We start from the raw sequence: 57,671 nt of genomic DNA, 5'->3' as shown, positions 1-57,671 counted from the left end.
TAAGCCTGTCGTGGTTAACGTGATGAACATTAAGAAGGCACCAGAGGGTCAACCGACCTTCGTCAGCTACAACGAAGTCACCACTATGTTCCACGAAATGGGCCACGGCACCCACGGCATGTTCTCCAAAGTGACTTACCCAAGTCTGGCAGGCACTTCGGTTTCCCGTGACTTTGTAGAATTCCCATCAACCTTCGAAGAAGACTGGGCGGCCCATCCCAAAGTGTTGGCCAACTACGCTAAACACTATGAAACGGGCAAACCCATTCCCGATGAACTGCTGCAAAAACTGTTGAAATCAGGCAGCTTTAACCAAGGTTTCGATACGTTAGAATATATGGCTGCGGCGCTCGTAGACATGGAATGGCATTCATTAAGCCCAGATGCACAGTTGCAAGATGTCGCCACCTTTGAAGCCAATGCACTGAAAAAGCACGGCTTAAACATCAGCGCCGTGCCGCCACGCTATAAATCGACCTACTTTGCCCACGCCTTCCCCGGTGGTTACTCGGCAAGTTATTACGCGTATATGTGGAGTGAGATTTTAGCGGCGGATGCCTTTGCCTATGTGCAAACCCAAGGCGGGCTCAATCGTGAAATCGGCATGAAATACCGCAGAACCATTCGTGAAGTGGGCAACAGTATTGCGCCAATGGAAGCCTACAAAAACTTCCGTGGACAAGAGCCAACGACACAAGGATTGCTAAAACGCCGCGGGCTAGATCAAGCACGCTAAGCTAAGAGTTGGTAGCCTTAATGCGATAGGCTAGAGATAAAGACAAACTCAGCCTTAACCAAAAAAATCAGCCAGCATAATGCTGGCTGATTTATTTTGACTTATTCGTAGTGAACCTTTGCCGTGCAAGGTTTCAATTAAGGTTTAGCTAATTGCGCCTTTAGATTTGATTTTAAGCACTATGATGCTAACCACAAACACCACACTACAGGCCACTAAACCAGCCACAACTGACTCAGTAAATCCAAGTACGATATAACCCGTTAAGCTAATAAACGCCGCAATCAATGCATACGGTAGCTGAGTGACCACATGGTCGATATGGTGACAACTCGCACCCGTAGACGACAAAATCGTGGTATCGGAAATCGGTGAACAGTGATCGCCAAATACCGCGCCCGCCAGCACAGAGGCAAGCATAGGTAACATCATGCCAGTGTGACTTCCCATCGCCATATCCGCAGCAATCGGCAACATGATACCGAACGTGCCCCAGCTAGTACCGGTTGAGAACGCAGTAATACCCGCTAACACAAACATAAGCGCTGGCAAAAACGCGAACGGAATATTGCCCGTCGCGAGACTCGCCATAAACTTACCAGTTTCGAGCTGGCCAATCACGCCTGCGATAGTCCAAGCAAATAACAGGATATAAATCGCTGGCAGCATAGAGCGAGCGCCCTGCACTATGCCTTTGACTATCATTGATTTCTCAACGCCTTGGACTAAATTCAATATCAGCGAAATCGCTAAACCGATTAATGCACCAAAGAAAAGGGATGAACTGACATCGGTTTTCTCAAACGCTGAAATAATATTAAATTCAATCCCTTCAGCGGCAAGTACTTGAGCGCCACTGTTGATCATAAAATACAGGGTCGCAAATACCAGCACAGTAATTGGCAGGAATAAGCCTAAGATCTTACCGGTTTCGGCTTCGGGTAAATCCGCATTCGCCCCTGGCGGTAATCCCTTTGACTCATCGTATAAATTACCACGTTGGGCATTGAGTTCATGCTCGCGCATTGGCCCAACATCTAATCCCATAAAAACTACGAAAAGTAATAATAACAAAGAGAAGATTGCGTAGAAATTCATTGGGATCATTTGAATAAAAATACTCAAATGACCCGTATCAGCAAAACCGTGGGCCGTTAATATTCCACCAATAAGCGCAATAATATAGGCGCCCCAACTTGATACAGGAGAAATAACGCACACAGGAGCAGCAGTCGAATCTAATAAATAAGCTAACTTAGCGCGGGAAATATAATAACGGTCGGTAACAGGTCTAGCGACCGAACCTACGACTAAGCTATTGAAATAGTCGTCAATAAAAACCACACAACCTAAAAACATGGTTAATAGTTTAGCGTCACGTTTATTACGTATATGTAAACGCGCCCAATCGGCAAAAGCCCGCGCGCTGCCACTGACGGTAATTAACGCTGTGATCATTCCCAGTACAATTAAGAAACCGAGAATATATAAGTTCCACGAATTAAGGCCTTCGCCCGTCCAAAAAAGTCCTTTAACGCCATTAAATACAAATTCACCCGTCGCTACAGGTGAAAATTGATTGAGTAATAAAGCACCAATTAAAATCCCTAACCCCAAAGAAAGCAGTACACGGCGAGTTAAGATCGCCAACACAATAGCCACCGCAGGCGGCAGCAAGGAAAGTGCCGAATCGGCATAATTCATAACAGTCATTGATTATTATCTTCGTTAAATACGAATGGAGGGCGACTGAACTGGTGGGGAAAGGCAATAGATACCCAAGGTCACCTGTCCTATCAGTAGCGCTCCATAGTAACTATTTCCAACATCCGTATCGGAAAATACTATGGCAGTGTTGCACCTATTAAGTGCAACCCCAGCAGTTGATCGTGATAAATCGAACCACTTCGGCACCAAATCCTTTCGCAATCGATCAACGGAATCACCCTACTGATCACTACTAATATTTGGCGCGCCTCTACTTCTAAGAACGCCCGTACGCGGGCGTGAGGCACATAAAAACATAAGCGGCTTAGCAGATGCTACCGCAAAGCCACTTAATGTGACCTAGATCACAGATTAAATCAACCGAGACTTGTGATCAGCTCAGGAACCGCCTCAAATAAGTCCGCAACTAAGCCATAATCGGCAACTTGGAAAATAGGCGCTTCAGCGTCTTTGTTGATAGCAACGATAACTTTCGCGTCTTTCATACCCGCTAAATGTTGAATCGCGCCAGAAATACCCACTGCAATATAGAGATTAGGCGCCACAATCTTACCAGTTTGACCCACTTGTAAATCGTTAGGCACAAAACCCGCGTCAACGGCTGCGCGAGATGCGCCAACCGCAGCACCGAGCTTGTCAGCAAGCTGCTCTAACATGCCGAAGTTTTCACCACTGCCCATGCCTCGGCCGCCAGATACGATAATGCCAGCATTACCTAATTCTGGACGAGCTGATACCGTCAAAGATTGAGAAACAAACTGAGTTCTCGCTTCAAACACTTTATCGAGTGTCGTCACAGCCGCGCTGTTACCTTCTGGCGCAGCATCAAAGGCACTGGCGCGCACTGTCATCACTTTGATAGCATCATGGCTTTGCACTGTCGCTAAGGCGTTGCCCGCATACACAGGGCGCACAAAAGTGTCCGCACTAACGACGGTAATGACTTCAGAGATTTGCGCAACATCTAATAATGCCGCCACGCGCGGAAGCGTGTCCTTACCTAAGCTCGAAGCCGAAGCCAGAATGTGGCTATAGTTAGGGGCTAAGTCCACCAGCAATTTGGCAAAATTTTCCGCTAAATGCGCTTCATACACGCTGGCATCGGCAACGAGCACTTGGCTAACGCCTTGTAGTGCCTGTGCAGCTTGGACAACCGCGCCACATTGGTGACCCGCAACCAATACATGCACTTCATCGCCAATGGCGCGGGCGGCAGTGACGATTTTTGCCGTATCGAGTTTCAGTGCGGCATTATCATGTTCAGCTAATACTAAAATGGCCATTTAGATCACCTTCGCTTCATTTTTTAACTTTTCAACTAGCTCAGCTACCGACGCTACCATTATGCCTGCTTTACGTTCTGCTGGCGGAGTGACCTTCACAACCGTTTGGTGACTCTTTAATGTCACGCCTAAGTCGGCCACAGTAAAGACTTCTAATGGCTTACGCTTGGCTTTCATAATGTTAGGCAGTGAAGCATAACGAGGTTCGTTCAAACGTAGATCGGCAGTCACAACCGCAGGCAGCGGCATAAGTAAGGTTTGCATACCGCCGTCAACTTCGCGAGCGACTTGCACAGAATGACCTTCTAATTTGATTTCAGAAGCAAAGGTCGCCTGTGGCATATCCATCAGCGCTGCGAACATTTGACCGGTTTGATTGTTATCGCCATCGATAGATTGCTTACCAAAAATCACCAGTTCAGCTTGTTCTTTGTCTTGTACCGCTTTGAGCAATTTGGCGATAGATACTGGCACCAGTTCGTCTTCAGTATCGATATGAATCGCACGGTCTGCACCTAATGCGAGCGCAGTACGTAATTGTTCTTGAACGGCTTTATTACCAATACTGACAACAACCACTTCAGTAGCGCTACCCGCTTCTTTTAAACGAACCGCTTCTTCTACTGCGATTTCACAAAAAGGGTTCAACGCCATTTTTAGGTTTGCAGTGTCAACACTTGTATTGTCAGCTTTGACCCTGACCTTCACATTGGCATCAACAACGCGCTTAACGGGCACCAATACTTTCATAGGGTTTCCTTCCTACACTTTCATGTACATGGACAAAACATTGGTTAATACCAATGCAGGATAGAGCAACTTTACGTCCTGTTAACGTTAACGTCAACCAAAGTCAAACGCCTGTTTGCATTTTTTAATCCGCGCAACGGCTACTTTTTTGGACACTTATTTGAGTAAATAAGAAAAGTTCAAAATATAAATAATATTTAATTTACTTAAAACGCATAATTTTATTTGATTCGAGCTATATTAGTTTCTATCATTTAGGTGTTGTTCACCATTATCCTGTATTAAAAATTAGAGTGGGACGAAAATAGATATGAGCGAATTTTTAGAGATATTAACTCACGGCCGTCGTTTTAAAGCAGCAGTTAAAGAACTTAGCGTTGAAGAGTTACGTGATTTAGCAGACAAATTAGATAAAATTTTAGTAGAACGCGAGTCTATGGCTGAGGAAGAAGAACAAGCCATGGCAGCTCGTAATGCTAAGATTGAAGAAATCCGTCAACAAATGGAAGCCGTTGGTTTATCAATTGATGACTTAGGTGGCGTAGCTGTTAAAGCAACCGCGAAGAAACGCGCTCCTCGTCCAGCTAAATACCAAATCGAAGTTGACGGTGAAATGGTTCAGTGGACTGGCCAAGGCCGTATGCCAACCGTATTTAAGAACGAGATCAATAAAGGTCGTTCTATGGAAGATTTCTTAATCTAATCCAATTCGGTGTGGCGGTTCGAGTAACCAACATCCATTTGCATAAAAGCTCGCATTCATTGCGGGCTTTTTTATATCCATTATTGACTGCAATCTAAAACAACAAGCGTTAATCCCACGCCTCATTCCCGCTCAAATTGCGTTACAATTCAACCTTAGTATTTACATCTGCTTTCAGTTACTCTTTATTCACCCTCACTCGATTGAATAAAATAATGCAGATAAACAATAAGATAATTATAAGCTGCAGCATGATCGCTAGCTTAGTCTCACAGACCACATATGCCCAAATCAATACAGGGACAACCTCCAATAAACTCACGGCTTTTACCCATGCTGAATTAATCATTGCGCCGGGTAAGCGTTTAAGCGATGCCACTTTATTGGTTGAAAATAATCGAATTAAAGCCATTGTTGAGCACGGTGACATTCCAGCTGGCGCATTTAAAATCGATTTGAGTGGTTATACTATTTACCCTGGATTTATCGATCCTTTCACCGATTATGGGATTGAGTTCGAATATCCAAAACTTGGGCTCACTCGTCCTGTCTACGATATTAAACGTATCGGCGGCAATGCAGACAATGGCGCAATTCATTCTGAAAAAGAATGGTTTAATTACGTTTATCCCAATAAAGAACGCGCGAAAGAGTGGATCAATAATGGCTTTACGAGTGTGCAAAGTAGCAAACTCGACGGAATCTTCCGAGGGACGGCTGTCAGTCTGTCATTAGCAGACAAAACCGCCAACGAAGTGATTTATCGCGCCCGTAGTCAACCTTTTATGGCATTTGATAAAGGCTCATCTGAACAAGATTATCCGTCATCATTAATGGGCAGTATTGCGCTTATTAGACAAACCTTTGCCGACGCCAATTGGTATAACCAAAATAAAAACAAATCGGCCAATGGCGCAATAAACAATCAAGTCGAATTTAATATCGCCTTTGAGCGCTTAGATAATTTAGCCGATAAGCAAATTATCTTTGAAACCAAAAATCTCAACGATCAATTGCGTGCCGCCCATTTACTCAAAGAACATAAATTGCCAGCCAACCTGCTCGGTAATGGTCAAGAATACTCGCGCATCAATGAGTTAAAGGCGCTGAACTACCCGTTAATCTTACCTTTAAACTATCCACAGGCGCCCGATGTCGGGACAGATGATGCCGATCGCGAAGTATCCCTGGCGGATTTAAGACAGTGGGAACGTGCGCCAACCAATTCAGCAGAAGTTGCCAAAGCAGGTATTCCTTTCGCACTAACACAATTTGGTATTAAGACCGATGCTTTTTGGCCGCGACTGCGCCAAGCCATTACTCAAGGTTTAACTGAAGATCAAGCCTTAGCTGCACTGACCACCCAAGCCGCCGAGATGACAGGCACCGCAGATTTTACCGGCAAACTCGCACCCGGTTACATGGCAGACTTTGTTATCACTAAAGGCAATATCTTTAAAGATGGCCAGATCTACAGTGTTTGGTTGCAAGGTCAGGAGCAAAGTCTTCGCTCACTGCCCCAAGCAAGATTACTGGGCGATTATCAATTAAGCCTCAATAACCTCACGCTGGATTTATCGCTGCAAGATGTGAGTAAAGGTGATAAACCCAAAATCCAAGGCAGCTTAAGCAGTGGCGAACAAAGCATCGCGCTCACTCAACTTAAGTTAGATGACGACGGTCGATTAAGCTTTACTGCCGATTTGAGCGCCGCAGGTATTAAAGGCCTTAGCCGCTTTACGCTGTGGATGGCCGATGACGGTATTCAAGGCCGCATGGTCGATGCTAAGAGTCGCACCACAAATGTTGCCGGTATTGCGATAGCGCAAACTGCAGCGGTTAATAGTGCTGACCAAGAAAGCAATCAAGCGACCAAGGAGGAAGCCAACACGAGTCTAGTGAGTAACCTCACCTACCCTAACGTCGCTTATGGACTGAGCGAAGCGCCTAAGATTGAGAAGCTGCACATCAAAAATGCCACCCTGTGGACCTCGGATAAGCAAGGCATTCTCGAACATGCAGATCTCTTGATGGCCAATGGCCGCATCGAAAAAATTGGCCAGCAACTCAGTACGCCTTCTGGTTATCAAGTCCTCGATGCAACAGGTAAACATCTTACTGCGGGCATTATTGATGAACACTCGCATATCGCCATTAATGGTGGCACCAACGAAGGCACGGATGCCGTAACCTCTGAGGTGCGCATTGGTGATGTGATTAATCCCGACGATATTTCACTCTATCGCGCCTTAGCGGGCGGCGTCACCAGCGCACAAATACTCCACGGCAGCGCCAATCCTATTGGCGGCCAATCGCAACTGATCAAAATGAAATGGGGCGAAACGGCCGAGCAACTTAAATTTGCTAACGCGCCCGCCAGTATCAAGTTCGCTTTAGGTGAAAACGTTAAGCAGAGCAACTGGGGAGAGAAATTTGTTCAGCGCTTCCCGCAAACGCGTATGGGAGTCAAAGCCTTATTTGAAGAGACCTTCGATGCCGCCATCGCCTATGAAAATGCGTTAAAAGCCTATGATGACCTGCGCTCCAGCGATAAGAAAAAAACCGTTGCACCGCGCCCAAGTTACCGTCTGCAAGCAGTGGCCGAAGTATTAAATCAGCAGCGTGATGTGCACATTCACTCCTATGTGCAGTCAGAAATCCTGATGTTTATCCGCTTAGCCGAGGCTTATCACTTTAAAGTGCAAACCTTTACCCATGTGCTCGAAGGTTACAAAGTGGCGAGTGAACTGGCCACCCATGGCGCTGGCGCATCGACCTTTGCCGATTGGTGGGCCTATAAGTTTGAGGTGTACGACGCGATTCCACAAAATGCGTGTTTGATGCAAAACAAAGGCGTGACCACCAGCATAAACTCAGACGACTATGAAATGCAGCGCAGACTCAACCAAGAAGCGGCTAAGTCTATGATGTATTGCAATATGTCGAAGGAAGATGCTTGGAACATGGTCACTATTAATCCGGCCAAGCAATTAAGAGTCGATGAATTTGTGGGTTCACTCACCCCAGGGAAAATGGCCGATATCGTGCTGTGGAACGCAGAGCCTCTGTCGATTTACGCCAAAGTGACACAGGCATGGGTTGAAGGAAAACGCTACTTTGACCGCGATCAAGACCAAATTGTCCAGCAAGCGGTCGTCAACGAGCGCGCCGCACTGATCCAAAAAATTCTCAGCAGTGATGATCAAGCCAAAGCGGGTGAAAAAGTCACGCCACTAAACGAGCCACAGTGGCACTGCGACACCCACTATCAGGCATGGGGCCACACTCATGAGGGAGCCAAATAATGCAACATTCATCTAAACCCGTTTTGTTTGCCGCGCTACTGGGCGCGATTTGCACCACGCTGGCCCCAGCGATGGCAAGCGATATCGTGCCAACACCTAAACAAAGTCGCAGCGTACTGATTAAAAACGCCACAGTGCACACAGTCAGTCAAGGCGTGCTCAGCAACACTGATGTCTTGATTGAAAATGGCAAAATCACGGCCGTTGGGCCTCAACTCACCAGCCAAGCCAACAGTGCAACCGCAGAAACCAGTGACACTCAAGTCGTCGATGCTAGCGGTAAACACTTATATCCGGGCTTAATTGCCCTAGATACCAGCTTGGGCTTAGTTGAAATTGAAATGAGCCGCCCCACGGTCGATAACGCCGAGGTGGGTTATATCAACCCGCAGATCAGCACAGCCACGGCTTACAATCCAGATTCTGAGCTCATCCCTACCATACGGTTCAACGGCATCACCCACGCGCAAATCGTCCCGAGCGGCGATGGTATTGCTGGCCAATCGGTACTAGTGGATCTCGATGCGTGGACGATTGAGGATGCACTGACCCCCAGTGCTGGGCAGTTCCATGTCTACTGGCCGCAAATCAAACGCATGCCTGAAGATGAAAAAGAGAAAGCCAAGGCTATCGAGAAAAATCAGCAGGCGATCGACCTGCTCAATATCGCCTTTGAAGATGGCTATCGCTATTTCTTAAGTGATAAAGCCAAGGGCAAAGATAACAACAAGGATGAAGATCCACAGTCCGCGACCAACAACCTTCGCTGGCAGGCCATGTTGCCGCTATACCAAGGTAAAGCGACACTGTTTGCCCATGCCGACAGTGTTGGCCAAATTGAGCAAGTGATTGCTCTGACAAAAAAATACCAATTCAAACTGGTGATTGTCGGCGGATACGATGCATGGCGCTTAGCCTCAAGCCTGAGGGAAGTTAAAGTTGGGGTCATTTATCCTCATACCTTGAGTCTGCCTAAGCGTAAAGATGAACCGGTGGATTTGCCCTTTAAAATCCCCTCCTTGCTCGCTAATGCAGGAATTCCCTTTGCCCTTGGGTTCTCATCGGACTGGAACAGCCGTAACTTACCCTATGCAGCAGGTTATAGCGCCGCCTATGGTTTAACGCCTGAGCAAGCGCTTAAGTCCATCACCTTAGATGCCGCAAAACTGTTAGGTGTCGAGGATTTAGGGGCGATTGCCGTGGGATACCAAGGCAGTGTTGTACTGTCCGAGGGGGACATTCTCGACCCTATGACCAATAAGATAGAGGCTATCTGGATTGAAGGACGGCAGATAGATCTGAATAATCGCCATCAGCAGCTTTATCAAAAGTACCTTAAGCGGTAGAATTTACTCAGATAATAATATCGCATCGGCGCAGCCTACCAAGGCTGCGCAGTTTTCCCCCAAATCTCAGGTCAAACCATGAAAATTATCCTCTCAAGTGCATTAGTGCTCCTACTCAGTGCCTGTGCAAGCGACTACAGTTTTAACAGTAATTTGGACGGTGAGGCGATCAATGACTATTTCAAGGCATCCGATGTCACCCTCTATGAAGGCGATACCTTGCCAAAAGGTCATTATGAATTAAAAGGTTTGGTCCAAGGGGAATCCTGTCAGGCCGATGTCAACAGCGTACCTGCGTCATTAGCCGATGCCAGAACCGAAGCCCGCCGTAACGCCGCAGATAAAGGTGCTAACGGCATTATCATCAAACAATGTGTGATGTTAGATGAAGCCGCCCAAGGTTGTATCAGCCGCGCCCTGTGCGTCGGCCAAGCAGTTAAAACAGCTACCGCAGAGTAAATCCCACGCGAGCAACACACTGCTCGCGATTCGATGATCTAAGATTGCCCGTATCAACCGCTTAATGGCTGATGTTCCATGAGCAAGGATTCATGGCTAACGCTGCATAATTAGCGCTCAAAGATGGGCCTTAATGATGAGCTTAGAATGATGAACTTAGGCGGTTGTGATACTTACCCTTTTAGGTAATTTTTTGCATGACATTTACCAACCAAATTGTCGCAGTAGCGACATGCCGCACCCCCTATAAACAAAAGTTTGGCATTCCAAGACAACCCGGACTCGTTGAGGCCCGCGGCTATGTCGAACTTGAACCCCATGTAAATCATATCGATGCGGTGCGTGGCATAGAGCAATATTCCCATCTCTGGTTGCTATTTTGCTTCCATGAAAATCTTGCCCAAGGTTGGAAAACCACAGTCAGGCCGCCGCGATTAGGCGGCAATGAAAAACTCGGCGTATTCGCCACTCGCTCCACTTTTCGCCCTAATGGTATAGGCCAGTCAGTAGTGAAACTGCACGGCGTAGTACAACGCAAGGGCAAAGTGTGCCTCGAAATTTCCGGTATGGATCTGGTCGATGGCACGCCCATTATCGATATTAAGCCTTACATTCCTTTCTCGGATTCGATTACCGATGCAGTCGGCGGCATTGCTCAAGACGCCCCAAAACTGATTTCAGTGGTGTATTCCGATAATGCCGAGGCACAAATTGAGCGTTACGCCCAACAGGAAACCTACACAGATTTAGCCGTACTTATCCGCGGAGTCTTGGGGCAAGATCCGCGCCCCGCCTACAAAAAATCCAAGGATGATCCTAAGTTATATCAAGTCACCCTCTATGATTTAGATGTGTTCTGGCACATGGCGGTCGATGATAATGACCAAGAATACATCTTGGTATTAGAACTCAAACCGGGGAAATGTGGCTAAATGTCTGCGCCAACGCCTAGATCAGAGCCGACATCTTTGCCTGATTATCAAAGCCAGCATAAAAAGCGTCTCTCTTGGATGCCGTGGCTGTATTTTTCTTTAAAAGAGAAACATTTAGTCTGGGCAAAACCTTGGCAGGATGAGATCCAAGCAACGCTTTGTGCCCTCGAAACGGTCAACATCGGCGAGCACTGTTTTATTGCCCCCGAAGCGCAGTTATTTGCCGAACCCAATCGTGATATCCGCATGGGTAATCGTTGCATGATCGCCGCCGACTGTTTTTTGCACGGGCCCATCACACTAGGGGATGAAGTCGCGATTAATCATGGTTGCTCCTTCGATGGTGGCAGGGTCGGTATTCAGATTGGCAGCCAGACTCGCATCGCCAATAATGTCACCCTTTACGCCTTCAACCATGGCATGGCGCCAGATACGCCCATCTATCAACAAGCTGCCAACTCCAAAGGCATTGTTATAGGTAAAGATGTGTGGATTGGCGCTCAGGCCGGCATAGTCGATGGTGTGACCATTGGCGATCACGCTGTGGTTGGTATGGGCAGCATAGTGACTAAAGATGTGCCCGACTGGGCGATAGTGGCAGGCAACCCCGCCAAAGTGATTGGCGATAGGCGTGATAAAAGCTAAATCGGCCAGCACAAATCGCATCTTAAATCGCTTTCCTTTAGCTCAGTAATCTTCTCAAAAATGCTATTTGTCTCCCAGCTAGTTGAATTTAACCTAAATACGTAGGTGACATCATCAAAGCAGGTGATAAAATGGCGACCATTCAACTCAAATTTGGACATCGGTAATGCGCGTCAGCAAGTACCTGCTATCAACACAGAAAGAAACTCCTGCCAACGCAGAAGTCATTAGTCATCAATTAATGTTACGTGCGGGCATGATCCGTCGTAATGCGTCGGGCCTTTATAGCTATCTCCCCACGGGCTTACGCGTACTGCGTAAAGTCGAAGCCATTGTTCGTGAAGAAATGAACAAAGCCGGTGCAATTGAAATTCTAATGCCTATGGTGCAACCGGCAGACTTGTGGGTAGAAACAGGTCGTTGGGAAAAGTTTGGTCCCGAGCTGCTGCGCTTTAAAGATCGCCACAATCGCGACTTCGTACTGGGCCCAACCCACGAAGAAGTGATCACAGACCTGATCCGTAAAGAAGTCAGCTCATACAAGCAATTACCGCTGAACCTTTACCAAATCCAAACCAAATTCCGTGACGAAGTTCGTCCACGTTTTGGCATGATGCGCTCACGCGAATTCTTGATGAAAGACGCCTACTCTTTCCACCTTGACGTCGATACCATGAATGAAACCTATGAGGCCATGTACAACGCCTATAGTAACATTCTAACGCGCATGGGCTTAGCCTTCCGTCCAGTATTAGCTGATACCGGTTCTATCGGTGGCAGCATGTCACACGAGTTCCACGTTCTGGCGCAAAGCGGTGAAGATTTAATTGCTTACTCAACGGGCAGCGATTACGCGGCTAACATTGAGAAAGCTGAATCACCAGTGCCCACTGAGCCTCGCGGCGCAGCCACTGAAGAATTGCGTTTAGTCGATACCCCAAATGCGAAGACCATTGCTGAATTGGTTGAGCAGTTTGATCTGGATATCACTAAAACCGTCAAAACCTTGATCGTCGTCGGCGCATCAGAAGCGACGCCGTTAGTGGCACTGATTGTTCGCGGTGACCATGAACTCAATGAAGTTAAAGCCGACAAGTTAGACTTAGTGGCATCACCAGTAGAAATGGCGCCAGAAGCGCTGATCCGTGACGCCATTGGCGCAGGTCCTGGTTCACTTGGCCCTATCGGTCTTAACATCCCTATCGTTATCGATCACAGCGTTAGCGTCATGAGCGATTTTGCTGCTGGTGCGAATGTGGATGACAAACATTATTTTGGTATCAACTGGGAACGCGATCTGCCATTAGCGCAAGTTGCCGATATCCGTAATGTAGTCGAAGGCGAGCCAACACCAGATGGTTCAGGCATTTATGCTATGGCACGCGGTATCGAAGTGGGTCATATTTTCCAACTGGGTACTAACTACTCTAAATCGATGAACGCGACTGTACTTGACGAAAACGGCAAGTCACAGGTGCTATTGATGGGTTGTTACGGTGTCGGCGTGAGCCGTATTGTGGCCGCAGCCATCGAGCAAAACTTCGATGACCGTGGCATCATTTGGCCAGAAGCGATTGCACCATTTAGCGTGGGCATTCTGCCAATGAACATGCACAAGTCGCACCGCGTAACCGATATCGCCGAGCAGTTATACAAAGACTTAAACGAAGCGGGTATCGACGTGTTACTGGACGATCGTAAAGAACGCCCAGGTGTGATGTTTGCCGATATGGAACTGATTGGTATCCCACACACAGTGGTGATTGGTGATCGCAATATCGATGCTGGCGTATTTGAATACAAAAACCGCCGCACCGGTGAAAAGCAAGATATTCCATTTGATCAACTGCTCGACTTCCTGAAAAACGCAGTGAAAGGCTAAGCCTCAACGCGAAATATAGAAAAGCTTAACGATCAAAAACGAAACGCACTTAAGCCCAGCTTAAGTGCGTTTTTTATTGGACTTTTATTGACCTTCGTCGATCACTCGCGACATTACTTTTTTATCTGTGGCTGTTTATCTTTGTATTTTTGGCACTGTACTTTTGGCACTGTACTTTGCGCTAACAGGTATTGACTCGGAGCGACGCCCATCAACTGTCTGAACATATAACCAAAGGCTGAACCCGAGGCATAACCTAAAGATAACGCTGTAGTGAGCACTGATTCACCTCGGCTGAGCATTTGAATCGCCACCTGCAACCTAAGCCTTTGCAACCATTGGTTATAACTTAGCCCAGTTTGCTGTTTAAATAATCTCGCTAACGTGCGGGCCGAGGCGCCGACCTCCCGCTGCCAATCCACCAAAGTGCGTTGCTCGCTCGGATCTGCAAGCAAAGCCTCGGTAATGCGCAGTAATTTTTTATCCCTTGGATAAGGTAAATCCAAGGCGACCTTTGGCGCGAGCACCATAAAGTCACGGATCACCATCAAGAGCCGTATAACGCTAGCCTTAAAATCGGGATCAATCAGCCCAGCCTCATTCTGCACTAAGGCATTAGCCTCTTGTAGTAGCAACTGCAAAACAGGCTTCACACTTAAACAAGTACAGTCGGGTGGAAAACCGCCTATCTGGGTGTCATCCAAATACAAACTGCTCAATTGCACCTGACTTAGCGCGATAACCTCATGATCGACAAAGGGAGGCACCCACACTGCTTGTTCAGGCGGCACAATGTAACGCCCAGCAGGCGTGATCACACTCAACACACCTTGGCTGGCATAAATGACTTGTCCCCAAGAATGACGATGGCGCTGCACATGCTCAAACGGCTTGAGCGCTCGCTTAAGCAACATGATGGACGCGCTTAGCCCTGCGGCGGCTAAACGTGAAGGTGCGACCTGAGTGTACTGAGTGATGTGCTGCTGAGATAAAGGAGTGTCAGTTACTTGATTCAAGGTGTTATCGCCCAAGGTGATTTTTATATCGAAGCTTCTTTTCGTATTATCGAGCCTCTTCCGTATAGAAGTGACTTTTTGTATAAAAGCACTTTTCTGTGTAGAAGTGTCTTTTTATCTAGACATTAAGTCAATCTATCGAGCTAACGCCAAAGCGGCAAGCGCTAACATGCCCTCTCAGATTTAACGAATTGGAGATGACATGAGCATCCACATGAATAAAAACCGGGTTACGCCCGTCACCTTACAAAAAATGAAAGGTAAAACGCCCATAGTTGCCCTCACCGCCTATGAAAAACCGATGGCGGAACTTATCGATCCCCATGTGGATATGATTATCGTCGGCGACTCCGTCGGTATGGTGGTTTATGGGCAAGACTCTACACTAGGTGTTACCTTAGAAATGATGATTAATCATGGTCTTGCTGTCACTCGCGGCGCAGCACATGCCTGCGTGATTATCGATATGCCCTTTGGGAGTTATCAAGAATCGCCTCAGCAAGCCTTTAGACATGCCAGCCAAGTATTAATACGTACTGGCGCGCAGGCGGTAAAACTCGAAGGGGGCGCAGAGATGCTCGACACTACTCGCTTTTTAACCCAGCGAGGCATCCCTGTGATGCCACACATAGGACTGATGCCACAACACGTCAATCAATTGGGTGGATTTAAAACCCAAGCAAGGGATGCCGCCGCCATCGAAGCCCTCGTTCGTTTAGCAAAAGACTTTGAGCAAGCAGGCGCTTTTAGCATACTGATTGAAGGCACATCCGAGCTCGCGGCGCGCACAGTAACGGCAGAAGTCTCAATCCCCGTAATCGGCATTGGCGCCTCACCCGCCTGCGATGGCCAAGTGCTCGTGACTGAGGATATTTTAGGCTTATTTTCTGACTACACGCCTAAATTTGCCAAACGCTATATCGACCTAAGCCCCTTAATCACTCACGCCTGCGCCGAATACGCCAGAGAAGTGAGAACCGCTGAGTTTCCAACAGCAGAGCATTGTTTTGGCCTCAGCCAAACGACCAAGGTTACAGCGGATTAATTATTTAAAGCGAAATATTGCAGCAATCGAATAAACTATAAATCGAAATTTGCAACTAATTGAGTCTACCGACTTGCTTTTTATAGGGGGGCGTTGCTTTAATAAAACTATTAAAACAATAAATTGAGTCTGAAGATTGCCTACATCAACTGCATTAGTCTTAGGTGGCGGCGGCGCAAGAGCCGCCTATCAAGTCGGCGTGCTAAAAGCACTGGTTCAGCTTTATCCGCGTAATCATGGCATTCCCTTTAAAATCATTTGTGGCACCTCGGCAGGTGCCATTAATGGCACTTCCATTGCTACCCATGCTTCCTGTTTTCATCTTGGTGTCAAAAAGCTCGAATGGGTATGGCGCCATTTTGAAACTCGCAAAGTCTATCGCGCATCCATCACGGGCGTGCTTGGTCACCTAGGGAAAATGGCTCTCAAAGGCATGCAGGATGATAAGGTGAATACCGACGCCGGCAGTCTGCTCGATAACGATCCACTTCGAAAACTGCTCAATGAATTAATCGATTTTAAACGCATCGACCGTAATATTCGCAGCGGCGCACTCACCGCACTCAGCGTCGATGCCTCTTGCTACAACAACTCACGCTCAGTAAGTTTTTTCCAAGCTTCACGGGATATTGAAAACTGGACCCGTGCTAGACGCAGCGGCGAACGTATGATGCTCAACACTGAGCACCTACTAGCCAGTTCGGCCATCCCTATGGTGTTCCCCTCGATTAAACTCAACCAAGCCTATTATGGCGATGGCTCGGTCCACCAGCTGGCACCGCTCTCAAGTCCTATCCATTTAGGCGCCGAAAAACTCTTAGTTATTAACTTAGAGAGTCCTCACAAGCATTTCCCAATGGAACTGGAATATCACCCGAAAACGGCATCCATAGCGGGCCATCTGCTCGATACGATCTTTTCCGACACTTTAAATAGCGACCTTGAGCGACTTGAAAGGATCAATAACACCTTAAGCCTGATTCCTGAGTCAAGCCGCAACAAACTCGCCTTGCATCCAATTAAAACCTTAGTCATCAAGCCCAGCGAAGATCTCAGCAAAATTGCCGCCCGCTTCTACGATGACATGCCATGGGCAGTAAAAACCTTACTCGGTTTTATCGGCATTGATAGACAATCAGATTCTAGTATCGTGTCCTACCTATTATTTGAAAAAACCTACACCAGCGCGTTAATCGACCTAGGCTACAAAGATGCCATGGAGCAAATCGACGAACTTAAAGCGTTTTTTGGTTTAAAGTCAGAAAATAGCGCAGAACCTCATCGCTAACAGCTATGATGCAGAACTCATACTAAAACTGATTTATAAAGGTGAGTTTGTTTAGCTGTTCAAGTCTAAGATGAATGATACAACTCATTAAAATAAATGGGCTTAGTTTATAGCTAAGCAAAATTTCAATCGAAAGCCTGAATCCTCTTTAGGATTTAAGATTGATCATTTAGCTAGTATCCCCTATCATGTTTTACTAGATTAGCTAAAATCACTTAAATTTTTTCTAAAAGGGAATCACGATGAAAAAAACTTCACTAGCACTTATCGTTGCAATAACAGCATTAAGCTCTATGGCTGCAAATGCAGCAGACGGCGGAGCTGCAGGTACAGGTACTGCTGCAAGCACTAGCACTGGTGTTATTGTTGCTGGTAGTGTAGCTGCTGCTGCTGCAATTGCTGGCGCAGTTGTAATATCTAACAGCTCTGATGGTAACCCAGTTACAACTTCTAATAGCAACACTACTGGTACCAACTAATCCGTCTGGTGCAGCTATAAAACAACCGCCTATTGGCGGTTGTTTTTTTTTGCTCGTTTAGAGAAAGTGAGAATCACTTCATTTATTGAAATAAGTCTCAGATATCTCTACATTAGATATTTATTACTATTGAGAATAAGCAACTCGGATGCGTATAAATAAAAAATTAATCTTACTCACAGCCTCAGTTGCATTAATGGGTATTGCCGGCTGTAGTCAACGAATTAGCGCCCTCAACGATACGATTAAATTAGCTTTAATTGGAGAGAGCGATATTAAGCTCACCACCGAGCAAATAGAAGCCAATCCCTACGCTAGCATCTATGTCAAGATAGAAGATATACCTCAAGCATTTGTTGTTTTAGCCTTAGCAGAACCAAAACACACCCTCACCACTGTCAGACCAGCGCCAGAAGCAATGGAGCTAAAATGGCTCTCTGCAGATAAAGCAATGTTAGTGACTGTGAACGGGCGTTTGGTGAGAACTCATAGTCTGCTCACAGGCAATTTAGCCGCTATTGAAAGTTCAGAACCCGATCCTATTCTCCTAGGTCTGCATCTAAATAGCACGCCTAAGACTTGGACTCGCACGCTTGACTGGCAACCCGGCTACCATTATGGGTATAAACTTAATTCACAGTTTGATTTTATCGCTGAGGAAAAGATACTCATAAATGATACTCCCACTCAAGCATTGCATTACAGCGAGTTAGTATCTGTTGAAGGTCTTAATATTCAATATTTAAATGAGTTTTGGTTAAAACCGGATGATGGGCTCGTCATTAAAAGCCGCCAGAAGATAGCACCCAATCTGCCTTTTATCGATATAACTTTACTTAAGCCATTTGCATCTTAGTGGAACCATTATGAGATATTACATCGCGCCATTGGCACTTGTACTTAGTTCAGCACTAACGGCAACCGTTCATGCTGAAACCCAGTTATTCATCAGTACATCTACGAATCAGGATGCTCAGGTTCAACTAAACTACCCGACAGCAGTGCGAATAGAACAAATAGTACAAGACGGATTACAGCAACTCCCAGCATATAATAAAACCACGAATAAAGAGGTTGTTCCTATTTATTGGTTAGGTGCGGCATTACTCGATATTCAAAATACCGCCGCATTAGAAACGAAACGTCAGCAAGTCTTGAGCCAGTTAGCTAAAATGGGCCAAGTAAAAGACGACAGTGCTTACATCGCAAAACTGGCTAAGCTCGCACAACTTATTCGCAGTCTACAACTTGGGCAGCGCGTAATGCAGCCTCTGGATATTGACCTTATTCGTATCAATGATTCATACAATTCGCTAATTGATGGTCGTTTCCTATTAGTCTTACCGCCTCGTCCAAGCACTGTTACAGTGCTTGGTGCAGTAGCTCAAACAGGGGATTTGGCATGGCAAGGCCAAAAGACTAGCAAAGATTACCTCAAACAAGCAGGGTTACTCGATAATGCTGAAACAAGTTTTGTGTGGATTATTCAACCCGATGGCAAAGCGATAAAACAACCCATCGCTTATTGGAATCATCAAGAGCAAGATATTGCTCCTGGAGCAAGTCTCTACGTTGAGTTTTCAAGTCTATTTGATGACTACACTCAACTGAATGAAAACATTGTTGAATTACTCAGGAATCGGGCTCTGTAATGAAAAAGTCTAGCCACACAATCCATACCTTAGGCCGATTATCTGCACTGTCTTTGGCATTATTACCATTACTCCAGGTAACTGCAGATGAGTTTTCTTATCCAACACTGTTAGCCTCGCAATCAGATTTTGGTGGTGTTGGTTTGATGCAAATGCCAACAGGCCGAATGGCGCCTGAAGGCGAGTTTAATTTTGCGACTAGCTATAACGACGACTACCAGCACTTCACAGCCTCAGTACAACTGTTTCCTTGGTTTGAAACCACAGTACGTTATACGCAGGTACAGGATTTACTCTATAGTAACGACCCCAATTTCAGTGGTAACACTAAGTACACTGATAAAGGCATTGACTTTAAAGTTCGGTTACTTGAAGAAACAAATTGGCTCCCAGAAACCTCTATTGGTGTACGCGACTTTGGTGGCACAGGGTTGTTCGATGGCGAATTTATTGCTGCAACCAAACGGGTTGGCCCACTAGACTTCACTTTAGGTATTGGCTGGGGCTATATAGGTAATAGCGGTAACCTAACTTCAGATAAAAAGGATCTTAACTATAACTGCGATCGTGACACTTCCTATGGCGGTAAAGGGGGAACTGTTGATTATCAGCGTTGGTTCAAGGGCTGTGCTGCACTATTCGGCGGCGTTGAGTACCAAACGCCATGGGAACCATTAAGAGTAAAAATAGAGTATGACGGCAATGACTACCAATCTGATTACCCTGTCGTGCGTGGCCGCGATCGGAATGCTATGCCACAGGACAGCAAATTCAACTATGGTTTACTGTATCGATTTGGTGACTGGGTCGATCTGCATTTAAGTTATGAACGTGGTAATACTTGGACGCTCGGTTTTAGTTTACAAACGAATTTCAATACCTTAACTCAGATAAAGCGCGATCCTGCTGCAGCTAAATATAAGCCAATACCAGCGGCACCATTAACGCATGTGCAAACAGCAAATATTCCATTAGATAGTGTTAGCCCTTCAGAAAATATCATTGCGACGGCTGACACCAGCCTATACATCAAAGCAGAAATAGCTGACACTCATTTAATCGTTCAGCCTAAAGAAGCAATGTTAAAAACAACAATTGACTGGAATAAGGTATCTCAAGAACTGCAAACTATTGCTGGTTATAACAATGCCAAGATTTATCTCGATACCGGCAGTATTACTGTCGTTGGTGAGCAAACTAAATATCGTGATAGAAATGAAGCCCACCAAAGGGCTGCCACTATACTTGCCAATAATAGCGATCTGACTCAAATCAAAGAGTATCGCTTAATTGAGACCCATTATAGCCAGCCGATTACAGAAACGCGTATTGATGCAGAAAAATTTGCCCAAGTAGCAAGTTTTGGCTATCTGAATGCGAAGATAACAGACGCAAGTCAAGTCAGTGTCCCTTCATTACCTCAAGGCCAACTAGTTACAAACTCAGACAAAAATTGGTTAGACAAGCTTGGCTTTGATATTTCACCAACTATGGTGCAATCCTTCGGTGGTTCGGAAGGCTTCTACATGTTTAATATCGGCGTTACAGGTAGTGCCAACTATCGATTTACCGATAACTTCGAATTTGGCGGTTCTCTCTACCTTAATTTATACGATAACTACGATAAATTTTTATATGACGTGCCACCAGACGGCACCGACTTAAAACGCGTAAGAACCTTAATCCGCCAATATGTTCACGATAACCCAGTGAGAGTTAATAACCTGCAACTCACTTGGATGGACAATCTTAGCGATAATATTTCCTATCAAGCCTATGGTGGCTATTTAGAGATGATGTATGGCGGTGTTGGTACTGAGTTCCTATATCGCCCACTTAATAGTCAATGGGCCTTTGGGTTCGATGTTAACTATGCTAAGCAGCGAGATCCCGATAGCATGTTTGGGTTCTTTAAGGATGAAAATCAATTTGACCCTCTCACCAATCGTGCCTATCGAGTTCAGACTGGCGTAGTGACTGGACATGCAACGGCTTATTACCAACCTGAGTGGTTTCCTAATACCTTACTCAGAGTCAGTGCTGGACAATATCTCACCGAGGATAAAGGCGTAACGGTTGATTTCTCTAAACAGTTTGATAGTGGGGTTATCGTCGGGGCATTTGCGACTAAAACTAATCTATCGGCAGATGAATACGGTGAGGGAAGCTTTACTAAGGGATTCTATATTTCAATCCCATTCGATCTAATGACGGTTAAGTCTACCCATAGTCGTGCTTTCCTATCATGGATGCCGTTGACCCGCGACGGCGGTCAAATGCTTGGCCGTAAGTACAACTTGTTCGATGTAACTGATGCACGTGCGCCTTGGTATACCAGACCCAGTGTTGACCCCATTAAATAATCAGTACGCAGTTAAAACCTCAAAACGGGCAAGATAATTCTTGCCCGTTTTGTTTTCTGCCATTAGGACTAACTTACAATAGTAAAATCTGCACTGCCAAATTAGCTCACTACTTTATTGGCGACTTAATCCCATGTGGCGATGAACGTAAGTACTGTGGCGGCACTTTCACAGTTGCACCTAATATTGCTGCCGCATGCCAAGGCCAATGTGGGTCATAAAGCATAGTGCGAGCAAGCGCGATAGCATCGGCCTGCCCTTGAGCCAAAATCGTTTCCGCTTTATTAGCATCTGTAATTAAGCCCACGGCAATCACAGGTATGTTTACCTCAGCTTTAATGGCTTCGGCAAAAGGCACTTGAAAGTGCTCAGCGACAGGGATTTGTTGCAGCGGACTTAACCCACCAGTACTCACATGAATAAAATCGCAACCTCTACTCTCTAATGCTTTTGCCAACACTAGGCTTTGGGCTAAATCCCAACCACTCTCGACCCAATCGGTTGCCGAAATCCGCACACCGAGTGCCATTTTAGGCGATATCACAGCCTTGTCCTTTCTTTTAATACAAACCGTGATTGGCTTTATGATGGAGTACTGGCGAGGCTATCTCGCGTGGATAAAATCGGTGCGGTAATTAATGGCCAATCAATGGCAAACTCTGCACTGTTCCAAGCGACAACGCTTTCATCTTCAGGATCATAATATTGGGTACATTGATAAATAACCTCAGCATAATCACTGAGAACATAAAAACCGTGAGCAAAGCCCGGTGGGATCCACATTTGCAGATGATTCTCTGCTGATAGCACTCGCCCAACCCATTTCCCATAGGCGGCCGAGTCGGGCCTTATATCGACGGCCACATCAAAAATGCTCCCTGCACAGACTCGCACTAATTTCCCCTGCGGTTTACGCCGTTGAAAATGCAAGCCTCGCAGGACATTACGTTGCGAACGGCTGTGATTCTCCTGCACGAACACACATGACTCGAATCCACGCAGTGCAAAGCAGGCATCAAAATAGGATTGCCTAAACGTCTCCATAAAGAAACCGCGTTCATCCCCAAAGACTTGCGGTTCAAACACCAACACTTCGGCTAACTCAGTTGTGCTACATTTCATTAAATACCTGCTTATCGAGTAATGCCTTGAATAGCGGTAAATAATGGGGAGTGCAAATAATCAATATATCCCGAATATCAGACTGCATCAGGGTGACAAGTGGATAATAAATCATAGGTTTATCGTAAATGGGCAGTAATTGCTTACAGACAACCTGCGTCATAGGATAAAGACGCGAGCCAGTACCGCCCGCCAGTAAAATGCCTTTTCTCATTGAAATATTTAAGATTGATAAGCTAGGTGAAGTGTCCAGATTGTAGCATATAAAAGACGACGAGCCGGAAGAACGGATGACAGCAGATGAGTCAGTCGATTAACGAAAATAATGGCGCAATAGCCGTTTGCATTCCAAGCACTAAAAGAGGTTCAGCTTCAATAAGATGAATAAATCCCCTATTCAATAAAGACAAACGCATTTGTTGAACCTAGCACTCACCAATCTTCGCCCTTGCTACTGCTCGGGGATCAGCATCTCAATACGTAACCCCTGATTCGGCGCAGAGAAGAGTGACACATTTCCATTGAGCTTTTGGGTGACCAGATTATAAATAATCGACATCCCCAAACCTGTGCCACCACTTTGGCGCGCAGTGGTAAAAAATGGCTCGAATGCTTTGGCTTTCACCTCATCGGACATGCCTATGCCATTGTCTTGATAAGTCATCTTGATCTGTGCCCCCTCCTTTTCAACCACAATGACAATCTGTTTATCTCCGACAAAATCATCAGGGAAAGCGTGGCGAAAACTGTTAGCGACTAAATTGGTAAAAATCTGAGCGATGGCGCCGGGGTAGGAATCAATGAAAATATTGTCATCGAGTTCGACTTTTAAAGTGATGTTTTTCTTACGTATTAAGGGCTTTAATGAACTAAATATTTGGAAAATATAGTTCTTTAAATTAAAGCGCTCACGTTCCAATATCGATTGATCTGCGGCAGTGCGTTTAAAGTTATGAACTAGTTCTGCGGCGCGGGAAAGATTACGTTCAATCAAACATAAACCATCCTGCATTGTATTGATAAAACTGACAAACTTATCTTCATCGAGATCGTTTTTCTCGAATGACCCTTTTAGTAGCGATAACTCATCCAAACAATGGGTCACGGATGTTACCGCGATACCCAGCGGCGTATTCACCTCGTGAGCAACACCGGCAACTAAGCTACCTAAGGCGGCCATTTTTTCATTTTCAATTAAGTGCTTTTGGGTCGATTTTAAGGTCGATAGGGCCGTCTCGAGTTCCGTTGTTCGTAGTTCAACTTGATGCTCCAAATCGGTATTAATGAGTTTGAGCTGTTGTTGGTATTCGAGGATCTCTTTAGCACTCATGGCTCGGCCAAAGAGATCGGCCAGTGCCGAAGCAAACGCCTTCTCATCCCGCGTCCATTCCCTCGCCTCACCTTGATGCTCAGAACAAATAATCCCCACCATTTTGCCGTGGTGACGAATGGGGCTATCCAGCATAGAGGTGATCTGATTCGGTTTCAGGTAAGTGTCGACAAACTCTTTGGTGGCAGGATCCGTTTGCGCCTTGTTAGCGACAATGGTGCGCTCATTGTCGAGTAAGCTGAAATAATGGGGAAACTGCGCGCGAGTGAGCACTAACGCTTCTTGCGGCTGTTGGTGGTCGAGTAAATAATAACAAGCAATAGTCTGATTATCCTGACCAAACAACCAAATGCCCGCCCGCGTGATCTGTAATCCCTTACAGATTGAACTCACTATAAGTTGTGATGCTTGAATGAGATCGCCCTCATCAATAACCTGAGACTTACTGACATCAAATAGGATTCGATCAAGCATTCGGGTCATAGCGGTTCGTCCGGAATATGGATATGTAGGGAGGCAAACGCATCTAACAGTTTTAAACTCGCTTCACACAGTACGGGGTCAAACTGCTTACCCGATTGCGCCAAAATATACTCTCGCACCGCATCGACTGACCACGCCTCTTTATAACTGCGCTTGGAAAGCAACGCATCAATCACATCGACAATCGCCATGAGTCGGCCTTCAATGGGGATTTCTTCCTTAGCAATTCCACAGGGATACCCTTGCCCATCCCAACGCTCATGGTGGGTATAAGCAATTCGGGCACCCATTTTGGCAATAATACGATTTGATCCCGCGAGCAAGTTATAGCCTTTCTCCGCATGGGTTTGCATGATCGCCCATTCCTCGGCATCAAGTTTGCCTGGCTTATGTAAGATACTCTCAGGGATACCTATTTTACCGACATCGTGCAAAGGCGCAGCGTAACGAATCGTTTCGATAAAGTCCGCGTGCATGCCGATAGCAATCGCGAGCATTTCAGTCATGCGCGCAACCCGACGTACATGGGCTCCGGTCTCTTTACTGCGCTGCTCAATGGCATCGCCTATGATTAAAATCAGCTCCCTTTGCGTCTGCTGCACATTTTCACGGCCCGACAAATTCTCAAAGGTTAAGCTCACATTGGCCGCAAATAGCTCAAGAATACTGACTTGAAAATCCGTTAACTTAGTATTGTGCTGCAAATATAAAATACTGGTGACATGACCACTTAGCTCATAGAACCCAACGTAAATATTGTCACGAACGAGCGAGGTTTTTAGCGCGATAGCCTCGATAATATACTCACGTACATCCCCAGGTAGCGTCTCAACGCTGCCACCTTCACAGTAACTGATCATCTCACCCGTGGCGGCCAGAAGATTCATTTGGGTATCGAGGTAAAGGTCTTGATGATAGCTGGTGAGATAAAGGGCTGAGCTTTCAAGATTGAGTAACTGCAAAGTCTGTTCGAGCACCGCACTGCCAAAATTATGTAATGTATGACTTTTAAGTACCGAGGTGGAGGCAGCAATAACTTTCTCCATCCCCTTCTGGCTTTGCTCGATGATTTTAATATCGCGATAGGAACGCAGTGAAGTGTAGACACAAGACTTAAGCCGAGCCGCGGTAAGCTCTGTTTTGGCCTTGTAATCATTGATATCAAAGTCCCGAATCACTTGATCTTCAGGCGCCTGTCCCGGCTGGCCTGTGCGTAAAATGATGCGGGTGCTGTGATTATTTAATTCAGTACGGATTTTTTGAACTAGCTCTAATCCGGCATGGTCGGTTTCCATGACCACATCAATAAAAGCCAATGCAATATCCGTTTCGGTTTGAAGTAATGCTAAACCTTCAGCGGCGCTGTAACAGGAATAGAACTGTAATACCCGATTATCTAAGGTCAGATTTTTTAGAGCAAATCGAGTCACCTCATGGATCCCAGGCTCATCATCAATAATGGCAACTTTCCAAATGCCTTGTTTAGGCTTATGGGATTTATCCTCGATAACATCAGCACTTTTCTTAAATAACGCCACAGAACCACCGTCTACGATGAATAGTTAAGCTTTAGTATAGATTCAATCTCGAAAGTGACTAGTTTCAAAGGATAAATTATCATCTTATTGGTCACAGACTTTAGGCTAATAACTAACACTCACGCCACTTAGAATAAACACAAGTACAACTTAAGCTATTGTTATAAAATAGAAATAGCCAAAGTTAGGCTAAGCCAGCCTTGACGGGTATGATGAGTGCACTTAACCCGTAACACCCCGAAATTCTATTGGAGCCACTATGAACAAATCACTATGTTGCATCGCACTTCTGGCCTTATTTACCACGGCTTGCTCTGAAGCCCCAAAAGAAGACACAGCAGTCGATACGACCCAAGTTCAAACAGAAGCCGCTAAAACCGTCCCTGTCGGCGATACCAGCCAAAATTCACTCGATTGGGCAGGCAGCTATGAAGGTGTGTTGCCATGCGCCAGTTGCGAAGGTATTCAAACCCTGATCACATTACAATCTGATAATAGCTTTGTTCAAGAAACGGTTTATTTGGGCAAAGATGAGAAGATTTTAAAACTGATGGGTAAAGCGGCGTGGGATAAGAAAGGCCAAAAAATCACCTTAGAAGATGGCACACAATATCTGGTCGGTGAAAATCAGCTGATCATGTTAGATACTGAAGGCCAAAGAATTACTGGCGATCTAGCTGCTAATTATGTGTTGAAAAAGAAATAATAGCAGAATGTTTGTTTGAAGAGAGGCATCGCTATGCGATTATAAAATCGTGCAGTAACCCTCTAAAGATCAAATAAACTCAGCTCAATCACGGAAGCAATATAAGGCTCAAGGATGAGCGAACGACATTGTTATTAAGCCACTGCGGAAAATACAAAGACGAAGAAATGACTTTAGATAAACAAGCGCAACTGATCCGCTATCAAGATTGCCCATCAACGCCATGGAAAAATGGCGGTGGGAGCACAAAACAGCTACTTATTTCCCCCATCAATGCCGAACTTACTGAATTCGATTATCGGATCAGCATAGCAAGCATTAGCAGTAACGGACCCTTTTCATTATTTAATGGCATAGACAGACAACTAGTTATCCTAGAAGGTGATGGTATTCAACTCAGCATCGATAGCCATGAAGGGGCAAAACAGATAAATGACCTTGGTGCAGATGAAAGGATACAGGGAGACACAGATACAACTGAGTATAAACAACTCACGGCTATAGACAGTGCATTCTGCTTTGCAGGCGAAATCTCAATAACAAGCCAACTATTGGGTAGTGATGTTATTGATTTCAATGTGATGACTAAACGAGGCGTATTTAAAGCAGATACTCAAAGGCTTAACTTTGATAGCATATTTATAGAAGAACATGCTGCTATCACAAACAACAATAAAAAAGAGCACCACAAGACTGAAGCTGACACAACTATCATCCAACTACTCTGCTGCTTAGATATAATGACATGGGAGCACAATGGCAAGTTCATCAAGATCATGCCCTATGACATGCTTATCATTAAATCAGGCGAAGATATAAAGTTAGCAGCGACAGCACCAAGTCGATTACTTAGCGTCACCATTACGGCCTGTTAACCATCAAGCAAATAAGTGGGCACTAACTTCCTCTAGTAAAGCACAAGTTCATTGTTCGACCCCAAGATTGCTCTGCTCATTAGTGTCTCCACTATCATAAATCCCACCCACTTAGCCTTTCATTAAAAGTAAAAAAACATAATCAGAATTACATCCTTGTACTGGCTAATCATTGCTATATAGAGGTAAGTACTTCTCAGAAAGAGCATTAAGCACGATTAACAGGATCAGTTTTTCATAGTTCTAAATAGCTTGGCAAGTTAGTCATCACTATCAGCAAGATGGCTGTAAAAAACCTAAATAAATTTATCCGCATATTAAAAGCACATGCAGCCCAAAGCTAAACCGATAAACCAGCGTCAACGTCAGCTGTAATGAGTATTCGGCTAATTCGTAAGCAAAGAGCAGAAAACAAAAAGCCAGAAAGTATACAACTTTCTGGCTTAAAAATTCAGCATATCAGTACCTGAATGAACACGTATAACCGTTAGCTTTAATAGCCCTAAGGTTTAAGCTGCTCGGACCGCTTCCGCAATATATTCTGCTTGAGTCTGCGTCATTATATTATCGGTAGATTCGACCATGACCCGAATAAGCGGCTCTGTACCCGATTTACGCAACAGCACTCGCCCTCGGTAACCTAAGATCCCTTCGGCTTTAATCACAGCTTGCTGAACACTAGTTGTCGCTAAAATGCTATCAGCATCAGCTGTGGCTAAACGCACATTAATTAACACTTGAGGAAGTTTAGTCATGCCCGCTTTAATCTCAGACAAACTCTTTTGGGACTCTAAAACAGCTTTAAGTACTTGTAAGGATGCAACAATGCCGTCACCCGTTGAAGCATGCTGCAAGCTCAGTATATGTCCTGACCCCTCACCACCCAATTGCCAGCCAGTGTGCTTAAGTTGTTCAACCACATAGCGGTCGCCCACTTTAGCGCGAACAAAAGGGATATCCATCTGCTTAAGCGCCAGCTCTAAACCTAGGTTTGACATTAAGGTACCAACCACGCCACCTGTCATTTCTCCTTTGCTGTGGGCAGCATGAACAAGGATGAATAAAATCTCATCACCATCAACCACATGGCCATTGTGATCGACAAACATGACACGGTCAGCATCACCATCAAGCGCAATACCTAAATCAGCTTCATGTACCATAACCGCTGTTTGCAAACTGTCTAAATGCGTCGCCCCACAGTGATCATTAATATTCACGCCGTTAGGTTTGTCATTGATGCTAATCACTTCAGCACCAAGTTCACGGTAAACATTGGGGGCGATATGATATGCGGCGCCATGAGCGCTATCAATCACGATCTTCAATCCCGCTAAAGACAAATGATTTGGGAATGTGCCTTTACAGAACTCAATATAACGACCGGCAGCATCATCGATACGGCGCACTTTACCTAGCTTCTCAGAAGCAACACACTGCATTGCATTCTGGTTCAGCGCCTTTTCTAACAAGGCTTCTATTTCAAGTTCTTGGGCATCATTTAACTTAGTGCCGGAATTAGAAAAGAACTTAATGCCATTATCATAAAATGGATTGTGCGATGCGCTAATTACTACCCCTGCATCAGCACGAAATGTAGAGGCTAAATACGCCACCGCGGGTGTGGGCATAGGGCCAATAAGCGCAACATTCACGCCCGCAGCAGAAAAACCAGCTTCCATTGCCGACTCAAGCATATAACCACTACTACGAGTGTCTTTACCAATTAGTACTTCTTTAGTGCCCGTGGACGCAAGCACAGTACCCGCAGCCCAACCTAACTTCATCGCAAAATCAGGTGTAATTGGAAACTCACCGACCTTGCCACGCACACCGTCAGTACCAAAATACTTCCTAGACATAAAAAATCCTTCAACGAATGTTAAAAAGCAAAATGCCAATTCAAATGAATTGGCATTTTGAAACTAACTATTTATAAGAGCTATTATTTACGGATCCAAGTCAATAATTGCCATACGTTAGATAGAGCCCAATTGTACGCTGCAAAAATAGCTAAAAAAGTAACAAACATAATCGATTCAGGAACATGCGCAATCTCAGCTGCTACACCAATAGCAGCAAGCAATAAAGACGCTAATGAAATACGGATCAATGTCTGCTTACGATTATAGCCAGCCCGTTCGAAAATATGGTGCAAATGATCTCTATCGGGCTTAAAAGGGGACATACCTTTTTTTACTCGCCGATACATAATGGCGGTCATATCCATCAAAGGAATAGCGATTAAATATAATGCGGTCACTGGGCTAAATACACTAGTCTGAGGTTGAGTACCAATCACCAACATCCAAACTACAGTCAAGCCGATTAACATACTGCCGGCATCACCCATAAAGATTTTGTCGAAAGAAGGAAACGGCCACCTTAAATTGAAAAGTAAGTAGCCACTGATTGCCCCAATAAACAGCAAAGGTAGCATAAACCAGCTATTTCCAGCCCAGTAAAACAAAAAAGCTAAAGATGAAAAGGTCACTAAACTCAGCATACCCGCTAAGCCATCGATACCATCAACCATGTTAAAAGCATTAATAGCACCAATTACGGCTAAAATAGTAATAACAACACCGACATAGCCTAATTTAAGCTCAAAAAAATGCAGGATATGACCAAATGATGTTAAATATAATCCCGCACCAAAAATCAATATGGATGCAGTAATGACCTGTGCAGCCATTCTCACCCGTACCGAAAGATCATATTTATCGTCAAGGACACCCAGAAAGAGGATTAGCGCAGCAGAAATCAAATATAGGTTAAAAACTTGGCTCTGCTCTATCACCATGCTAGAAACAAGTAACACACTACAATAGATAGAAATGCCACCAATCAAGGGGATTGCACCAACATGTAACTTACGCTCATTCGGCAAATCAACTAAGCCAACCCGTTGAGCAATGGGGTTAAACACTTTAATCGCAACACAAGTTAAGCAAAACACAGTAAAAAGCGGTATGAGGTATTCCATAATCTCTTCCTTAAGCCAAATACATCATCATAAAAATGACTCTAATAACATTTTATTTCAAAAAAATGACACGCGATTATAGCAGTAACAGATAAAACTGATAAGCCATAAAGGAACAGAAAATGTACTGTTCTATTTAAGTCATTAAATAGACTTAGTAAATTTAAAGTCTCTACGTAAAAATGCAGTAATGCGCCATATATTATTCATAACAATAAAATACAAAGTAAAAGTAGCTAAAAATGCAAAAAACATAATGTTTTCATTCACTTTAGCAAGCTCAGACCAAATACCAATTGCAGACATAGCGCCTGCAGCAGTACAAATGACTAATAAAGAAATATGAGAGGACAAACCCAAGCGTTGACAAATATGATGTAAATGCTCTCGGTCTGGCTTAAACGGCGATTGTCCTTTGCGAATACGGCGGATCATAATGCACACCATATCCATCAGAGGTAAAGCAATTAACCAAAGTGCGGTAACAGGGCGGATAGCCGTCGCTCGTTCACCTTGACTGGCCACAATCAATAACCAAATGACAGTAAATCCTATAAAAATACTCCCCGCATCACCCATAAACACTTTAAAACGTTTACCAAATGGAAAACCTAAATTTAGCATGATGTAAGGCAGCATTGCAGCCACAAGCAGTGCACAAAAAGTGGCAAAACTATGCATACCATGTAGATAAAACAAGATCCCCAAGCCACCGAAGGTTACGGATGCTAAACCACCCAATAAACCATCTATACCATCTACCATATTAAAGGCATTGATTGCGCCGATAACGGCAAAAACCGTTAACAATATGCTGACGGATTCTGGTAAATGTAAGGCATCACTGCCCATCAAATAGCCCAAATTATGTAAACTACGTTCGCCAATCACTATCATCAATAGAGAAATAACAGCTTGTACGACAAGACGAAACTTGAAACTAATGTCATAACGGTCGTCAATCACACCTATGACAACAAGAATAAAGGCACAGCCCAAAAATAACTGAGGTGCCAGCAATAGTTCAGGAGCCAAAAGCAATGTTAGCATAATGGTAAAAAAAACCGAGATACCACCCACTAAAGGGATCTGCCCTGTATGATGCTTACGCTCATTAGGCTTATCAACCAGCCCTATTTTTTTAGCGATCTTGCGAAAAACAAACAAACTGATAAAAGAAACAAAAAAAACAAATAAAACAGCGATGTTTGCTGACATAAAACTACTCAATAATTATGCAGTATAAATAAAATTGCTGAAGTACTAAGTGACCTCATCAATAAAGCGGCCCAGCCCATATCAAGACATTCAACAAACACCACTAACACCATCAGATGAGACTTATGCTAATAAGAATGTGAGCAAGGCATGAATTGAAAGCGTAATGTGAAGAAAAGGGATTTAATCATTAAAAAAGATAGCTATAAGTTACTTATTTTAGAAATGAGACAGCTAGGGAAAAAACTTTATCATTACTGTCTCATACAACGAAATCTACTACTAATTAGTAAGATAAAAATCAACCTGTGCAAATAGGCTTGACTATTTGTTATAAAACTCACGGTACCATTTAACGAATTCGGCCACACCTTCTTTAACGCCAACTTTCGGCTTGTAACCAGTTGCTTCAAATAAATCGCTAACCTCTGCATAGGTTTGATACACATCACCAGGCTGCATCTCTCTGAAGTTTTTTATAGCTTCAATGCCCAATTCATCTTCAATAGCTTTAACAAAACCCATCAAATTAATCGGTGAACCATGTCCAATATTGTAAATTGCGTAGGGCGCAGAACTAGAAGCAGGTGAACCAGTTTCAACAGTCCAAGATTTATTTCTGCTAGGTATAACATTAGCAATACGAACCACGCCTTCAACAATGTCGTCAACATGGGTAAAATCACGCCACATATCTCCATTGTTGTTAATATCGATTGTTTCACCATCTAAAATCTTTTTAGTGAAGATAAACGGTGCCATATCTGGACGTCCCCAACTGCCATATACAGTAAAGAAACGAAGACCAGTGGTGGGAATGCCATACAAATGAGAATAACTATGTGCCATCAGTTCATTAGATTTTTTCGTCGCAGCATAAAGCGAAACGGGATGAGCCACACTGTCAGTGGTCGAAAATGGCGTTTTAGCATTCAAGCCATAAACAGAGCTAGAAGAAGCATACACAAGATGCTTCACCTTAGTATGACGACAACCTTCTAAAATGTTCAAATGCCCTACCAAGTTTGAATCGGCATAGGCGTGAGGATTATCAATCGAATATCTAACACCTGCTTGTGCAGCCAAATGAATTACTCGATCAAATTGCTCATTTTCAAATAGATTTTTTACAGAATCTCGGTCTGCAATATCGAGCTCAATCAAGCGAAAACTCGAATGTTCAATACGCTTTAGGCGAGCACGCTTTAAATTAACATCATAATAATCATTAATATTATCAACACCAATAACATCATACCCTAAAAAAATCAACTTCTCAATAACAGCACTACCGATAAAGCCAGCTGCACCTGTGACTAAATATTTCATAGACCAATCTCAAAAAAATAATTAAAAGTTTAATCAGAACCAAACAGATCACGTGTATAAACTTTAGAGCTTACATCATGTATTTCATCTACCATACGATTACACACTATGACATCACAAGATGATTTAAACTCTTCTAAGCTACGAATCACTTTAGAATGGAAAAACTCATCATCATCAAGCACTGGCTCATAAACAACAACCTCTATACCTTTTGCCTTAATCCGTTTCATGATCCCTTGAATACTTGAGGCTCTGAAATTATCAGAGCCAGTTTTCATAATCAAACGATAGATCCCAACCCTTTGAGGTTTGCGCTTAATTATTGAATCGGCAATAAAATCTTTACGAGTACTGTTAGACTCAACAATTGCACCAATAATACTATTTGGTACATTAGCATAATTGGCCCGTAATTGTTTTGTATCTTTAGGTAAACAATAGCCACCGTAACCAAAAGATGGGTTATTGTAATGATCACCTATACGTGGATCTAAACATACACCTTCAATAATCTGCTTAGAATCTAAGCCATGTGTTTCAGCATAAGTATCTAGCTCATTAAAATAGGCTACTCGCATCGCTAAATAAGTATTCGAGAATAATTTTACTGCTTCAGCTTCAGTCGAATCGGTAAATAATACCTGAATATCTTTTTTGATAGCACCTTGCACTAGTAAATTAGCAAAGACTTCAGCACGTTTACTGCGCTCACCAACAATAATTCGCGACGGGTACAAGTTATCATACAAAGCACGACCTTCCCGTAAAAACTCAGGGGAAAATATTAAATTATCACAACATAATACATCTTTAATATCCGAAGTAAAACCTACAGGAACAGTAGACTTTATTACCATAACAGCATGAGGGTTGATCGCAATGACATCGTTGATAACAGCTTCTACAGAAGATGTATCGAAATAATTAGATTCAACATCGTAATCAGTAGGCGTAGCTATAATCACATAATCGGCATCTTTAAAAGCCACGTTTTTATCAAGAGTAGCTGTAAAATTTAACTTCTTATTAGATAGAAAATCAGATATATCAGCATCGACAATTGGAGATTTGAAATTATTTAGCATTTCAATTTTTTCAATAACTATATCAATAGCAACGACTTCATTGTATTGCGCTAGCAACATAGCATTTGATAAACCAACGTAACCTGTACCAGCTATTGCAATTTTCATTATTATACCTTTTCAGAGATTTAACGGAAACGTCTGTAAAGAAATTTCACAAATGATGGAGGAAGCAAATGGAAGAAAAAACGAGAGGAAATATAAAAAAAATTAAGAATGGTCATTTGTTTAAGAACGAACATATAATAAAATCGTAATTTAGTCTCATTTACAGATTTACTTAGTCCTCTTCTTCTTTCAATAGTATTTTCATTAAGTCTATAATCCAGTAAAACCTGACCAACATTTGCAAATTTAAAGCCACGATGAAGAAGTAAAAACCAAAAAGCCATATCCTCAGTTAAATGCGTATTTAGAGGATATCTGTAACCTAATTCAAATAATGAATTCTTAAACATAACTGTAGGATGAATGAAAGGACATCTTGCAATACTAAATTTCAGCAAATCATCATGCTCTACAGGTAATTTCTTTTCAGAAAGCGAATAAGAAGAACCAAATTCAGAGCAAAAAGTCCCACATACAGAAATATCAGGATTAGCTACTAAAAAATCGACCTGTTTCGATAATCGATCATGCCTAGAAATATCGTCACTATCCATCCTTGCTATAAAATCATAACCTTTAGAAACAACAGTATCGATTAAAACATTAAGAGAAAATGCTAAACCATTATTAATTGAAGAACTTATAATAGTTACACTATAGTCAGAAGAAAACTTATTAAGAATTAAATATAAATCTTCAGTCAGAACTCCATCAAGATATATATAAAGATCACAAGGGTAATCCTGTTCCAAAATACTGCCCACAGCTAATTCAAGGGCAAAAGGGTCGTCAGATTTGTAAACACTCATAATAACAGCTACATTTTTGAGGTCATGAAAATTAACTTTTAAACGCATAAATAACCAATTAATGTTATAAAATTGAAATATAAAAATCACGATGACTATTACCCATCACATCCAATGTAAAAGCATTACTATAGAGTCGATATGAAGACTCCGAAAAATATTGGATGTTTGACATAGTCAAACTTATAGAATTAACTAGTGATTGAATATTATCAGGTTCAAAAAAACAAACTTCATCAGAAGGGAAAACATTTTTATAAATTTCAAGTTCAGAACAAACCAAAGGTATCTTAAGTGAAAGAGCTTCAAGCATAGCTAAACCAAAACCTTCAGAATAAGAGCACATCACAAAAATATCAAAATATTTATAATAATCTATATAGTTACTTTTAAAACCTAACAAATGAAGCCTGTTTAATACACCCAACTTATTCGCCAATGAAATTAAACTTGATCGTTCTGGCCCTGAACCTATAATCACTACTACAATATCACTATTAAATTTAAGAAGTTCGACTAACTGATGAAAACCTTTTCTTTTTATTAATAAGCCACATGAACCTACGATGGTATATCTACTTTTAATTTCAGTTAAAAAATCAAACTCTTGAATATTACGCTCAGAAACAATAGCCTGTGGAATACCATAGTTAATCAACTTTAAATTCGAAGATGATGGGAGCTTTTCTGAATAATAATCAAACATTGATTCTGAAGATACAATAAAATTATTAAAACTATTTAAAGCCAAATACCACAATTTTATAATTATATTAGACTTATAGAAGGGGTGTAACATTTTCAAATCTACATCAATGTAATTATGCATAGATGAAACGCAATTGTTACTTTTATTTAACCCATGAATAAAAACATAAAAATCAGGTAAAAACATTGTTGAATGAATAATATCAAAACATTTAAAATCGTATTTTTTAAAAAAACTCAGCTTAGTAACTTTACATTGGAAATCGACCAAAACATCATCTTCGTTATGCGAAGAAAAATAGAATACCTCAACAGAATCAATCTTATTAATCAAAGACTGAACTAAATAATCAGTAAAAACAATAGGGCCAAACTTCTTCAACGATGGAATAATCAAAGCAATTTTCATATATTGTTCTTCCAATAAAAGTAACGAATATAGCATCTTTCGTACAGATAAGATATCATATGAGGTGAAACTAGACATAAAACGATATTTAAAAAAACATTCAGATGTTTTTTTCTTGCCCTATAATAAATAGCAAGAGAAAGTTTCTTTGAAGAAAATGAGTACAATTTATTAAATAATCCATTTATTTTAATATTTTTATACATTATTAATCCATCATATGATGACAGATAATCATGATATACTAATTTTCTTAGAATTAGTTGTTTATAACCAAAAGTAGAAATAGTCGATCCGCCTCGACCTATACGCACATCATAACCATAGTAATCAGAAATGTTAGTAAACCTAAAACCATGAAACTTAGCTCTCAAAAGAAAATCATAATCTTCCACTCCAGAGATATCCCTGTAACCGTTCAAAACCTCATAAACTTTCCTTCGAGCTAACCAAATATGTTTTAAAGGCGTAGTAAAAGGTAACAACTCATCTAAATAGCACTCATTATCTATTTGTTTATTTCCAGATAAGAATAAACCATCATGACTTATTGTATTTGTACTACAACCCACAATATCTATATGAGGATTTTCATTTAAGAAATTTAATTTAACGTCGATTCTATCTTGTGATGATATGTCATCGCCATCCATTCTTAATATGAAATCACCATGGGAAAGTGAAAAGGCTTTATTCAAAGTTTTAGATATTTTTATGTTTTTTTCATTTCTGAAAATGAATATTCTTTTATCTAAATTTGATAACTCGCTAACGATTTCAAATGTATTATCAGTAGAGAAATCATCTACAACAATAATCTCAATATTTTTATAGGATTGATTTAAAATGCTTTGTATAGCCTCCGCGACATAGAGGCCAACATTGTACACAGGAATCAAAACAGAAACTAAGGCTTCATTCTTCATTACAAACACTTCTATATTTACTAGTTAACAATAAAGCAGGTAAGAAAATAAAAACATAAATACTTCCAAGGGAGAAACCGCAAACAAATATTGAACACCAATAAGGAAATGACTTACATGATGTATGGTAAATATTAAATATAACAAAAGAAAAAAAACCTAACAACGAAATAAAACCGAATTCAACCACTAGCAATACAAATAAATTATGAGAGCCTATACCCAAAACATCAGCTGAAGTCCCAACACCAGAGCCAAATAAAAAAGTAAAGGTATCAATACGCAATAAATATTGATAGAAAACGTTAAGAATTTTTATTTTACTTAAGTAACTCCCATCATTTACTATTATTGGAATAATATATAGCAAAGTTAAACCTATGATAATAGAAAAAATAAATTTAGTGTTTAAATTAGTATGTTTCAAGAAAAAATAAAGAACTACAGAAATTAATGCAGCCCTAGAAAAAGTTAAAACAAGCAAAATAAATAACATTGAAAACAAATAAGTCTTCATTTTACTTTTTTCAAACAAAATATCGACAGTTACTATGAAAGATATCAATGATAACGCTACAAAATTTGAATCTATGAACATTATGCTATTAAATTTATACTTATAAAATAACAAAGATTCATCAGGATTAGAAAGCATTTTTTCAGTTATAATTGGATTACTTATCCTGTAAAAACTCTCAAAAAAATATAGAGACAATAATAAAAATGTGAAAAATAAAACTACGCGTTTATTAATAAAAATTGTGTTTTTAAATAATACGCTATAAGTAATTAACAAGAACATACACATTATGAAATTAACATAAGTACCAAAATCAGTTACCTTATAAAAAATAAGTAATGCATACAATAAACCTAAAGATCCGAAAATAAAGTTCAAATCTACTACAAGTTCATCGACAATAAAAAAATTAAAAATTAAGATGACAATTACAATAGAAAATCCAAAATAAACTGGACTAAGCATAATTTGCGATGTATAGAAAAAACAGCTACAAAATAGGAAACCAAGAAGTGAGTTTTTACTTATTTTAAGACTCATCTCTTAAAACCACCTTAGAATATGCTTCGTATGTTCGAATAGCAATTTTTTCAATAGAAAAATTTTTATAAATATGGTTTCGGCAATTATTAAAGGTCAATAAGTTTGACTCTGGTAGTTCAAAAACATTATGAAGATCTTTATCTTCTATTATTATACCAACTAAGGGAGGACTTAACATTTCCTCTGAAACCCCCCCCATAGAAGTAACGATAGGTATTACACCAAATGATAAAGCCTCTAAAACAACGTTAGGCATACCTTCTTGCAATGAAAATAAAATTAGATGTGATGCTTTTTGTAAATAGGCTTGTACTTGACACGATTCCAATTTACCAGTAAAAATTATATTGCCACTTTTATATGATAGACACACTCTAGCATAATCTGAATTATAACCATCTAAAAAACTGTCATTATATGGACCGATAATATATAGTTTGTAACCTTTATTCTCAAAGTTTTTCTTATAGAAAGAAATTGACTCTAATACTCTCTTTCTTGGTATAATTGTGGCAATGACAAGGATTACTTTTTCCTTTTCGTAATTTATATTATCTGAAAAAAAGACGCCATTTGGGATTGTGACAATTTTTTCCTTTGCTAAATATTTAGAGTTAATTATATAATTTTGAAAAGTTAATGAGTTATTCAAATCAATAAGACTCAACAACTTCCGTTTTATAATAGATTTCAAACCAGTACTATTATGAATTAATGAATCAAAATCATCATCACCATTTAATGTTGTTTTCCAATAGACTTTTGAGAAAATTGAAGAAAATAATAAATACTTAAACGAAGCTCCATGAAAATGTACTAGATCAGGTCTAAATATTATCAATTGATAAATAAATTTAATAATACCTAATATAGTACCATTTAAAAAAATACATTCATTACTTTCATTTTTTTTTCGTTCTCGACCAACAGATTCGGAAATAAAGATTTGCTTACAACCCATTTTATCAAGCTCTATGGATAAACTAATTGCTTGCTTAGTTGCACCACTATATCCGCCGAAACTATGTACATAATGTATTACTCTCATTTCTCAAAAACACCTAGTTTGCCCTGTAACCCATCACTTATTGCTTTATTCAACAACGAATATTCAAAGCTACCTGCTTTTTTTATATTCTTGACAAAAAAAATAAACCGCCAAATAAACATATTTAAATAAAAATATATTTTAAAAGACGAGTGTCTATATTCAAAAAAAACTTTATTTCTAATAGCATAATAAACATTTTCAGGACTAAGCCTAAGTGAATCTAATAAATTCATGTTTTTATTGTGCCACGAATTATCTATATCAACTGTTTTACACAGAGAGGTTATCCGCAATTTGTAACCAATTCCTTTTGACCTGTAGAAAAAATCGATATCATCATGATATAAAATAAAATTTTTATTAAGAGAAATATTATTCAGCAGCGAAATAGGGAAAATTGTTCCTCCAAAAGGTAACATATCAGATTCAACAAAATCAACGCTCGTACTAGTTGCGCGAGTATGAAAAAATATCATTTTTTTATAAAAAAAATTTGAAATATAATTAAATAATGAAAAACCATAAAAAGAGTTATTCAAAAATTTTATATTTTTACCTAGCATATAAGAGCTACTATAGGGTTCTCTTTCGCTACGAAGTAAGTTAATTATACTTTTTTCATCCAAAAATTGTTTAACAGAATCTAAACTCCCTTCTAAAACATTGTCATCGTCTAATATTAATATATGAGTAGAGTGTTTATTTGCCATATCAAATGCTTGCACAAAAGCTTTTGATGTTCCAACTGGATTGTTTATTTTAAGTACTCTAACTGAACTAGGTAGATTAGAAATATAAACTTCGTTGATTAAGTCGTAATCACAGCCATTATCAACTACAAGAATATCGTTTATTAATGATTCGTTAATCAGAGATAATATAACTCTGCTTAATAAATCATAGCGTTGTTTATACGTTAAAATTATGACCTGTATTCTTACGTCAGAGAGCATTTATCTAACACCATTTTATTATGATAATAAATTAAAAAAGCTAAGTTAACTAAGCAATAAAAACTTGTACTAAAAATCATCGCCTCTATTCCATATATTTGATATATTATTATCTTAATGGGTAAGAATAAAGTAAATATAAGAGAAGAAATCTTCGATGGTGTAGTTGTATCACCAGATATATAAAATGAAGAGTTTACTAATGAAGCAATACAATTAGAAATTAAAACTCCAGACAGTAAAAAAGTAAAAAACCATATATCGTTATGAACAGCTCTGAGTTTATCACTGAAGTAAAAAAAATAATAAAAAATTTCTGGGAAACAATACAAAACTACAATTAATGTGATTAATACAATCGAGATTAATAATATAGACTTATTAAATGATTTCTTATAAAGGTTATTGTTGGCAATATAAATAGTTGCAATATTCTTGACAATTGGCGTATTGTATGACTTGGTTACCACTTGTATCCCTGCGTTAATAAGTTGCTGGGAAAGATTAAGAATTGATAATGAACCTACAGGTGCATTCATCAACAAGAACCTCTCTACTAACAAATCTGACTTATAATACATTGAAGAAAAAAGTATAGGTTTTATTTTTTTCCATAATAACTTTACCAAATTTAGATCTAGTCTACAGTCAAATACTTTATATTCAATATATATAACTTGAAATACAATTGATAAAAAATACTTAAAAGCCAACAAATATGCAATTGACACAACACCAAATATTGGCAGAATATAATATGCCAAAGGAATTGAGCCAAAACTAATTAAGAATGGTATAAACTCTGATTTAAAATGATACCCCATAGAATTAGTATAAGACCAAATAACGGAGTAAACAATTGAAAGGAACATTGCTAAAACTTGAAAAAGCAAGATCTCATTAATTAAATCATTCGAGGTAAAATAATTATTAAAATATGGAATTCTAAATACGAGAGTGAGTGCTACATAAGTTGAAAAAGATAAAATAAATGAATAAAAAACAACTATCTTTAACACCTCCCAAATAACTTCACTTAAATCTGCTCTATTTGTAGAAAAATATGGTAGCAAAACATTATTTAACAACCCAGAGATTACAGATGAAATTAACAATGGAATAGTGCTAATAAATATAAATATATCAGTATTTCCTGAAACACCGACAATAGATAACATCAAAACTTGCAATAAAAAAGAGCAAATAATATTACCGAAAGACAATATAGCAAGTGGTAAGGAACCATTCCAATTAATATTTTTCATGAATGTGCTTTTCTATAACTTTCTGTTCATGTTCAATATATTTATCAACATCTAAAAATAGACTTTGCACATCCATTATTTCTTTTTTACTTTTATTCCACCACTGATTACTAATCAAGAAATTAATGACTTCGGCATTGAATCTATACTTAATTACTTTTGCTGGAACTCCAACACAAATAGAATATGGGGGAACATCCTTCGTTATAATAGCTCCAGTTCCAATTATTGCCCCATCTCCTATAACTATATTTTTCATAATTTTAACAGACTCACCAATCCAAACATCAGAACCTATTTTTATATTATAGCCATCAACTCTACCACTGTCAGAATGACTATAATTTAGATTCATAGAAAGACCAATTTGTCTCATTACAGGATGATTTCCTTTATGAAAACATGGATGAGTAGAGACAATATTCGTAGGATGGTCTGAAATAATAATTGAAACATCATTTGCTATAGAACAAAATCGACCTATTTTAGCTCGATACAAATTACAATTTTTACCAATATAAGTCGCAAAGCCTACTGATGAATCTTTTAAATTTGTATTTTTTTTTATGTGATTTGAACCTTCAAATTTTGTAAACTTATTCACTGATACACTTAATGGAAAAAACACCTTATTTCGTTTCTCCTTAAATCTAATAAATAGATTTAATGTTAAATCTTTTATTTTATATATCATTAAAACCAACACCATTACTGTCTTTGACAGATAATAAGGGAGGAGAAAGTAGAGGCCATCTAATATTTAATTCTGGATCATTCCATTTTAATGTAATTTCGGATTCTGGATTGTAATAATTTGTACATTTATAAAAAAATTCTGCTTCATTACTTGTAACATAAAATCCATGTGCAAAGCCTTCTGGTATCCATAGTTGCCGCTTATTTTCAGCAGAAAGGTATTCTCCTACCCATTGACCATATGTTGCCGACCCATCACGAATATCTACTGCAACATCGAATACCTCACCAGAGATAACTCTCACTAATTTTCCTTGGACATTTTCAGTCTGATAATGTAAACCTCGTAGAATCCCTTTTTTTGACTTAGAGTGATTATCCTGTACAAACTTTGTTTCTTTTCCTGTAACAAGCTCTTCAAAATTTTTCTGGTTCCAAGTTTCCATAAAAAAACCGCGCTCATCACCGAAAACTGATGGCTCAATGAGCTTTACATCAGGAATTAATGTATCAATTACCTTCATCTATAAATACTCTTTAATTCTTATTAATGCAGCTCGCCAATCGCTTGATTGAATACCAAAGTAAAGCTGGATCTTATTGCAACCCAATTTGGAGTTTACAGGACGCTTGGCTGGTGTTGGATACTGTTCGCTTGTGAGCGCGTTAATACGCATCTCCTTATTGAGTATACCTTGTGTCTTGGCTTGGTTGAAAATCTCACAAGCAAATTTATGCCAGTTCACATGGGGTAAGCCTGAATAGTGATAAATGCCAAATGATTGATTCCCCTTATTAATTGCTTTTGCCATAACGATTAAGGCATTGGCAATATCACCAGCATACGTAGGCCCACCGAATTGATCGCACACGACACCTAACTCATCACGGTTTTGCGCTAAACGCAGCATGGTTTTAACAAAGTTATTGCCTGTTTCGCAAAATACCCAAGCGGTACGCAATATAATATGCCTCTGGCAAGCAGCAGCAACGGCTAATTCACCCGCCAGTTTACTTTTACCATACACACCTTGCGGTTCAGTAGCATCCGTTTCTAAGTATTCGTCCTCTTTATTACCCGAAAATACATAATCAGTGGAGATATGCAATATTGACGCCCCGATTGCATCAGCCGCTTGGGCTAGCAATTGCGGACCATCACGATTGATAGCATAAGAAAGCTCAACTTCTTGTTCGGCCTTATCTACAGTGGTATAAGCAGCAGCGTTGATGATAGCATCTGGCTTAAATTCATTGACCAGCTTGGTGACAGCTGCACCATCGGTAATATCTAGTTGTAAGCGATCAACCGCAAGAAATTCAACGTTTGGCATCAGACTCAATTGCTGAACAATGCAGTTACCCACTTGGCCATTACTACCAGTAACGAGGATTCTCATAATTAACCCGCCAGCTGATTGAGATATTGTCCATAGTCATTTTTAAGCATCGGCTTGGCGAGTTCGCGTAGTTGTTCTTTGGTTAACCAGTCATTGCGATAGGCGATCTCTTCTAAACAAGCAACTTTCAAACCTTGAACATGTTCAATAGTTTGAACAAAAGATGAGGCCTCGTGAAGGCTCTCATGTGTACCTGTATCTAACCATGCAAAGCCACGACCTAGCAATTCCACATTCAACTCACCAGCATTGAGATACATCTCATTGAGGGTCGTTATTTCTAGCTCGCCACGATGTGATGGCTTTACTTGCTTTGCTAGCTCAACGACTTTGTTATCGTAAAAATAAAGGCCTGTAACGGCATAGTTTGACTTAGGTTTTATAGGCTTTTCTTCAATAGAAATCGCCTTCATCTCTGCATCAAATTCCACTACGCCAAAACGTTCAGGGTCTTTCACTTGATAACCAAATACTGTTGCTCCTGTAACTCTAGAAGCTGCATTTTTTAGTGTTTTGGAAAAAGACTGACCATAAAAAATATTGTCACCAAGTACTAAGCAAACATTGTCATCGCCAATAAATTCTTCACCAATAATAAATGCTTGCGCTAAGCCATCGGGTGATGGCTGTACGGCATAACTCAAGTTGATGCCAAAATCTGACCCATTGCCAAGTAAACGTTTGAAGCTGTCATTATCCTCTGGGGTTGTGATAATTAATATATCCCGAATTCCAGCTAACATAAGTGTGGATAAAGGATAGTAAATCATTGGCTTATCATAAATCGGCAATAACTGTTTTGATACTCCGCGAGTTAATGGATATAAACGCGTACCTGAACCGCCGGCTAGAATAATTCCCTTCATAGTAAAATCAGTTCCTAGATAAATAGATCCTAGGTTTAAAGAAAAACTAGGACATAAAACAAAATAATAAAAGAGATTAAATGCCTAAACGCTCTCGCTGATAGCTACCATCTTGGACATGCTGACACCACTCTTGATTCGCTAAATACCATTCAATAGTTTTACGAAGGCCTGTTTCGAAGGTTTCTTCTGGTTGCCACTTAAGCTCATTACTCATTTTTGTTGCATCTATGGCATAGCGGCGGTCATGGCCGGGCCGATCGGTCACATAGATGATTTTATCTACGTAAGGCGTAGCTTTGGGGACTAATGAGTCCAATATGCTACAAATGGTTTGCACCACTTCTAAATTCTGTTTTTCGTTATGACCACCAATATTGTAGGTTTCACCAATTCTGCCCTCAGTAACCACTTTGTATAGTGCGCGAGCATGGTCTTCGACATATAACCAATCGCGGATCTGGTCGCCTTTACCGTAAATAGGCAATGCCTTACCTTCGAGTGCATTAAGGATCACCAGCGGGATTAGCTTTTCAGGAAAGTGATACGGACCATAATTGTTGGAGCAGTTTGTGACTATGGTCGGTAGTCCATAGGTGCGCAGCCAAGCTCGTACTAAATGGTCACTTGAGGCTTTAGATGCCGAATAAGGACTACTAGGCGCATAAGGCGTTGTTTCAGTGAATAGCGGTAACTCTTTATTCGCTGAAGGCTCCGTACCATCTTCAATATCATCAGGATGCGGTAAATCGCCATACACTTCATCGGTTGAAATATGATGAAAACGGAATGCCGCTTTACGCTCGGCATCAAGTTGTGTCCAATATTGGCGTGCAGCTTCTAACAGTGTATAAGTACCCACAATATTGGTTTGAATAAAATCTGAAGGACCTGTGATTGAGCGGTCAACGTGGGACTCTGCCGCTAAATGCATTACAGCATCAGGTTGATGCAGAGCAAACACGCGCTCAAGCGCTGCACGATCGCAAATATCCACCTGCTCGAATGCGTATCGTTGATTTTTTTCAACACTTACAAGAGATTCAAGATTGCCGGCATAAGTTAATTTATCGACATTAATTACACTATCTTGAGTATTGTTGATGATGTGCCGAATAACTGCAGAGCCAATAAAGCCAGCACCACCGGTGACAAGTATTTTCATTATTTACTACCAAAATTGTTGAATTTAGCCATAGTAAATGGCCGATATAGAATGAGAAATGCAGAGGATGTTCACTTTCTCGTCTCAGCCTTCAAACCCAGCTGAGACGCTTTTTATCCATTTGAAGACAGTCGCTCTTATTTCTAAGTAAGCACTATCCCTTGTAGAGCCTAGGTTTTACTGTTTTTCTACCTCTCTATTTTTTTAAGGCAGTACCTGCAAGCTCTTAATTAATCTTCTTTTCTAACAAAATGCCTAATTAACACAAACATTATACCGAACATCCCACCCAACATAGTACCTAGTACGCAAATTAATGCGCGTTTAGGTTTCGCCTTTTCTTCAGGTACTAATGCTGGATCTATGGTTTTAAATACGTACTCATCTCGTACTTCAGCGAACATAATGGTTTTAGCTTGTTCTTCCACCAACTTATAAAGAATCGTTTTAATATCGGCGACATTAGTTAGGGCAATTTGTCTATTTAAAAACTCACTGCTGCGATTAGCCTCGGCAACATCACGCTCTTTCATGACTTTATTAATATCTTCGATTAACCAAGTAACCCATTGTTTTGCAACGCTTGGGGATACATGCTCAACCGCTAGAGTAACCATTCCAGTTTCTTTATCCGTATTAATAGCTAATATTTTGCTAAAAACTTTATAGGCTTCCTGCATTGAAGGTTCTGATTTAAGTGGAGGGTCAACTTCGCGTACCCAATGATTTGATTTAACATCATAAAGATCCGCATCGTATACGATTATATCCAAATCTCGATCCCACTTTTTTGCTGCCATTATATCAGCAAGAATATTATGTTTTTGAATGAAATCACTGGTAAATTGACGGGATTTTAATACTTCAATAGCAAGTTGCGTTTTATCTGTGCCGCCTTTAGCACCTAAATTAACTCCCGCAAGACTGGCTAAACCGCCAAATTGAGAGGCTAAGGCACTTAAGCCCCCACCTTGTTCCTCGGCAGCAGGGGCCAGTAATGCCTCAGACTTATAAATATTGGGTTGCATTATCGCAAACACCACAGAACCAATGGCAAATACTGTAGTAATGGCAATGATGAGCCATTTGCCTTGCCAGATGACGGCAAATAGCTCACGTAAATCGATTTCATCATCTTGTGCTTGAGGAAACCTTGCGTCGGATTGGTATGTGTTTGGATTTTGAGTAATTTGTGTGTTCATTGGTTCTTCAGGTTCTAGGCCCTAGGTGCTAAGCCCTAGGAAAGCTTAAAGATATTTAAAGAAAGTGTTAGGAAAAGCAGAGCACTGCGCTTCTAGGGGCTAGCGCCGAGAGCGAAGCGTCCTAAGTGCTAGGGCCTAGAGCGAGCTTGCGAGCGTTCTAGCAGCAGCGCTTTTTGCTGCGTCCTAGAGGCCGAAGGCCGTCCTAGTTTTTAAGTACTTTTATAATCTGCGGACTCTTCTCGGACACTGCCTTTTCGTATTTTTATCAAAGAAGCAATCATTGCTGAAATTTCTTTAGCCTCTTTGATAAGAGTCATTCCGTTTTGCTTGTCTATCACGCCAATTTCTATCGCAATATATATCTGAGTAATCAGTTCCCCAGATGAGCCTTTTGCAAAATAAAGAAATCTTGCGGACTCTGCATTCGACTCACGTTCCTCCCCCTCAGCAATGTTTGAGGGAATAGAAACTGCCGCTCTGGTCATCTGATCTCTGAGCCCATAATCTCGGCAATTTTTAAGTTCCTTATATACATCACATGAAAGGCGACAAGCGCGTTTCCAAACATCCAGTTGTTCGAATCGCATTGGGGCTCCTTAAAAGCAGAAACTAGGACGCTGCGCTTCTAGGGCCTAGGGCCTAAATCCTAGAGCCATGCAGTGGCGTACTAGCAGGCCGAAGGCCGTTCTAGCGCCGCTAATCCTTGATAGCAAAAATCAAAAATTACCGCGTATAACTGCTGGCGGATGACAACTTCTAGCAATGGTTCGTCCAGATTCAAATAATCATGCACCAACACATTACGCATGCCGATTATCTGACGCCAAGGCGCATTGCCTTTAAGTAAGCCTGCGTAATTTAAAATATCAAAGGCTTGATAGGCCTCCAATATTGGACGTTGATTTACTTGTTGCGCCCAATGTTTGGCAATACCAATTGCTGACTCAATGCTTATTTGCATTAAACGTTGTAAAGCTAAACGCTGATATTTATCAAGTGGTGCCTGCAAAAAGTGGTTACGCAATTCTTCTAAATCACTTTGGCACTGCTGCACATGGACACGCATTGCCGCTAAATACCCGTCATGTTTTATGTTCTCGCTCATGTATCACCCACTGCTGTAGTTTTTACCTGCTGTAGATAGTCGGTTTCATATCGCGACATGATTTTCCCCACACCTTGCAGCATTAAACCTCGCTCACGGCAATACCAAAGGGTATTGGCTTGTAGAACTTCGATACCAAGCAGAATGGGTGCTTGCATAAGGTCAATCACCGACAATTGGCCATCACGTAGCTGTAAACTTTGCTGCCAATCCAGTAGAAGCATCTCGGGACGCATACGCCGAGCAAAAATATCTGGCTCAAAGGAGGTAAACTGCACAGCTAAATCTAAATCACTGTGCTCATGAGCCAATCCCTTAGCGTGCGAACCGTATAGCCAAAGCGCGTTTATTTGCTTATCTGCATCAGCCAATTTCAACAACTGCATCTTGCAACGGTTAAATTCTTGCTCAGTCATGGTACCTCCGTGGAAAAGCAGAGCGATTGCTAGAAGCAAGGGTGCTTCGCTGCTAGCAGCAGCGTTTTGTACTGCGCCCTAGAAGTTGCGGAGCAACGCCCTCAAACTTTGCTACAGCCCTGAGATTACAGACACTGCGACAGCTGTGTTGTAGATAATCCCAGTGACTTGGCTCCAAAGTGTTAGGTTATCTTTATATTCAGTATCTAATGGTACAACTATGGTATCGCCTGGTTCCATGGCACTTCCGCCATTAAACCAAAAAGATGATTCAGGCATTTGGACAGAACCATCAGCTTTTAGTACATAAGAGCGTGATTCATCGGCACGTTTACGCGCTCCGCCGGATAAAGCCAGATATTGATCGAAAGTCATACCTTGCTTGTATCTGTGTGTACTTGGGTGTTGCACTTGGCCCATGACTGAAATCGTTTGATTAGTCGGTGGAATGTACAAGGCATCGGCATCCTCAAGCATAAGGTTTGCGCTATCAATCCCTAATTCTATGGCATTAATATCAATAACTAATCGACCTACCGTTTTGACATTCTCGAGCTCATTGAGCATTTGCTGTGCATCGTTATAACCAATAGTTGGGGTATCTTTGGTCAACGCTTTCGCAGCAATCTCTCGGCGCAATTCATCAGCAAGTTTTGATAACTCAAGTTGCTCTTTATCTTTTACTGACTTACGTAAAAATACTGCACTGCGAGGAGCTGCATCGCTCGTTAAGCCGCCAGCACGAGCAAGAACATCCTTTAAACTTTCACCGCGTTGAATGCTATAGGTACCGGGGAACTTGACTTCCCCTTTAATGGTTACCCAACGAGTCTCTTGCCAATCGGGAAGGGTGCGAACCGTTAGAATATCGCGGCTTTGTAGCTTAATATTTGCAGATGGATCATTTTGCATTACGCGATCTAAGCTCAGCTGTACATGCTCAACTGACACCCCATTTTGCTCAGAAACCTGTTGGCGTGTTAATTCAGCAGAGAGTGTATAAGCGCCTTCCTCTAAACCACCGGCAGCGATAAGTAGCTCTTTAACATCAGCATTAATCGTGATGGGATATTGGCCAGGAAAACGTACATTTCCATTAATACTGACCAACTTAGCAGCATCGCCAAAACGGCTTTGCTCTCTCAGCTTTTGAATTATTGGCTTTAGTAACGCTTCGCGGTCTGCATAATCAAACACTATGATTGAATCACGCGGATTCAATTGAGGATTGTAGTGTGATTTAGGCTCACCTATTGCGCGTCCGAGCGCAATACGCTCAACTTGAATATCGCCGCGCTGATTTATCTCACGTACTAGTAAGGCATAATCCAAATCAGCTGAAATAGTGAGGTCACCCCAAATTGAAGGAAGTAAATCCGCAACGGTCAGACCTTTCGTCCATTGATACTTACCAGGTCGAACGACAGCACCAGCGACAGTAATCGCATTATCGATACGGCTGGAGGCCGATCTTACATTTAAAAGGTCACCATTTTTAACTAAGGTGTTTAAACCCGCATTTTCGGTTAAATCAACACTGATTACGGTTTTAACTGATTCGTTACTGAAACGTTCAACCGTACTTGCTTTAGGATAAGCGCCTGGGTTTAGACCACTCGCCATGCGAATAACATCGGCCATTGTTTCATTATTTTTGAGTTCATAAATAGCGGGACGACGAACCTCCCCCATCACACTCACCGAACCACCTGAAGATGGAATGAATACGACATCACCAGATTGTAAACGAATATCCCCAGAGGCATCCCCGCGAAGCAGAAGATCATATAAGTCTAAGTGGCCTACCGTTTTACCAGCACGCTTAATTTGAATATTGCGTAAACTACCAATTTGGTTCACGCCACCAGAGATAAATAGGGCTTGAGTAATTGTCGATAAACTTGAAACTGTGTAAGAGCCTGGTTGGAAAGCATCACCTGCAACGAAAATGCGGATTGAGCGTAATTCGCCCATAGTGATATTTGATTCAATGCCGATCATGCTTTGGCTAATCTTTTGCTGTAATAATTCGCGCACCTCAGCAAAACTCAAACCAACTAGCGATATAGGCCCTAAATTAGGGAACTGAATGGCACCATCACGGCCCACTGTTAATGTGTATTGGTTATTTTCTTTACCGAACAACTGAACATTCAGACTATCACCAGGACCAATCATATACTCAGCAGGTACGGGTACATCGCTAACTGGCGCAAATGTACTTGGTGAACCCGCAAAGAGGTCGTAGCCAAAACGTTTGAGTTGATTTTCTTTCTTGTCTTCAATTGCTTCAACTGTAGATTCTGACTTAGTCGCTTGATTTAACTGGTCGCTCTCCGATTGATCAACCACATTATTTTTCGCCGCGCGCGGAGTCACTACTGTAGGATTTTCAACAACTGTCGCTGTAGCACCAGCCCCAGTTATGATTGAAGGGTCAACACCATATTGGCGTGCTAATCTTTCTTGTTCAGACTTAGGTAATGCTTTGAACTGCTCGATCATCTGCGGAGATGGCGTAATGGCATTAGCCTGCGCGCCCATCAAAATCGCGGCACTTATGCCTAGTATGATGAATTTTTTGACTTGTCGTAGCACCAGATATCTCCGTTTATAAAAATTGGGGCAAAACTTATTTTTTAGAATTTAGATGTAGCACAATTCGTTCTACGTTTGAGCAGCAAACAGCTTGATGTCTTTACAAAACCTGAGCCTTTTCAGGCACGCTACCGATCCGCATGGCGGCCAAAGGCCTTCGGCGTTCGCTTAACGAATGAAACTATTCATTCGATAAATATATCCCTATATAACTGCCAGTTCGGTATCCATACCTCTCGTTCGAGAGCCCAACCTACGGTTTCTCACCTTTCAGGCACGCTACCGATCCGCGTGGCGGCCATAGGCCTTCGGCGTCCGCTTAACGAATGAAACTATTCATTCGATGCCCTTCAGGCACGCTACCGCCCATAGATTGCGGCTTCTATATTGCCCTTCGCGACGCGAAAATTCATATTTTTCAAGCAATAAAGCTATAACATTCTTTGATATAAAGAATGGCAAGGCTCTAATCCTTTAGTATTCCTAGCGAGTAACATCATCAAACTTGTGAGAAAACACGCCGAGCAATTTCTACTTTGGGTAAGCAAAAACAAATAGCTTAACTAGGCTAATTGTCGTCTTTGCCTCAATATCCACATTTAACACTTAGCTAGCCTCCACTATGGGCGACCAGATTATTAAAACATTATCACAACATTGAGTTTTACAAGTCTACTGTAAACTTTCAGTTTTAGCTGGTTAATTAACAAGCAAACACAAGGCATTTGTTCGAATTTCAAACAACAATTTGTTGCCAAACCAACCAACTATTTCAGACAACCTGTAACTCATTGATTTATAGATTTTTCAATGATTTTTATTTATTGTAGGCAAAAAGCAATAATCACTAAAATAGCTAATGTCTTACAAAAACTTCATCTTAAGTCTGACAATGAAGTGTGATCCAACTCGCTAAATACTAACCCGCTCAACAGTTTGTTCTGGCACTGTAACTGTCTTTATTTGTCCCATTATGTTGAATAGAACATGACAACGCTTGTTCGGGCATTTTTCTTGGAAAATACCTTCTAAATCAACAAATGGTCCATCTGTAAAACGAATTTTTTCCCCAGTTTTTAGCTCTGGTACTTCGGCTAATACCGTTTGGGAAGGCGTTAATTCTTTCATGCGAATGGCATGGATAATTCTGTCGTCAATGGGCGTCATTTTTTCTTGACAATTAACGATTCGATTCACACCACGAGTAGAGTGGACCTGCCTAACACTTGTTTGGCTTGGGTCGAAATTGATGAATAAATAATTAGGGAATAATGGTACACGACAGACTTGTTTCCGCCCGCGTTGAGATTTCTCTTCAGAGACCATAGGTAAATACGTCTCTAAATTTTGAAGTGCTAAGTTCTGTTGTGCTCTCGCTTCACTACGAGGCTTACAATACAAAAGGTACCATGCCTTCATACGCTAATCTCACTACCCTATTTTAAGTGACGTCCATTCACGGGCGGCAATCATAGCAAAGATGCTTAAGTCGATGGAAGCAGTTTTTCGCCGTTCTCTGACATCTCGCTCGGTATACATACAATGCGCACTTAGATTAGCGAATTCACATCTAAAAGCACGGTAATACTATATTGCTGATAATGTCACCACTTGGTTTACCAAAATTGACTTTGGTTGCTTTTAAGGGGTATATAAGGTGGGATTTTAGCGAAAATACTCATTTCACAGCTAAAAATATTACTTTTATTATAAAAACGTAACAATAACCCATACGTAACTAGCGGTTATTCAACAATTAATGAATGCATTAGTATGAATTGATTGCTGATTAAACCTGCAGGCGATATGGGGACGAGCAACAACCATTTTTCTGTGGTGACATCATCCTGTTTCAGGGGCCCACAGGCAATCACGAGCTTAAGGTGGAAGACTTCATGAGCGTAGCAAAACCACAAGGAACGATGCTTGGGCATCCTAAGGGATTGTTCCTGCTGTTTACAACAGAACTTTGGGAACGTTTTAGTTATTATGCAATGCGCGCCATTTTGGTGCTGTATTTAGTTGATAAAGTACAGAGTGACGGCGGGCATGGTCTAGGTTGGACTCAGGCTGAAGCATTATCACTTTATGGTACCTTCACAGGTTTAGTTTACTTAACGCCACTTATCGGCGGTTGGTTAGCCGATAACATTTTGGGCCAACGTAAAGCCATTTATTTGGGTGGTGCTTTAATGGCTGCCGGCCAATTCTTACTTGCCGCGCCGCATAGCTGGATCCCAGGTTTAGAAACAACGGTGTTCTATATCGGCCTAGGCACTCTTATCTTAGGTAACGGTTTATTTAAGCCAAACATCTCCACTATGGTGGGGGATCTATACGAAGAAGGCGACCACCGTCGTGATGGCGCATTTACAATTTTCTACATGGGCATCAACTTAGGTGCTGCACTTTCAGGCTTTATTGTAGCTTGGGCTTACACTAGCTTCGGACACGCGGCTATCGTTAACGGACAAGAAGTATTTGTTAACAACTGGCAAGCAGGTTTCTTCTGTGCTGGTGTTGGTATGATCTTCTCTCTAATTATCCAATTCTTGTTTGCACAGAAGTATTTAGGCGATATAGGCAGAGTGCCAGCCGCTAAGCTTGAAAAACAAAAAGCGGAAGAAAAAGGCGAAATACGTAAAGAACCACTCACAAAAGTCGAGCGTGACCGTATTAAGGTCATCATGGTAATGGGTTTATTTACTATTATCTTCTGGGCTGGTTTTGAACAAGCGGGCGGTTTAATGAACTTGTTTACAAACGAGTTCACCGATCGTATGGTCGGTACCTTTGAAGTTCCGACAACTTGGTTCCAATCGTTAAACGCTATCTTTATCGTATTATTTGCCCCTGTGATTGCTTCTATCTGGATCCGCTTAGGTAAGAATGAGCCTAACTCGCCAGTGAAATTTGCACTTGGTCTGTTTTTACTCGCGATCGGTTTCCTATTTATGATAGGCGCTGTAATGCAAATGGGCGGTGATGCATCAGTTAAATCGAGCATGTGGTGGTTAGTGGGCGCTTATTTCTTCCATACTATGGGTGAACTGTGTTTATCACCTATCGGTCTGTCTATGGTGACTAAACTGGCTCCACTGCGTATTGCCTCTTTGATGATGGGTGCTTGGTTCCTATTCGTTGCAGCCGCCAACAAGATTGGTGGTGTTGTCGGATCATTCATCGGCCATGGCGGAGAAAAAGAAGAACAACTAGCCAATGCAATGGCGATTTTCTCTGGTATTGCCATCACAGCAGCTCTCTCAGGCATTATCCTGTATTTTATGGCTGATAAGTTAGTGGATTGGATGCATGGCGCTGAGACTAAGCATCATACTGAAGCTGAAGCCTTAGAAGACGAAATAGCCGTTACCGCTGAGCATGAAGCAATAAAACGCTAATAAGCTCTGCGACTGTAAAAACAAAAACGCCTTACTAGCATTAGTAAGGCGTTTTTTTTATGTCGAATTTGGGCTGAATACTGATTTCATTTAAGACGAACTAGAGGCTCAACTGTAGGAAGCCACCTTCGGGGATTGTGGCATCGTAAACCAACCCCTTAAATTTATTATCAAGCAAAGCCTGTTTATGTTCTGGCTCACTGGTCGCAATACACAACTGCTCTTGCGGTAAAATACTGCGGAACTGAATGCTCGGCTTACCCCAATCTAATACGCCCAGCTGTAGGCTCTCTGAAAGCGCTAGCGGGCTTAATCCCTCGTCATTACGCAGATAACAACGCAGTCCCTTCCCAGCCTGTGCGATAGCAGCACGGTACTTAGTTAGCTCAATGGAGACATAAATCATATCCGCTTTGATATCGAGTCCCGATTTAACTAGACGCTCGTTCAAATAGCTCATCATATTGAATGGTTCAATAATGCTTTGGCTTTGGCCATTTCGAAAATCTTTAAGCTTCTGATTAACAAAACTTCTCAGCAGAACACAGGCAAAAGCGGCTCGATTATCTTCGGGATATAAATGCGCCATATACATGATCAAGTGATCAGTGCCGACCATTGTTGAATCAATAAAGTAACTGCTAATGTCACTATTTTTATACAAACTGTAGTCAACTTTGGCGGCAGGGTAACTTATGTTTGAAGCGGGGAATAATTGTTGCTGCACTTGCTTGGCCGCGGCAACACTTTGCTCAAGTAAAGCGAGGTTATCACTTAACTCTTGATGGGATAGGGCTTCAAAATCCGCGGCTTGGGTATCATCAATGTAGGAATTATGCAGGCTTTGCTTAATGGCTTGTTCGATGATGAATAAATCGGATACTGGCTTAACGAGATAATCACTGGCGCCAATCCTTAGGGCTTCAACAACGTCAGCCATGACATTATTACCTGAGATCACAACTGAAGGAACCAGTGGCGCTAACCTTGTCATTTCCTTAAGCATATCGAGCCCACCAAGCTTAGGCATGCTTAAGTCTGCAAGAACAACATCAAAGTGCTGCGATTTGAAAAATGATAATCCTTCTTCACCGTCACAGGCTTGTGTAACTTGCGCGCCTCTACTATCAAGAAAGCTTGCAACAATCTGCCTAAACACAGGATCATCTTCAACTAAAAGAACCGCAACACCATTTAACGCCATAAAAGTTCCTGAATAGAATTCATCGCATTGCCATTACTCAAGTGAACATACCGATAACGTTATTCGATAAGGCGAACACTTGCATACTAAAGACAAATGCTGTCAAGTACGGCCTATTGGTTACTCTAGCTCCTGCATATACTGTTCGAGTAACTCATCATCATCTTGTTTTTGAGGAACATTCCCATCATAGACTTTATAGTCCATGTGTTGTAAATACGCATCTTTGACAAAGGCATAGGGATCGAGTGCATTATCAACGAGTCGCTCTTGATCGATCGCAGATGCTCTGGAGTGAAGATTTTTAAGTCCCCATTTAACAATGGTTTGCCACATTGTTAGCTCAGACAAGGGAAAGTATAGACCATCAACCCAATCAGACGCGAGTTCTCGAACGACATAAGGACCCGCAAACGGTGCCATGAAATAAGGTCCATTGGGTACGCCATAATAACCAAGCACTTCGTTAAACTCATCTTGCTTACGGCTCATGCCCATCATATCTGCGACGTCAATGACACCTAATAGACCAACAGTTGTGTTAATCGTAAAGCGTCCACCCGCATTCGCCGCCCAGCCCCACTTTCCCTGCAGCACGTTGTTTACTAAGCTGCTCGGTTCTTCTAAATTCTGTACAAAATTATTGATGCCCGTTTTAGCAGGCATAGGAACGTAATCGTTGTAACCATGGGCAACTGGGCGATATAAATATCTATCTAAATAGAGATAGTTAAAATCCCACATTGCACGGTTAAAGCCTTCGAACGGATCTCGGGGATCATCATAGGTGATTTGTACTTTAGCAGGTGTTTCCTGCTGAATGGTATCTGATACGGGTACTTCAGCCGCTTGCACTTTAGGCAACAGCAATAACCCCAAAGATAATCCCATCCATTTTAACTTCATATCGCTCTCTTAATATAAATGTACAGCTTAGGCAGCAAGTTTTCGCTAAAGTGACAATACAAAAATGACGATATAAAGATAATTCGTCTTAGTGGCATACTATCCAGTATGACAGTTCCGTTGTCACAAGGCGCATAAGCATACTTGGCAAAAAAAATTGGTCAATTGTTAATTTTACAAAACGAATATATCGCCGAATAAACTATATAAGGTCTATAAATGGAGTCGATTCCACTTGTTAGCAGTCAAAATCCGCAGTTACATACTGCGACAGCCCAAGCTGATGCTCTCAATGCTTCTCCGCGCCCTATTCCAGCTCAGGTGCAAACCTCGCCTGAAGGAGATAGTATTATTCTAAACGGTACAGAATATAATTTAAAGCTTGTTAACGCTCAGCAGCGGCAAATATTATTGACAGCGAATACTTTTCTAGTCACCCCCAATGCGCAAAACACGCCACCAACAACCACAGCGACTCAAAATCCCATCAGCCAACTGCTTGCTCTAGCCATGCCTATTGCGCTGAAAGTTCCAGAGGCTGTTATCAAGTTGGCGCAACAAAATGGCATATCTCAGGCGCAGCTTTCGGCTCTTGCGGCTCGAACTCAAGGCTACCCGTTACCGAACGTCACAATTATTAACAAAGAGTTTCAATTTGCTAATGGCACTGTTGTAGCACAAGATTCTGGACCTCAGCTGAATCAAGGAGAATTCTTAGCAAAAATAACCTTTCAGCAAGGGCGACCTATTTTATTACTCACCCCAATACAGAGCAAACTCGAAATCGTTATTGGGGCGCCAGTAAATGAAACTCAGGTTCCCACAAATAAATCGTCTTCTGACATTGTTATCGCTAAAGTTGAGCCGGTTCAGATCATCGCCTCCTTTTTAAAAAAACTTGAAACTATCGTTTCTTTACCTGAGCCAACAAAACAAACTGCCACGACAAAGGTAGATACACCGGCAACTATGCTAAGCGGTAGCACAACTCAACCAGAAAAGTTAAATACGAGTACAGAAGGCGTCAAAAACAAAATAGCAAACGATGCTGGCATACCGCTTTCGAATACCAGTAAAGGGCCTGTCACGAACCTTAACAGCTCATCGGGCTCTTCAAGTTCGCTAAATTCACA

The 57,671-nt window shown here is 41.5% G+C and carries 49 protein-coding genes, 3 pseudogenes and 1 riboswitch (1 of these 53 running past the window's edge); of the genes and pseudogenes, 18 read left to right on the top strand and 34 right to left on the bottom strand.

Annotation, left to right across the window (positions count from 1 at the left end; all coding sequences use genetic code 11):
• On the top strand, positions 1-736 hold the final stretch of the coding sequence (locus tag Q4Q54_RS19785; RefSeq protein WP_311989356.1) for a M3 family metallopeptidase. It extends 1,415 nt beyond the left edge of the window; the window shows 736 of its 2,151 coding nt (coding positions 1,416-2,151); its start codon lies beyond the left edge, outside the window; its stop codon occupies positions 734-736.
• Between the two features lie 144 nt (positions 737-880).
• On the opposite strand, the gene Q4Q54_RS19780 is transcribed toward Q4Q54_RS19785, so the two are convergent.
• The 3 genes from Q4Q54_RS19780 to Q4Q54_RS19770 all read right to left on the bottom strand — a co-directional run bounded on the left by Q4Q54_RS19780 (position 881) and on the right by Q4Q54_RS19770 (position 4,497).
• Entirely contained in the window at positions 881-2,449 is a 1,569-nt protein-coding gene (locus Q4Q54_RS19780) for a Na+/H+ antiporter NhaC family protein (RefSeq protein ID WP_311989355.1), read from the bottom strand.
• A gap of 79 nt (positions 2,450-2,528) precedes the next feature.
• A riboswitch (Lysine riboswitch) is annotated at positions 2,529-2,725 on the bottom strand.
• Between the two features lie 95 nt (positions 2,726-2,820).
• A complete protein-coding gene (locus Q4Q54_RS19775) occupies positions 2,821-3,747 on the bottom strand; it encodes an electron transfer flavoprotein subunit alpha/FixB family protein (protein WP_106651011.1) in 927 nt (308 codons plus the stop codon).
• Positions 3,748-4,497: an electron transfer flavoprotein subunit beta/FixA family protein gene (locus Q4Q54_RS19770; RefSeq protein WP_106651012.1), complete on the bottom strand. Its 750-nt coding sequence runs from the start codon at positions 4,495-4,497 to the stop codon at positions 3,748-3,750.
• Between the two features lie 310 nt (positions 4,498-4,807).
• Here Q4Q54_RS19770 and Q4Q54_RS19765 point away from each other — a divergent pair, with 310 nt between their 5' ends.
• The 7 genes from Q4Q54_RS19765 (at position 4,808) to Q4Q54_RS19735 (ending at position 13,769) form a co-directional block, all read left to right on the top strand.
• Complete coding sequence (locus tag Q4Q54_RS19765; protein ID WP_006082339.1) at positions 4,808-5,200, top strand: H-NS family nucleoid-associated regulatory protein; 393 nt, start codon at positions 4,808-4,810, stop codon at positions 5,198-5,200.
• A 215-nt stretch (positions 5,201-5,415) separates the two neighbouring features.
• On the top strand, positions 5,416-8,505 hold the full coding sequence (locus Q4Q54_RS19760) for an amidohydrolase family protein (protein ID WP_311989354.1): 3,090 nt from the start codon (positions 5,416-5,418) through the stop codon (positions 8,503-8,505).
• Positions 8,505-9,851, top strand: coding sequence for an amidohydrolase family protein (locus Q4Q54_RS19755; RefSeq protein ID WP_311989353.1), 1,347 nt, complete (start codon positions 8,505-8,507; stop codon positions 9,849-9,851). Before Q4Q54_RS19760 ends, Q4Q54_RS19755 begins: the two co-directional genes overlap by 1 nt.
• A 78-nt stretch (positions 9,852-9,929) precedes the next feature.
• Positions 9,930-10,310: an Rcs stress response system protein RcsF gene (gene rcsF / locus Q4Q54_RS19750; protein ID WP_006082342.1), complete on the top strand. Its 381-nt coding sequence runs from the start codon at positions 9,930-9,932 to the stop codon at positions 10,308-10,310.
• Between the two features lie 197 nt (positions 10,311-10,507).
• The gene (gene tsaA, locus Q4Q54_RS19745) at positions 10,508-11,242 is read left to right on the top strand and encodes a tRNA (N6-threonylcarbamoyladenosine(37)-N6)-methyltransferase TrmO (RefSeq protein WP_311989352.1); all 735 of its coding nucleotides are present in this window, start codon (positions 10,508-10,510) and stop codon (positions 11,240-11,242) included.
• Complete coding sequence (locus Q4Q54_RS19740; protein ID WP_311989351.1) at positions 11,243-11,887, top strand: acyltransferase; 645 nt, start codon at positions 11,243-11,245, stop codon at positions 11,885-11,887.
• Between the two features lie 166 nt (positions 11,888-12,053).
• The gene (locus Q4Q54_RS19735) at positions 12,054-13,769 is read left to right on the top strand and encodes a proline--tRNA ligase (RefSeq protein ID WP_311989350.1); all 1,716 of its coding nucleotides are present in this window, start codon (positions 12,054-12,056) and stop codon (positions 13,767-13,769) included.
• Between the two features lie 113 nt (positions 13,770-13,882).
• Here the strand turns inward: Q4Q54_RS19735 and Q4Q54_RS19730 are convergent, their stop codons facing one another.
• The gene (locus tag Q4Q54_RS19730; protein ID WP_311989349.1) at positions 13,883-14,800 is read right to left on the bottom strand and encodes a helix-turn-helix transcriptional regulator; all 918 of its coding nucleotides are present in this window, start codon (positions 14,798-14,800) and stop codon (positions 13,883-13,885) included.
• 187 nt (positions 14,801-14,987) lie between these two features.
• Here Q4Q54_RS19730 and panB point away from each other — a divergent pair, with 187 nt between their 5' ends.
• The 6 genes from panB (at position 14,988) to Q4Q54_RS19700 (ending at position 21,612) form a co-directional block, all read left to right on the top strand.
• Positions 14,988-15,830, top strand: a complete 843-nt coding sequence (gene panB / locus Q4Q54_RS19725) for a 3-methyl-2-oxobutanoate hydroxymethyltransferase (RefSeq protein WP_259571392.1) — start codon at positions 14,988-14,990, stop codon at positions 15,828-15,830.
• Between the two features lie 136 nt (positions 15,831-15,966).
• Entirely contained in the window at positions 15,967-17,118 is a 1,152-nt protein-coding gene (locus tag Q4Q54_RS19720; protein WP_311989348.1) for a patatin-like phospholipase family protein, read from the top strand.
• A gap of 242 nt (positions 17,119-17,360) precedes the next feature.
• Complete coding sequence (locus Q4Q54_RS19715) at positions 17,361-17,597, top strand: hypothetical protein (protein WP_311989347.1); 237 nt, start codon at positions 17,361-17,363, stop codon at positions 17,595-17,597.
• A 148-nt stretch (positions 17,598-17,745) separates the two neighbouring features.
• The gene (locus Q4Q54_RS19710; protein WP_311989346.1) at positions 17,746-18,453 is read left to right on the top strand and encodes a YjbF family lipoprotein; all 708 of its coding nucleotides are present in this window, start codon (positions 17,746-17,748) and stop codon (positions 18,451-18,453) included.
• 10 nt (positions 18,454-18,463) lie between these two features.
• Positions 18,464-19,249 (top strand): capsule biosynthesis GfcC family protein, encoded by a 786-nt coding sequence (locus Q4Q54_RS19705; RefSeq protein ID WP_011847261.1) that lies wholly within the window; start codon positions 18,464-18,466, stop codon positions 19,247-19,249.
• Positions 19,249-21,612 (top strand): YjbH domain-containing protein, encoded by a 2,364-nt coding sequence (locus Q4Q54_RS19700; protein ID WP_311989345.1) that lies wholly within the window; start codon positions 19,249-19,251, stop codon positions 21,610-21,612. The genes Q4Q54_RS19705 and Q4Q54_RS19700 overlap by 1 nt, the downstream gene beginning before the upstream one ends.
• Before the next feature lie 109 nt (positions 21,613-21,721).
• Here the strand turns inward: Q4Q54_RS19700 and Q4Q54_RS19695 are convergent.
• From Q4Q54_RS19695 to Q4Q54_RS19675, 5 genes and pseudogenes are all read right to left on the bottom strand, one after another.
• Positions 21,722-22,162: pseudogene (locus tag Q4Q54_RS19695) on the bottom strand (tRNA-dihydrouridine synthase); the annotation flags it as partial.
• Positions 22,163-22,194: 32 nt separating this feature from the next.
• A complete protein-coding gene (gene rfbC, locus Q4Q54_RS19690; protein WP_311989344.1) occupies positions 22,195-22,734 on the bottom strand; it encodes a dTDP-4-dehydrorhamnose 3,5-epimerase in 540 nt (179 codons plus the stop codon).
• 16 nt (positions 22,735-22,750) lie between these two features.
• Positions 22,751-22,948 (bottom strand): annotated as a pseudogene (locus Q4Q54_RS19685) (sugar phosphate nucleotidyltransferase); the annotation flags it as partial.
• 237 nt (positions 22,949-23,185) lie between these two features.
• Positions 23,186-24,547, bottom strand: a complete 1,362-nt coding sequence (locus Q4Q54_RS19680) for a GAF domain-containing sensor histidine kinase (protein WP_311989343.1) — start codon at positions 24,545-24,547, stop codon at positions 23,186-23,188.
• Entirely contained in the window at positions 24,544-26,085 is a 1,542-nt protein-coding gene (locus tag Q4Q54_RS19675) for a DUF3369 domain-containing protein (RefSeq protein ID WP_311989342.1), read from the bottom strand. The genes Q4Q54_RS19680 and Q4Q54_RS19675 overlap by 4 nt, the downstream gene beginning before the upstream one ends.
• A 259-nt stretch (positions 26,086-26,344) precedes the next feature.
• On the opposite strand from Q4Q54_RS19675, the gene Q4Q54_RS19670 reads away from it, so the two are divergent.
• Positions 26,345-26,791 (top strand): copper resistance protein NlpE, encoded by a 447-nt coding sequence (locus Q4Q54_RS19670; protein WP_311989341.1) that lies wholly within the window; start codon positions 26,345-26,347, stop codon positions 26,789-26,791.
• 167 nt (positions 26,792-26,958) lie between these two features.
• Entirely contained in the window at positions 26,959-27,666 is a 708-nt protein-coding gene (locus Q4Q54_RS19665; protein ID WP_311989340.1) for a HutD family protein, read from the top strand.
• A 509-nt stretch (positions 27,667-28,175) separates the two neighbouring features.
• Here the strand turns inward: Q4Q54_RS19665 and glmM are convergent.
• The 23 genes from glmM to rfaH all read right to left on the bottom strand — a co-directional run bounded on the left by glmM (position 28,176) and on the right by rfaH (position 52,446).
• Positions 28,176-29,528, bottom strand: a complete 1,353-nt coding sequence (gene glmM / locus Q4Q54_RS19660) for a phosphoglucosamine mutase (RefSeq protein WP_311989339.1) — start codon at positions 29,526-29,528, stop codon at positions 28,176-28,178.
• Between the two features lie 83 nt (positions 29,529-29,611).
• Positions 29,612-30,652 carry a UDP-N-acetylglucosamine--undecaprenyl-phosphate N-acetylglucosaminephosphotransferase gene (wecA, locus tag Q4Q54_RS19655; protein WP_311989338.1) on the bottom strand — a complete coding sequence of 347 codons (1,041 nt, stop codon included), beginning with the start codon at positions 30,650-30,652 and terminating at the stop codon, positions 29,612-29,614.
• Positions 30,653-30,796: 144 nt separating this feature from the next.
• Positions 30,797-31,870, bottom strand: coding sequence for a UDP-N-acetylglucosamine--undecaprenyl-phosphate N-acetylglucosaminephosphotransferase (wecA, locus tag Q4Q54_RS19650; RefSeq protein ID WP_311989337.1), 1,074 nt, complete (start codon positions 31,868-31,870; stop codon positions 30,797-30,799).
• 324 nt (positions 31,871-32,194) lie between these two features.
• The gene (locus tag Q4Q54_RS19645) at positions 32,195-33,199 is read right to left on the bottom strand and encodes an NAD-dependent epimerase (RefSeq protein ID WP_311989336.1); all 1,005 of its coding nucleotides are present in this window, start codon (positions 33,197-33,199) and stop codon (positions 32,195-32,197) included.
• A gap of 29 nt (positions 33,200-33,228) precedes the next feature.
• Positions 33,229-34,395 (bottom strand): nucleotide sugar dehydrogenase, encoded by a 1,167-nt coding sequence (locus Q4Q54_RS19640; protein ID WP_311989335.1) that lies wholly within the window; start codon positions 34,393-34,395, stop codon positions 33,229-33,231.
• Positions 34,396-34,415: 20 nt separating this feature from the next.
• Positions 34,416-35,252, bottom strand: a complete 837-nt coding sequence (locus tag Q4Q54_RS19635; RefSeq protein WP_311989334.1) for a glycosyltransferase — start codon at positions 35,250-35,252, stop codon at positions 34,416-34,418.
• Positions 35,253-35,268: 16 nt separating this feature from the next.
• Positions 35,269-36,321, bottom strand: a complete 1,053-nt coding sequence (locus tag Q4Q54_RS19630; RefSeq protein WP_311989333.1) for a glycosyltransferase family 4 protein — start codon at positions 36,319-36,321, stop codon at positions 35,269-35,271.
• A complete protein-coding gene (locus Q4Q54_RS19625) occupies positions 36,318-37,247 on the bottom strand; it encodes a glycosyltransferase family 2 protein (RefSeq protein ID WP_311989332.1) in 930 nt (309 codons plus the stop codon). The genes Q4Q54_RS19630 and Q4Q54_RS19625 overlap by 4 nt, the downstream gene beginning before the upstream one ends.
• Entirely contained in the window at positions 37,237-38,307 is a 1,071-nt protein-coding gene (locus Q4Q54_RS19620; protein ID WP_311989331.1) for a hypothetical protein, read from the bottom strand. The genes Q4Q54_RS19625 and Q4Q54_RS19620 overlap by 11 nt, the downstream gene beginning before the upstream one ends.
• On the bottom strand, positions 38,297-39,358 hold the full coding sequence (locus Q4Q54_RS19615) for a glycosyltransferase family 4 protein (protein ID WP_311989329.1): 1,062 nt from the start codon (positions 39,356-39,358) through the stop codon (positions 38,297-38,299). The genes Q4Q54_RS19620 and Q4Q54_RS19615 overlap by 11 nt, the downstream gene beginning before the upstream one ends.
• Complete coding sequence (locus Q4Q54_RS19610; protein ID WP_311989328.1) at positions 39,355-40,314, bottom strand: glycosyltransferase; 960 nt, start codon at positions 40,312-40,314, stop codon at positions 39,355-39,357. The genes Q4Q54_RS19615 and Q4Q54_RS19610 overlap by 4 nt, the downstream gene beginning before the upstream one ends.
• Complete coding sequence (locus Q4Q54_RS19605; RefSeq protein WP_311989327.1) at positions 40,299-41,579, bottom strand: hypothetical protein; 1,281 nt, start codon at positions 41,577-41,579, stop codon at positions 40,299-40,301. Before Q4Q54_RS19605 ends, Q4Q54_RS19610 begins: the two co-directional genes overlap by 16 nt.
• Positions 41,566-42,183, bottom strand: coding sequence for a CatB-related O-acetyltransferase (locus Q4Q54_RS19600; RefSeq protein WP_311989326.1), 618 nt, complete (start codon positions 42,181-42,183; stop codon positions 41,566-41,568). The genes Q4Q54_RS19605 and Q4Q54_RS19600 overlap by 14 nt, the downstream gene beginning before the upstream one ends.
• A gap of 79 nt (positions 42,184-42,262) precedes the next feature.
• Positions 42,263-42,799, bottom strand: coding sequence for a dTDP-4-dehydrorhamnose 3,5-epimerase (gene rfbC, locus Q4Q54_RS19595; protein WP_311989325.1), 537 nt, complete (start codon positions 42,797-42,799; stop codon positions 42,263-42,265).
• Positions 42,800-43,675, bottom strand: coding sequence for a dTDP-4-dehydrorhamnose reductase (gene rfbD / locus Q4Q54_RS19590; RefSeq protein WP_311989324.1), 876 nt, complete (start codon positions 43,673-43,675; stop codon positions 42,800-42,802). It lies immediately after the preceding gene.
• Positions 43,676-43,677: 2 nt separating this feature from the next.
• Positions 43,678-44,541 (bottom strand): glucose-1-phosphate thymidylyltransferase RfbA, encoded by an 864-nt coding sequence (rfbA, locus tag Q4Q54_RS19585; RefSeq protein WP_311989323.1) that lies wholly within the window; start codon positions 44,539-44,541, stop codon positions 43,678-43,680.
• 76 nt (positions 44,542-44,617) lie between these two features.
• Entirely contained in the window at positions 44,618-45,706 is a 1,089-nt protein-coding gene (rfbB, locus tag Q4Q54_RS19580) for a dTDP-glucose 4,6-dehydratase (protein ID WP_311989322.1), read from the bottom strand.
• A gap of 230 nt (positions 45,707-45,936) precedes the next feature.
• A complete protein-coding gene (locus tag Q4Q54_RS19575; protein ID WP_311989321.1) occupies positions 45,937-46,908 on the bottom strand; it encodes a Wzz/FepE/Etk N-terminal domain-containing protein in 972 nt (323 codons plus the stop codon).
• A gap of 209 nt (positions 46,909-47,117) precedes the next feature.
• Entirely contained in the window at positions 47,118-47,495 is a 378-nt protein-coding gene (locus Q4Q54_RS19570; RefSeq protein WP_240129361.1) for a four helix bundle protein, read from the bottom strand.
• A gap of 80 nt (positions 47,496-47,575) precedes the next feature.
• A complete protein-coding gene (gene hepT / locus Q4Q54_RS19565; RefSeq protein WP_311989320.1) occupies positions 47,576-48,013 on the bottom strand; it encodes a type VII toxin-antitoxin system HepT family RNase toxin in 438 nt (145 codons plus the stop codon).
• A complete protein-coding gene (gene mntA / locus Q4Q54_RS19560; protein ID WP_311898031.1) occupies positions 48,010-48,429 on the bottom strand; it encodes a type VII toxin-antitoxin system MntA family adenylyltransferase antitoxin in 420 nt (139 codons plus the stop codon). The genes hepT and mntA overlap by 4 nt, the downstream gene beginning before the upstream one ends.
• A gap of 111 nt (positions 48,430-48,540) precedes the next feature.
• Positions 48,541-51,027, bottom strand: coding sequence for an SLBB domain-containing protein (locus Q4Q54_RS19555; protein WP_311989319.1), 2,487 nt, complete (start codon positions 51,025-51,027; stop codon positions 48,541-48,543).
• 912 nt (positions 51,028-51,939) lie between these two features.
• Complete coding sequence (gene rfaH, locus Q4Q54_RS19550) at positions 51,940-52,446, bottom strand: transcription/translation regulatory transformer protein RfaH (RefSeq protein ID WP_115334226.1); 507 nt, start codon at positions 52,444-52,446, stop codon at positions 51,940-51,942.
• Between the two features lie 476 nt (positions 52,447-52,922).
• Here rfaH and Q4Q54_RS19545 point away from each other — a divergent pair, with 476 nt between their 5' ends.
• Complete coding sequence (locus tag Q4Q54_RS19545; RefSeq protein ID WP_311989318.1) at positions 52,923-54,428, top strand: peptide MFS transporter; 1,506 nt, start codon at positions 52,923-52,925, stop codon at positions 54,426-54,428.
• A 100-nt stretch (positions 54,429-54,528) separates the two neighbouring features.
• Here Q4Q54_RS19545 and Q4Q54_RS19540 read toward each other — a convergent pair whose 3' ends face one another.
• Together Q4Q54_RS19540 and Q4Q54_RS19535 are read right to left on the bottom strand one after the other, a co-directional pair.
• Positions 54,529-55,632, bottom strand: a complete 1,104-nt coding sequence (locus Q4Q54_RS19540) for a response regulator (RefSeq protein WP_311989317.1) — start codon at positions 55,630-55,632, stop codon at positions 54,529-54,531.
• 120 nt (positions 55,633-55,752) lie between these two features.
• The gene (locus Q4Q54_RS19535) at positions 55,753-56,538 is read right to left on the bottom strand and encodes a VacJ family lipoprotein (protein WP_106651057.1); all 786 of its coding nucleotides are present in this window, start codon (positions 56,536-56,538) and stop codon (positions 55,753-55,755) included.
• Positions 56,539-56,757: 219 nt separating this feature from the next.
• Here Q4Q54_RS19535 and Q4Q54_RS19530 point away from each other — a divergent pair.
• Positions 56,758-57,671: pseudogene (locus tag Q4Q54_RS19530) on the top strand (flagellar hook-length control protein FliK); the annotation flags it as partial.

It is taken from the genome of Shewanella sp. SP2S2-4, assembly GCF_031932025.1.
GTDB lineage: Bacteria > Pseudomonadota > Gammaproteobacteria > Enterobacterales > Shewanellaceae > Shewanella > Shewanella baltica.
Note: the sequence above shows the minus strand (reverse complement) of the source record. Positions and strands in the feature narration are given on the sequence as shown.

Bases quoted from the DNA above. Each gene is read 5' to 3' on its own strand.
- Q4Q54_RS19780 (WP_311989355.1), bottom strand. From the start codon at position 2,449: ATGACTGTTATGAATTATGCCGATTCGGCACTTTCCTTGCTGCCGCCT.
- Q4Q54_RS19775 (WP_106651011.1), bottom strand. From the start codon at position 3,747: ATGGCCATTTTAGTATTAGCTGAACATGATAATGCCGCACTGAAACTC.
- Q4Q54_RS19770 (WP_106651012.1), bottom strand. From the start codon at position 4,497: ATGAAAGTATTGGTGCCCGTTAAGCGCGTTGTTGATGCCAATGTGAAG.
- Q4Q54_RS19765 (WP_006082339.1), top strand. From the start codon at position 4,808: ATGAGCGAATTTTTAGAGATATTAACTCACGGCCGTCGTTTTAAAGCA.
- Q4Q54_RS19760 (WP_311989354.1), top strand. From the start codon at position 5,416: ATGCAGATAAACAATAAGATAATTATAAGCTGCAGCATGATCGCTAGC.
- Q4Q54_RS19755 (WP_311989353.1), top strand. From the start codon at position 8,505: ATGCAACATTCATCTAAACCCGTTTTGTTTGCCGCGCTACTGGGCGCG.
- rcsF (WP_006082342.1), top strand. From the start codon at position 9,930: ATGAAAATTATCCTCTCAAGTGCATTAGTGCTCCTACTCAGTGCCTGT.
- tsaA (WP_311989352.1), top strand. From the start codon at position 10,508: ATGACATTTACCAACCAAATTGTCGCAGTAGCGACATGCCGCACCCCC.
- Q4Q54_RS19740 (WP_311989351.1), top strand. From the start codon at position 11,243: ATGTCTGCGCCAACGCCTAGATCAGAGCCGACATCTTTGCCTGATTAT.
- Q4Q54_RS19735 (WP_311989350.1), top strand. From the start codon at position 12,054: ATGCGCGTCAGCAAGTACCTGCTATCAACACAGAAAGAAACTCCTGCC.
- panB (WP_259571392.1), top strand. From the start codon at position 14,988: ATGAGCATCCACATGAATAAAAACCGGGTTACGCCCGTCACCTTACAA.
- Q4Q54_RS19715 (WP_311989347.1), top strand. From the start codon at position 17,361: ATGAAAAAAACTTCACTAGCACTTATCGTTGCAATAACAGCATTAAGC.
- Q4Q54_RS19710 (WP_311989346.1), top strand. From the start codon at position 17,746: ATGCGTATAAATAAAAAATTAATCTTACTCACAGCCTCAGTTGCATTA.
- Q4Q54_RS19705 (WP_011847261.1), top strand. From the start codon at position 18,464: ATGAGATATTACATCGCGCCATTGGCACTTGTACTTAGTTCAGCACTA.
- Q4Q54_RS19700 (WP_311989345.1), top strand. From the start codon at position 19,249: ATGAAAAAGTCTAGCCACACAATCCATACCTTAGGCCGATTATCTGCA.
- rfbC (WP_311989344.1), bottom strand. From the start codon at position 22,734: ATGAAATGTAGCACAACTGAGTTAGCCGAAGTGTTGGTGTTTGAACCG.
- Q4Q54_RS19680 (WP_311989343.1), bottom strand. From the start codon at position 24,547: ATGACCCGAATGCTTGATCGAATCCTATTTGATGTCAGTAAGTCTCAG.
- Q4Q54_RS19670 (WP_311989341.1), top strand. From the start codon at position 26,345: ATGAACAAATCACTATGTTGCATCGCACTTCTGGCCTTATTTACCACG.
- Q4Q54_RS19665 (WP_311989340.1), top strand. From the start codon at position 26,959: ATGACTTTAGATAAACAAGCGCAACTGATCCGCTATCAAGATTGCCCA.
- glmM (WP_311989339.1), bottom strand. From the start codon at position 29,528: ATGTCTAGGAAGTATTTTGGTACTGACGGTGTGCGTGGCAAGGTCGGT.
- wecA (WP_311989338.1), bottom strand. From the start codon at position 30,652: ATGGAATACCTCATACCGCTTTTTACTGTGTTTTGCTTAACTTGTGTT.
- wecA (WP_311989337.1), bottom strand. From the start codon at position 31,870: ATGTCAGCAAACATCGCTGTTTTATTTGTTTTTTTTGTTTCTTTTATC.
- Q4Q54_RS19645 (WP_311989336.1), bottom strand. From the start codon at position 33,199: ATGAAATATTTAGTCACAGGTGCAGCTGGCTTTATCGGTAGTGCTGTT.
- Q4Q54_RS19640 (WP_311989335.1), bottom strand. From the start codon at position 34,395: ATGAAAATTGCAATAGCTGGTACAGGTTACGTTGGTTTATCAAATGCT.
- Q4Q54_RS19635 (WP_311989334.1), bottom strand. From the start codon at position 35,252: ATGCGTTTAAAAGTTAATTTTCATGACCTCAAAAATGTAGCTGTTATT.
- Q4Q54_RS19630 (WP_311989333.1), bottom strand. From the start codon at position 36,321: ATGAAAATTGCTTTGATTATTCCATCGTTGAAGAAGTTTGGCCCTATT.
- Q4Q54_RS19625 (WP_311989332.1), bottom strand. From the start codon at position 37,247: ATGAAGAATGAAGCCTTAGTTTCTGTTTTGATTCCTGTGTACAATGTT.
- Q4Q54_RS19620 (WP_311989331.1), bottom strand. From the start codon at position 38,307: ATGAGTCTTAAAATAAGTAAAAACTCACTTCTTGGTTTCCTATTTTGT.
- Q4Q54_RS19615 (WP_311989329.1), bottom strand. From the start codon at position 39,358: ATGAGAGTAATACATTATGTACATAGTTTCGGCGGATATAGTGGTGCA.
- Q4Q54_RS19610 (WP_311989328.1), bottom strand. From the start codon at position 40,314: ATGCTCTCTGACGTAAGAATACAGGTCATAATTTTAACGTATAAACAA.
- Q4Q54_RS19605 (WP_311989327.1), bottom strand. From the start codon at position 41,579: ATGAAAAATATTAATTGGAATGGTTCCTTACCACTTGCTATATTGTCT.
- rfbC (WP_311989325.1), bottom strand. From the start codon at position 42,799: ATGAAGGTAATTGATACATTAATTCCTGATGTAAAGCTCATTGAGCCA.
- rfbD (WP_311989324.1), bottom strand. From the start codon at position 43,675: ATGAGAATCCTCGTTACTGGTAGTAATGGCCAAGTGGGTAACTGCATT.
- rfbA (WP_311989323.1), bottom strand. From the start codon at position 44,541: ATGAAGGGAATTATTCTAGCCGGCGGTTCAGGTACGCGTTTATATCCA.
- rfbB (WP_311989322.1), bottom strand. From the start codon at position 45,706: ATGAAAATACTTGTCACCGGTGGTGCTGGCTTTATTGGCTCTGCAGTT.
- Q4Q54_RS19575 (WP_311989321.1), bottom strand. From the start codon at position 46,908: ATGAACACACAAATTACTCAAAATCCAAACACATACCAATCCGACGCA.
- Q4Q54_RS19570 (WP_240129361.1), bottom strand. From the start codon at position 47,495: ATGCGATTCGAACAACTGGATGTTTGGAAACGCGCTTGTCGCCTTTCA.
- hepT (WP_311989320.1), bottom strand. From the start codon at position 48,013: ATGAGCGAGAACATAAAACATGACGGGTATTTAGCGGCAATGCGTGTC.
- mntA (WP_311898031.1), bottom strand. From the start codon at position 48,429: ATGACTGAGCAAGAATTTAACCGTTGCAAGATGCAGTTGTTGAAATTG.
- rfaH (WP_115334226.1), bottom strand. From the start codon at position 52,446: ATGAAGGCATGGTACCTTTTGTATTGTAAGCCTCGTAGTGAAGCGAGA.
- Q4Q54_RS19545 (WP_311989318.1), top strand. From the start codon at position 52,923: ATGAGCGTAGCAAAACCACAAGGAACGATGCTTGGGCATCCTAAGGGA.
- Q4Q54_RS19540 (WP_311989317.1), bottom strand. From the start codon at position 55,632: ATGGCGTTAAATGGTGTTGCGGTTCTTTTAGTTGAAGATGATCCTGTG.
- Q4Q54_RS19535 (WP_106651057.1), bottom strand. From the start codon at position 56,538: ATGAAGTTAAAATGGATGGGATTATCTTTGGGGTTATTGCTGTTGCCT.